Raw genomic sequence first — 57,671 nt, forward strand, 5'->3', positions numbered from 1 at the left:
GTGGCTTTGCAAGAATTTTTAACGGACACATTGAATGTATAAAGACACTTCTATCCTCGTCGTAGATGACAATCGACAGGTCCTGGAACTGGTCAACCATGTTTTGGCCCAAGTTGGTTATCATATTTCATTTATTCCGAAGGGGCAATTTCTGTTCCGACGATTGTCAAGTCAAAAATTTGATTTAGTCCTATTGGACATCAACCTTCCAGGAATAAGTGGCTTTGAATTGCTCAAACAAATAAAGTCCGACCCTACCTATAAAACACTTCCAGTGATTATAATTAGTGCAGAGGAAGAGGATGAAACACTGGCAAAATGTTTTGATCTTGGTGCAAGCGATTATATAAAAAAACCGATACATCATGAAATCTTAAAGGCCAGGGTCCAGTCTGTGATATCCGCTTCTCGATTTCACCAAAATGAAATACATCAGCAAAAACAAGAAGCTCTAAGAGCTCGGATGAAAATGTTGTCTTCACAAATGAATCCTCATTTTATTTTCAATTCCCTTTCATCCATACAGGAATTTGTTTTGGCAAACGAAACAGAAAAAGTGTTGAATTACCTTTCTGAATTTGCAGGCCTCATGAGACAGAATTTAGAGAATTCAATGCTTCCCCACATTACCCTATCCAAAGAGCTCCAGTTTTTGGATACCTATTTAAAGCTTGAAAGAACACGTTTTAACAATGTGTTCGACTATGAAGTTGACGTCAATATAGATACTCCCGAAAATATAATGATTCCGCCGATGCTCATGCAGCCATATTTGGAAAACGCCATTATTCACGGGCTTCGAAAGTCCACTAGGCCAGGTCGACTTGTTTTAAAGGTATGGGAAACAGAGAAATCCATCTATTGTTCCATAAAGGACAATGGTATTGGAAGGGCACTTGCATCGGCTATTTCTGAGAGTCACCACCATTCTATCGCTATGTCAAATATTGAGGCACGACTTGAGTTATTGAACATGGAGTTCGGCGTGGATGTGTTCAGTGTTGCCATTGAGGATTTGGAGGAAGAAAATGAGCCTGCTGGCACACAGGTAACTCTTTGCTTTCCCAACGATTTACACTAACTTTTTCAATAGTGCTTCTTTTTTTCTGACAGATACATCCACATGCGACCCGTCCTTAAGTACTAGATATCCACCTTTGCCCTTGACATATTTTTCAACATGATTAAGATTCACCATATGTGATTTGTGTACCCGGAAAAAATTGAAGGATTCCAATAAGGGTTCAAAATCGCCCAAAGGTTTTGATACCATTATCATTTTGCCGTTATCAAGGTAAAAATTGGAATATACATGATTTGCTTCCACGCGGAGCAAACGGTTTGCTTCCACAAAATCGATGCCTTCCGAAGACCTCAACGCAATTTTGGTATAATTTCGATCTTGTAATTTGGTGTTCTCCCGTAAAACTTGATATTCTTCTTCTCTTGAGGGTGCTTGCTTTGCCAATATCTTCTCCGCACGTGCTACGGCATTTTTAAGTTCTTGAATGTTGATGGGTTTTAACAGATAATCCAAAGCAGCATATTTAATGGCATTGATTGCATAAAGGTCATGTGCTGTAGTAAAAATCACTTCAAAAGCAGGTTCCTCAAAATGATCAAAGAGTGTAAACCCATTGCCTTCGGGCATTTCAATATCTAAAAAAACCAGTTCTGGTTGCTCGGATTGAATCAGGGCAACAGCTTCATCTACGGAGAAGGCATCCCCAACAAGCTGAATGTTGGGGCAAAATGTCTCAAGCATTTTTCCAAGAATATCGTGATGTCGCTGTTCGTCATCCACAATTATCGAACGGATCTGGCGGGTCATGATGGGCAATGTTAGAATTAACCCTTTAAATATAGAGTAATTTGAATAATTATTTCTATTTTGTATTCATAATCAAGTATTTGCAAATGACTTTAGGGATTGGCAGTTTGGCTCCCGATTTTAAGGCCGCTACAACAGAGGGTAAGATCAGATTTCATGATTGGCTTGGAGACGCATGGGGGTTACTTTTTTCCCACCCAGAGGATTACACTCCAGTTTGTACTACCGAATTGGGCATGGTCGCACAATTGGAAAAGGAGTTTGTAAAGCGGAACATAAAAGCCATTGCGTTGAGCATAGATAGTTTGGAGTCCCACATGGATTGGAAATCAGATATCGAAAAATCCATGAATGTTACCGTACGCTTCCCGATTATCGCGGATGAGACAGGTGAGATAGCTCAACAATACGGTATGATCCAAAAGGGAGCTTCCGACAAAAAAACGGTTCGTTCGGTATTTATAATCGATCCTAATAAATACATACAACTGCATCTTACCTATCCCATGTCCATAGGACGTAATTTTGATGAAATATTAAGGGCAATAGATGCACTTCAAATGCATGCAGATCATCAAGTTCTCACACCGGCAAACTGGAAACCAAAAGACGATATTATTGTAGATCCAAAGATGCCACAAGATGAAGCTCAAGCTCGTTTTCCAGATCGAAAGGTGCAAGGTGCGCCATATCTTCAATTTTCAAGTGACCCAACCAAGAAAAAATAGAACGGATTAATTGGTCTTTACAATTATTTTTGGTTACAAAGGTCAATAGTAAAATCCCCAACATAATTGCCAATCGGTATTCAACAATTTAAACGGTATACCTATTTAGTATATCCTGCTACCCTCGACACCGATATTTTTTCAATCACATTTAACCGGGTTATTTGAATAAATCTTTCGAAATAACTCTTATCAAGTTTTCTGCACTACCCATGAATTGTTTTTAGTTGATCAAATCGATTTAAGGATAATCTACAATCTATCTATTTGGTCATGACAGAAAACCGCAAAATGAAAACATTTTGGCAAATTTCAGATAAAATGAGTCCATGCTTATTGTGAGTTTTACAATGTTATTACGCAGTAAATCAACATTTAAACAAAGGCAACATGGAAACTATGAGTTCTACCGAAAAAGCGAATCAAGGTAAAAAAGAGGCACAACTCCCCATATCCGGTTTTGAAATAGATCGACACACAGCAATTGTAATCGTAGATCCCCAAAATGACTTTTTGAGTCCAGAAGGAGTGGCTTGGGGAGCAGTGGGGCAGAGCGTTATGGAAAACAATACTGTGGATAATATAGAATCCTTATTTCGTCTTGGGGCTGAGAATGGTATTCATGTCTTTATTTCACCACACTACTATTACAAACATGATCACGGGTGGCAGTTTGAGGGAACCTTGGAGAAATTGATGCACAACATAAATATGTTCGATAGGGGGGATCAACTGAATGTTGATGGTTTTGAAGGATCAGGTGCCGATTGGCTTCCTGCCTATAAACCCTATATCATGGATGAGGAAAAAATAACCATTTGTGGCCCACATAAGGTGTTTGGCCCGCAGAACAATGATTTAGTACTCCAGCTTAGGAAGCAAAAAATTGATAAAGTCATCCTCGGTGGTATGTCCGGTAATCTATGCGTGGAGTCACACATGAGGGAGCTGTTGGAATGCGGCTTTGAGATTGCCGTGATAGGAGATGCAACAGCATCGGCCAAACTGCCCAATCTTGACGGGGATCAGGCGGCGCAAACAAATTATGTAATGATGGCAAGTGTGGTCTACACTACAAGCCAACTGGAAGAAGTGCTGGAATCGCAAAAGATTCTTGCGGAAGAATAGTGGGCTGCCATTCGAATTGAAAAGGACATATAAGCTTTAAGATAAGTTCTGGTTAGTGTTTGTTTAGTTGAAATGGATAGGAGGTACGCCTCGTGTCTCCTATTCTTAACCAATTGATTTTAAGTTGAATATCAATTTTATATTTTCTATTACGAGTTAAATACCAACAATATTATGTTTTACGAAACCAATATAAATCGATTGCCATTGGTCTTTAAAAGCAATGAGGGCAAAAACTATTTCCAATTCCATATCAATGGTCAATTGGCCTCCCTCGAGTACGATATGGTTAAAGACCACTGTATAAACCTAAAGCGTCTGGAGATAAGCAAATACCTTAACAGGATAGAGGTTGGAAATGCGCTGATAGAGCGAGTGATGGAATATTCCATTCGAGGGGAGTTTAAAATAATCCCAGCTAACCCGCAAATAATAAAGTTTCTTAAAAAACGACCTGAGTACCAAAAATTGATTGCCTCGGAAATTGAAGCGATTAAAAGGTCATAAAGTCTAATATATACATCAAAAATTCATAATTAAACCAATAACTGATACTATGAAAACTACAATAAAAAATAAAGTTCAACTCCATCCCGAATTATGGTCCAATCGCTACAAGAGCTATCTTTTTTCAATGGCTATAAAAAAACTTCCCGAAGATGTGGTGGAAGATGTGTTGCAAGAGACCTATTTGGCCGCTTTGCGTTCGGCACCCCGATTTCGGGGTGATTCCACCGAACGTTCTTGGCTTACCTCGATTTTGAACCATAAAATCATGGATTATTATCGCAAGGCCTATTCTCGACAAGGTAAGGTGATGCACAATGCACTGCGCGTCTCCGATTATCCAACTTGGCATGATTGGGAAAACCTAAACAACAAACCTGATAATGCCGAAATAACAGAATATCAGAATGCAGATGAACTATACAAGGTATTTAACTCTGGTCTTGAACTTTTAGGTCATAGAGAAAAGCAGGTGTTGCGCCTAAAAATTAAGGGATATAGTACCGAAGCTATCTGTGACACGCTGGAAATTAACGAAGTGAATACCTGGGTAGCATTGAGCCGGGCACGCAAAAAGATAAAACACTATTTGAATGATCATTGGTTGAATTAAACAATGATGTGTGATGCAAAACTTTTGGTTCAATCTACAACTGGTTCTCTGCCGCTGTGGTATAGCGTGCTTAACCCTATACTATAAATATAAGTATCCTAAACAAAAGGAACATAAATCTTAACATGATGACTGAAAAAAAAACACCGTTGCCTCCTTTTACCGAGGAGACCGCAAAAGAGAAAATACAACTTGCCGAGGATGCTTGGAACAGCCAAGATCCACAAAAAATTTCCATGGCATATTCCTTGAATAGTGAATGGCGCAATCGTTCCACTTTTATCAATGGACGTGAAGAAATCCAAAAGTTCCTCAAAAACAAATGGGAAAACGAACTGGATTATAAACTTAAAAAAGAATATTGGGCCCACACTGATAACAGAATTGCCGTTAGGTTCGAGTATGAGTATCGCAATAGATCGGGGCAGTGGTATAGAGCCTATGGTAACGAGAATTGGGAATTTAACGAACACGGGCTTATGCAAAAAAGATACGCTAGTATCAATGATTATCCAATTAAAGAACACGAACGCTATTTATAAACTCAGCAATATGTGAAACAGAATTCCCTTATCTGCAATTTGATTTTCAATGAAGAGCTATTTTCAGATAGTACCACAAACTTACCACAGTTTGCCTCTTACGGAGTTTTTAATTTGCCCGAAGAATAAAAAACATTAAAACTATTTAATATGAAAGCATCGATTTCAATCAAAGTTCGAAAATGTCTATTAGGTTCCATCTGTGTTCTGTTATTTGGGATGTGTACAATGCAGGCACAGTCACATAGTTACAGTACGGACGATAGTATGATTGCCCTGGAGGGGTATAGTGCCGTGTCCTATGTTGATAAAGGAAAAGCTGAACAGGGAAAAAAGGCTTACAAAGCAAGTTATGATGGGCTGACCTACTATTTTGTAAATCAAAAACAGTTAAAACTGTTCCAAAACAATCCCAAGAAGTACCAACCGCGATATGGTGGCTGGTGTGCCTTTGCTGTTTCCTTGGGAGGTAAATATCGTCCGAATCCCGAAAGTTTCCGGATTGTTGATGGAAAACTTTATCTGTTTACAGTAAACCCCGAGGGTGATTTTGTTAAAGTATGGGAAAAAGAGGGCAAGAGCAAACATATTGCCCAGGCCAACAAGAATTGGCAAACTATGAAGAAGTTTAAAACCTTTACCCCTTAATGGTTCTCATTTTAGTTTGATTTACTAAGAAAACCGCTATACCGACATTCCATACTCCTCTACCACAAGTCGGCAATAGCGGTTTTTATATATAATTCCTAATATTCCTTATAAGTCAAAAAGACCAATGGCATTACTCGTAGCCTTTTTAAGTAGTTAAGATCAGGGGATACCGATAAGGTGTATTCAGTAGCATGGAAAAATGAAAATGCAACGAGGGAATATTGACACCTGCATAAGATAAACTCTTGAAAGTATTTACTCGTCAACCCGGACGGCATAAATCAAGAAACCTTGTATTTACTTCCATTTAATACTACAGACGATACTTGGATATTGAACCTTGGCAACCTCGTTGTTGCCCAACAGTGCATCCAATGCATTTGTTAGTTCTCTTCTGGAAAGTACTCCACATCGTTGCTACTAGCGGCAATAAACTGCATGCCCTTGGCTTGATACTCATAGGCTACTTCCACTAATTTATGGTTAATATGGTGAACAAAAGGACAGTGGTTGCATATAAAAGCAACCACAGTAGCTACGTTTGACTTCAATTGCGATAGGGATAATGGTTTTTGTGATATGGTATCAAATAGTGTGAAATCGGGAGCTTTGGCCCCTAATTCCATCATGTTGGATTGTGCTAATGCCGTGATAGTTGTGATTTTTATAAATGGAAAACCTGTGGAACCCAGTTGGGTGTGCACAGGTTTGTCCTCTCTTGTTATCTGGTCTGCATGCAGCACCATTCCGGCAGGGTTGCCGCCCTTTTTGTTTTGCGAAAAGACATTGAGGATTTGAAACCTCATCGTTTTTTACTGTCCATTTTAATCTATCTATGGTCCGGGCATCGTCTCTAATCTACAGAACGAGTAAAAAACCTTGATGTTTAGGTTATAAGTCTCGGATAAGACGAATCATTTGATGTGTAAATCCCCATTCATTATCATACCAGGCCATTACTTTTAATAGGTCGCCGTCGACAACCCTGGTCATATTAAGGTCTGCAATGGATGCATAGGGACTTCCGACAATATCTGAAGAAACCAACTGTTCTCGGGTCGTGGACAACACTTCGCGATATCGCTCTGTGGAAGCTTCGGCTTCCAGAATTTCGTTTACTACTTCCGGGGTTACGTTGCGCTTTGTTACAAAGGTCATATCGGATATGGAACCTACTTTTGCAGGAACACGTATGGCAACGCCATCGAATTTATCCACAAATTCCGGTAATGCTTTTGTGGTGGCTATTGCGGCGCCGGTACTGGTAGGAACTAAATTGTCTGCTGCAGCTCTTCCCATCCTGTAGTTTTTTGGAGAGGCTCCATCCATCAAACTCTGGGATGCCGTATAAGCATGAACGGTGGTCATGATTGCTTTGTGGATTCCAACCCTACGACTGAGGATTTCAACGATGGGGCTAATGTTGTTCGTAGTACAACTGGCACATGAGAAAATCGAGGTTTCACCTAACGAAGAACTCACACCATGAACCACTGTTGGAACGTCTTGACTTTTGGTCGGAGCGGAAATTACGACTGTCTTTGCCCCGGCATTCAAATGTTTGGCGGCATCTTCACTTTGGGTAAATATGCCTGTACTTTCAATGACGACGTCAACATCTAGATCTTTCCACGGGAGATCTTCAGGATTCCTTTCAGTAAAATATGGAATCTTTATACCATCCACCAGCAAGGCATCCCCTGAAACCGAAACTTCGCGCTTATATGGTCCGTAGGTACTATCATACCTGAGTAGATATGCTAAATTTTCCAAAGGTAAAATGTCATTAATGGCCACAAGGGACAATTCTTTGGATTCAAGGATTACTTTTAGAGAGGCACGACCGATTCGTCCCATCCCATTGATTGCTATTCTTTTCATTTTAATTTGTTTAATTCGTTTTCCAATTCTTTTATACGTTCTTTTAAGGGTATTACCATTTGGTCAATTTCATCGGAAGTGTATCGTTGGACGATATGCTGAGGGCAATTAACATCAACAGCCTTGATTTTGAATATGATGGCACGCTCTACATTGGCGGAGTAGCCATTCACTGCCAAGGATTCCATCAGTGCTTTATCCTTGAATTCTACATGGGCCTCGCCCCATATCTTTACCCGGGTCCTTGAAGGGTAATCCATCAAGAAAATAAATGACCTTGGGTTTTCGGAAAGGTTGCCAACACTTATATATTGTTGGTTTCCTGAAAAATCGGCAAAGGCCAATGTTTTCGGGTCCATGACCTTTAAAAAACCAGGTGCACCTCCTCGATGCTGGATATATGGTTGTCCTTGTTGATTTGAGGTGCCCATATAAAATGAGTCTCGTTTTTCAACAAAATCAATTATGGGAGGAGAAAGCTCCTCTTGCCAGCCCCTTTTACTTTCCATTTGGGCATAAGCCTTTCTTGAACCATATTGTTCTTGTAGTGCTTTAATGGTAGGAGTGAAGGCAATGTCAGAAGTGAAAATGTCTTTCTGTTTTTTCATTTTTGGTGTATTACGGGTAATATTTTTCACTGTATATCCTTAGTATTGATTTTGAGGAATTCCTGACATAATAGTTTCTTAATTTGAACCAATCCCCTTATTTATCCACGTAAGTATTGGAAATTCCTATCGACCTATAGACTGTTCTATTGTAAATACGGGATAGTTCGCATATAGGAAGCTAAGTAATAACCATCATGAAATTGGATCAACATAATACAGCCTTGCTTGTATTTTCTCTTTCGGCTGAAAGGGAAATATCAAGGAAATCCATTTTTGATAGGGGCAATAGGAAAGCACATGTTGCTTTTTTCAATGTGTTGATCGAGCAAACGAGAAAGTTGGCTTCCGAAAGTGGAATCGATATTTTTTGGATAGATGAACACGAACAAACGGGCAATGATTTTTCAACCCGTTTTACAAATGCCTTTCAAAAGCTTTTCGATGCAGGGTATGATAATGTGGTTTCCATCGGGAACGATAGCCCGGATTTAACCATTCAACTATTACAAGAGGCCATTCATAAGTTGGGTTCGAAAAAAATGGTAATAGGTCCTTCCAACGATGGAGGTATTTACCTTTTTGGCCTTAACAAAGAATTTTTTGATAAAAGGGAGTTACAGGGACTTCCATGGCAGACTTCATTCTTGTTCAACGGTCTGCAAGACTATATCAATGCTCAAAAAATAGATGCTGAAATTTTACAAGAGCTTAAAGATATAGACACTTTGGAGGATATGGTCGATTATGCCGTGTCAAATCCCACAACAATATTGAGTAAATTTTTCATGGCCATTAAAGCAACCATGAAAAGTGTTTGGGACACTGCCAATGATCTTGCCCCATCTTTATTAAAACCATTATATGTGGGCCTCAGGGCGCCACCTGTAATGTAATTACTTAAGTTGTAAACATACATAGCAGTTGCTGAAAGCTACTACAAAACTGCATCATCAATTAATTTAACCTAAAATATATGAAATCAATACTGATTGCAGTATTGCAATTATTTGTGTTGACCTCGTTCGCACAAGAAAACACGTACAGTTCCAGGGTATTGGATAACAACCAATTACCTATTCCATATGCTGCGGTATATGAAGAAGGCACTCAAAATTATACGACTACCGACGAAAATGGATATTTTGAGTTGGTGATACCTTCCAAAAGGTTTACTCTTCAAATTTCCTCTATAGGATTCAAAACCCTAACGGTTCAAGTTGAAGATGGACGGTTGCCCATGACATTGGCAATGACGGCCTCTCAAGAACAATTGGATGAAGTGGTGGTCACCGCGCTGGGCATAGAAAAAGATAAAAGGGCCTTAGTCTCAGCGGTATCTACCGTAAGTTCGGACAAATTGGTGACGGTTCCACAGACCAATATCGTAAATAGTTTGGCAGGCCAGGTCGCTGGGGTTCAGATTACCAACGGTTCCAGTGGTGTGGGATCATCCTCCCGAATTATTATTCGAGGTGAGAATTCCCTGAGCGGAAGCAACCAACCACTTTTCGTGGTGGACGGTGTTCCTATTAGCAACGAGCAGATTACAAGTGACTTGGTTAATAATGGGGCTTTACAAGAAGTGGATTTTGGCAATGGCAGTTCCGAGTTCAGTCCGGATGATATTGCATCCATTTCCATCTTAAAAGGAGCTGGGTCGGCCGCTCTTTATGGAGCAAGGGCTGCAAACGGGGTGGTCCTGATCACTACTAAACGGGGCAATAGGGCCAAAGGCTTTGGCGTGAGCATCAATAGTAATTTTACAATTGAGACCTTGCTTACCTTACCGGATTATCAAAATGTATATGGATTGGGATCCAATGGAGCTTATGCCTTTCAAGATGGTACAGGGGCAGGAATTGGTGATGGAGGTATCAGTAGTTATGGTCCGAGATTGGACGCAGGGTTGTTGATTCCTCAGTTTGACAGTCCCTCTGTAGATATCAACGGTAATCCCGTTCGTGCGGGTGATGTCCTTTCACGTAGGTTGCCCGATGGATCTTTTACTCCCATTACACCGACACCTTGGGTGGCCAGACCGGATAATGTGCGCAATTTTTTTGAAACTGGAATAACCTATCAAGATAATATTGCCATTAGTAGTACAAACGAAAAAGGTAGTACCCGGGTGTCCTACAGTAATTTGCGCAATGAGGGGATTATACCGAATACCGATCTTAAAAGGGATGGAATTGCATTGAGTTTGGACCAGATTTTAACCGACAAACTCCAGGTCAATACTTTTGTCAATTATATCAATACAAGAAGTGGTAATAGACCTAACTTGGGGTATGGCTATGAGAATGTGCTCTATGGTTTTAATTGGACTGGAAGACAGACCAATATTGAATCCCTTAGAGATTACTGGCAGGCAGGTCAGACCGGTAGACAGCATTTTGACATCAATTACCTATGGTTGACCAACCCCTATCTGACCCTTTTTGAAAACACCAATAGTTTTGATAAAAATCGGGTTTTGGGCAATGTATCCGCAACCTATGATTTTTCCGACCATCTTTCGCTGAAGGTACGAGCTGGCTTGGATACCTATAATGAAAACAGGGAGTTTCGTCGGGCGGTAAGTACCAATGCAAACCCATTTGGGTCTTTTCGAAAGGATAATGTTCGTTTTAGGGAGTTGAACACGGATTTTTTGTTTACCTATAAGAACAATTTCAATGAGGATTGGCACTATACCCTTACTGCAGGCGCCAATCGCCTAGATCAAAAAATCAATTATTCCTTTGCAGAAGCATCACAATTGGCCATTCCTGAAATTTATACCTTGGCGAATTCAAGGGCTCCTTTATTGGGAAACAGCGAAAACCTTAACAAAAGAATCAACAGTATCTATGGTACGGCCAATTTTGCGTATCAGAACGAACTATATGTCGACTTCACCTATCGAAATGATTGGAGCAGTACCTTGCCAAGTGGAAGTAACTCGTTTGGCTACTATTCGGCCGGCCTTAGTTTTATTGCTTCCAATGCCCTAGAGCTTCCAGAAGAACTTTCTTATTTAAAATTTAGGTTGAGTGCTGCCTCGGTGGGCAATGATACCGATCCGTTTCAAAACACCCAAACGTTTCAGCTCAATGGAAATTACGGTCCCAACTTTAGAGTGACCAATGAAACTGTACTAAAGAATACCAATTTAAAACCGGAGCGTCTGGATGCCTATGAGTTGGGACTTGAAGCTTGGTTCTTGAATGGAAGGATACAGTTTGAGGGATCTGCATACCAAAATGTGAGCAAGGACCAGATTATTTCCAGACCTATTTCCAATGCCACAGGCTTTAATAGTTTTAACGAAAATGGGGGAAAGATAAGAACACGAGGGCTCGAATTGATGCTAAGTGCCTCACCGATTAAGACTACCGATTTTACTTGGAACACCTCCGTAAACTTTAGCACCTTTAGAAGTGTGGTTACAGAACTACCGGCAGGTGTGGACCAGTTTGTAACCGCAACGGCCAACGTTTTTAGTGGAAGCGGTGGTTCCAATACCGTCTTCTATATTGCACGAGAAGGTGGTCGGGTAGGGGATATGTACGGTACCGGTTTTGTACAGATCGATGGCCAAGACCTTTATGATGCCAATGGGTTGCCCGTGCAAGATGCCAATTTGCGCAAATTGGGAAATTACAACCCGGATTTCACCTTGGGTTTCAATAACAGTTTTTCGTATAAAAACTTTGACTTTACCATTTTGTTCGACTGGCGCCAGGGAGGTACGATCGTATCGCGTACCAAAGCCTTGGGAAGTACGTCCGGAGTTTTAAAGGAAACCTTGCTGGGACGTGAAGGAGGTTCGGAAAACACACAATTTGTGGATGGTAATGGTGTTGTGGGAAATGGTGTGGTCAATGTGGGTACTCCCGGCAATCCACAATATGTTCCCAATACTACCGCAGTGGCCGCCAGTAGGTTCAACAACGCATTTTACGATCGGGGCAATGAAGCCAGTGCCCTATACGATGCTTCCTATGTTAAACTGAGACAACTTAGTGTCTACTATACTTTCCCCCAACGAATAGCCAAATCATTGGGAATGGAAAACCTGAAGGTTGGACTGATAGGAAGCAATCTATTGTTGTTTACCGAGAACCCGCATTTTGATCCAGAATTGAATGCCCTGCAAGAACGCAATATTGTATATGGCGTTGAGGATTTTTCCTATCCATCAACCAGAAGTTTTGGTGTAAGCCTTAAGACCAATTTTTAAGAATAACCTATGAAAAATATATCTCTGATTTTAATCTTTTTCGGCTTGTTAGTTGTGAGTTGTACAAGAGACTTCGATTCCATAAACGACAATCCGAACGAACCACAAGAAGTAAGCCCGGAATTTTTATTGACCAACGTTATAGCGGCCGAAAGTAATGAACACACCTATAATCAAGGTCTGAGGCTCAATAATTATTTGGCACAGTTTAATGCAGATGTCGAGTTTGAGCGGATAGATAGGTATGAACTGGGAAGCAATAGTGGATATTGGAACTTGATCTACAGTTTATTGGCTGATTTGGAATCCATGGAAACTTTGCCCGGATATAATGAAGCCTATGATGGAGTGGCAGAAATCCTACGTAGCTATCTTTTTTCACAACTCACCGATATGTGGGGCGATGTTCCCTATTCTGAAGCTATTGGGTTTGCAGATTTTAATTTTACACCTATATATGACACTCAAGAAAGTATATACACCGACCCGGAAAATGGAATTATTGCCCGGTTGGATGCCGCGGTAGCAAAACTTCAGAATACCACTGAAAGTATTCGTGGAGATATTATGTTCGGCAATGATTTGACCAAATGGATTCGATTTGCGAATTCGCTCCAAGTACGTTACTATCTCCGGATAAGCAAAAAGATCAGCGATTTTAGTGACCTGCAGCAGCTAGCAGATGAGGATATGCTCATGCAATCGAACGCGGATAATGCAGTTGTACCCTATTTAAGTTCAGCACCCAACCAATTCCCGCTGTTCAGTGCCTCGACAGGGATATACCAAGGTCTTAAAATGAGTGGGACAGTGGAACAGACATTAAAGAATTGGGACGATCCTAGGATCGCGGTCTTTTTCAATCCCACACAGGAAAGCTTACTGGCCGGCACTCCAGAATTTAAAGGAATGCCCAATGGACTAAGCACCCAGACCATAAGTGAAATGGGTATCGTACTCAATGATGTTTCCAATATGTCGGATAGGTTCCGGGCAGTTCCCGATGGAGTGGATGCACAGCTCATGTTATATTCAGAGGTGCAATTTGCCCTAGCAGAAGCTGTGGAAAGGGGATATATAACGGGAAATGCCCAAACCTATTATGAAAATGGTATAAAAGCACATTTTGATTATTATAGTACAGAGGTCCCGGGAGATTATTTTTCAAGGGAAGTTATTGCCCTCAACGGGGGAATGAACGAAAATCTCGAAAAAATCCTTACCCAAAAATGGCTAAGCTTATTTATGGTAGGGCATGAGGCTTGGTTCAATATACGACGTACCGGTATTCCCGCACTAATACCGGGACTTGACAACTTTAACGATAATCAATATCCCTCTCGTTACCTGTATCCAGAGTCGGAACAAGCTGCCAACAAAGAAAATTATGATCAAGCCGTTTCACGCATTGGCGGGGATAATATCAATGTGAAGAGTTGGTGGGAAATGTAAACTTGTTTAAAAGATCACAAATGAAAATTTATAAAAAAGTAGCTGTACTATTCTTGATGTTAACTTTGTTGGCAACATTCCCATTGGAAGCCAAGACCTCTTGGAAATCATACGGGACTACTCCAGACCCTACGACTATAACAGGAGCTGGAAAAGACTTCACTGAGGCCGAAACAGAACCAACGCATCCAATAGCTCCAAAAAAGAAAGTATGGGTCGATACCGATCTTGCGGTAGGGATGAAGCGTTACCATAGAGAAGGGTATAGCGATGTCGATGATGGTTATGCAGTGCTGCAATTGTTCAAGGCGGATAACATCGATATTATCGGTATCAGTGCCGTTTTTGGTAATACCAGAATTGATGACGCTTATAGGCTCTGCAAAGAAATGGTACGTGAATTTTCGCCTTATCCCATTCCCGTGTACAAAGGTGCAGGGGAAAGGATAGATTTGGGGCAGGTTGAAACCAACGATGCAGTTGAAGCCATGGCAGAAGCCCTGAGAAAGGAGCCAATGACTATTTTGGCCATTGGCCCTGCCACCAATGTAGGCCTACTCTTGCTTCGTTACCCAGAATTAGTATCGAGGATTCAAGAGGTTGTACTGGTCGCGGGTCGAAGAACCCCAACATCCTATTTTGAAATTGGTAACCCGGTATACCATGCTCCCGATTTGAATTTTGACTTGGACAACGATGGCTTCCGTATCCTTTTTCAGCGAGGGGTAAAAGTGGTTCTTTGCCCATTTGAAATTTCGAATAAAGTATGGCTAACGGCCAAAGATTTGGATCAGCTGAAAAACGGAACTCCCGGAAATGATTGGTTGTCGGAAAAATCCAGACCATGGTTGCAACAATGGGAGGATGGCGGAGATATCGGTTTTAACCCATTCGATGTATTGGCCAGTCATTATCTAATAGCACCAGAGGATATTGTTATGGAACCACTTGTAGCAAGATTGGAAATCCATAAGAACGATATGCAATTGAAAGATGAACAACAAAATTTCAAACAATACCTTTTGTGTGATAAGAGTGAGGGATTTCCTATACTTTACTGTTATGACGTTGTACCTGATTATCACGAAAGATTGATAAAAAGTTTTCTTAAGGATAATTAAAAAGGTAAATACCTTATAGTGCTATGGAAACAATAACAACAGATATAAATACCCTTGGAGACTATCTGTGCGGCCAAGGTTGGTTAAAAAAAGAAGAAAGGGTATTGGCGGTGGAGACCCCGGGAGCAGGGAATATGAACTTTACGCTGCGTGTGCGGACCAATCAAGGAAGCTTTATTATAAAACAAAGTAGGGCATATGTGGAGAAGTATCCACAAGTACCAGCTCCAGTAGATAGATCTTTAAGAGAAGCCGAATTTTACACTCTCATAGATCAGTATGATATTCTAAAAGCACAGATGCCCAAACTTAGGGGAGTAGATAAAGAGAATTATGTATTGAACCTTGAAGATTTGGGGGATGGGATTGATTACTCTTTCCTGTATCAAAAAGAACGTTATTTAAAAGAAAGTGAGTTGGAAGAAATAATGGCTTTTGCCGTCAACTTACATAGTAACATTCATCTTGGTACAACGGATATAAAAATTCCCAATCGCGAAATGCGTAGGCTCAACCACGAACACATATTTGTTTTTCCTTACCTCCAGGAAAATGGATTGAATTTGGATGATATAATACCAGGATTGAGAGAAGTAGGCAATATATTTAAGCAAGACAAGGTACTTATCAATATTGTACAACAATTGGGTGAACGCTATTTAATCGATGGAAAAACATTATTGCATGGAGATTATTTTCCAGGAAGTTGGCTAAATACAAGTGGCGGTATTAAGATCATTGACCCAGAATTCTGCTTTTTTGGTGAGCCCGAATTTGAAATTGGTGTAACCTTGGCACACCTAAAACTGGCAGCACAACCCCAGACGATTATTGACAAAGCTCTTAAATTCTATATGGATAGGGCACCACTACAAAAGGAACTTTGTTTTCAGTTCATGGCGACTGAGGTTCTGAGACGAATATTGGGACTGGCCCAACTACCACTGTCTTTGAATGTGGAGGAGCGCCATACCCTTTTGCAAGAAGCAAAAGAAATTTTGGTCTGATTCTAATGAGGTTGAGGTCTTTCAATGGATGTCGATAGGCTCTTCAATAAGTTAAAAACATGTGGGGATCTTATGAGGTTTCCACATGTTTGTCAAGTTGGGATTTTAAGGTCTCGATAAGGTCTTTTAGGGAGGTCAATTGATCCAACTCTTGCGCGGTCATTAATACTTGGATGGTTCCTTTTTTATTCTTGAACAAAATGACGGGGAGATTTGCAAGGTAAATGGCTTCGATTGCAATGGCTTCGTCCTTGTGCAAGAAAGTTTTATTGTACGGAAGCGTTTTCAAGAATAGGGCCCATTGTTTATTGATACCAATATTTCCATAGGTGAGCTGGCACAACGAACAGGGGTAGGTCGAGGGGGATAGCATTTTATGCGCAAAATCGCTTAAGGCGCTAAAAATATTGAATTTGGCATTGTAAATAAATATAATTTCCTGATCAAAGGTTTTCATGTTACCGGGTTTCATTTTGGGTTAGATACCTATGTGACCAAGCAGCAATTATTTGGCCTGCGTAGAGCGAATCCTCTTTTTTAGAGAGCAAATGATCTGCACCGTCCAATGACACAAAACTTTTTGGATGCCGACCAGACTGGTATATTTGAGCTGCATTTTCAATGGGTACTGTTGTATCCTGTGGGGAATGCATGACCAATAAAGGTTTTTTCATCTTTTGAATGGATTGGGCCATATTTTTATCCTGGATATCCTCCAAAAACTGCTTTTTGACCCTGAATTCCCGACCTCCTATGTTAACCAAGGCTTCCCCTTCTTTTAATATCTGATGAATACCATCTTTTAAAAGGTGGGTGACATGTTCCGGACTGGCAGGTGCCCCTATAGTCACCACGGCCTTGACAAAAGAAAGGCGTGCCGCAGCAAAGATCACGGCGGCTCCCCCTAGGGAATGACCGATTAAAATGGAAGGGTGCTCATAATGTTCTTTCATATAGGCAGCCGTATCCTCAAGGTCCTCTACATTTGAGGAGAAATTGGTGTTTTCAAAATCTCCTTCGCTTTCACCTAAACCTGTAAAGTCGAAGCGAAGTACGGCAATACCGTTTTTGGTTAAAGCTCTGCTAATATTTCGAACAGCGGTTAGGTTTTTGTTACAGGTAAAGCAATGGGCAAAAAGGGCATATCCTATTGGGGACATTTTTGGTAATTCCAATTTTGCTGCCAATTCGTGGCCTTGCCTGTTCTTAAATGTAATTTTTTCCAGTTTCATCAATGATATGGTCGGTTGTATTGGTTATTCCTTCCAAAAAGATATTGCGAGGAGCATTGGAATTATGAAATCATTATACCATATGATCAACTGATTTGACATGGAATACAATGCTAAAAAAATATTCCTTAGGGTCACATTCCAGTCAAAGTTGGAAAATAGATGTTCCTCCTAGCTTTTATCAACAGTAGAGCGTAAAAAATTGTGGCATTTATTCCAACTTGAATCCTATAAATGATACTGATGCAAATGTGCACCATTAATTACGGTTTAACAGTTTTAAATCTTCAATGCTTTTTTTGTAATAGGAGTTTAATTCTTCGGCCCCTGCACCGGACCATCTTTTTATGTAAATTCTTAAATGTAACCATTGTAGCCTCCAAACACCTATTTTTTCGTAGTGTCTGGCTGAGGTAGTAATTGGTTCCCTGATTATTTTAAATTTGGTAGATCGATAGAGTCTTTTTATCAATTCATTGTCCTCATAGACCTCATAATTTTCATCAAATCCATTCAGTGTGAAAAAAAGTTCGCGGTCCACAAAAAGGGATTGGTCACCGCCCCTACAAGACTTGTGATTGATCGCCGTTACCCATCCCATAAGTTTTAACCACCAGTGATTACTGTCAAATCGCAGCATAAAGCAACCGGCTTTGATCCTTTCATTCACGAGCAAGACTTCGTAGATTGCCCGGTCGAAATATTTTGGAGGAAAACTATCCGCATGTAAAAAATAAAGAATATTTCTCTTGGCAACTTTTGCTCCTGCATTCATTTGTTTGGCCCTTCCTTTCTCAGTGTTGATATATTGGATATTGGAATAACCAATCAATTGTGCTTTGATGTCATCGGTGCTCCCACCATCCACAACTATGATTTCCCCTATATAGCCGAATGTGTTGTCATGTAGGTATTCAATCAACTTACGGATACCTTTGGATTCGTTATAAACCGGTATAATTATGCTAATCATTATGAGATATTACTTCACGTACCATTAAAATTCCAATTATATTCTAAATAATGCACCTCGGCGTTGGGAAAATATTGATGTAGGTATATATATTTATATAATTTTGGATATCACCGTTCAAAAAATCATTCTTCTACCATTTGAAGATTTTTGAAAGTTTTAAATGGTTTTGGCTTATTTGGTTCCTTTCGGAGTAGATAAATTCGTGGGCCGCCCAATCCAATTTTTACTTGATTAGGCTAAATCTTTTACTGCTGTTCCCGTTATTTTGATTTTACCACCAAATGGCAAAGCTTGAGCCTGATATATAGTTCTTGCAGGTCTTTTGTCCTCGGGAAATAACTCCATATACAATTTATTTATTACCGGTAAATCATTTAGATTGTCAAAAGCAATGTCGATGAAGACAATATCTTGCTTTTCGAATTCAGCATTTTTTAGCGCAGAAAAAAAATTGGCGAATGCTAGATTGCCTTCCTCCAATATTGTGCCCTGAACATATTTCCCTTCAATATTTACCGATAATTGACCACTTACAAAGCACATGTTGTTTACTACGACGGCGTGACTAATAGGGTTGGACCAATTAGGAAGTCCTTCACCTCTCGTTATATATTTCTTACTATTCATTTTTTAAATTTAGATTGCTTTTTTTAGCCCTAGGGTCAAGTGTAAAAACAGTTGCCAAATGGATTGCAAAATAGGTGGTCGATTAACTTGCGGATACCCTTAAATTCGTTAAAAAACTGGGATAACAATGTTTGTCATAAGGAAAAATTACTTCACATACCATTAAGATTCCAATCATATTCCAAATAATCCACCTTGGCGTTTTGAGAAATATTGATGTTGGTATATGTATTTATATAATTTTGGATATCACCGTTCAAAAAATCATTCTTGTACCATTTGAAGATTTTTGAAAGTTTTAAATGGTTTTGGCTTATTTGGTTCCTTTCGGAGTTAATAAATTCGTGAGCCGCACGATCCAATTGTTGGTCCAATGTTTTTGGAAGATAGACCTTGTTCAATAATTTCGGACACGATGCCGAAGCACAGTTGATGGCAAAATGGATTCTTGGTTCTTCCATTTTTCGGAGTATTTTGTGCTCTAAATCACCAAGAGAAATCTTGCTGCCATCCAAAGGGATTAATTTCTGGTCCCAAGGTTTATTTATTTTTTTGATGCTCTTGATTGGGTAATTATCTAAAATGAGAAGCACAGTATAGGCATTGTAAAGGTTGATGTAATAGGATAACTTTTCATTTTTGTCCCAATGCTGATTTGGTTGATTTTCTTCTAGAATGTTCAAATATCCTTCCAATACTTGTTTGTCCTTTAGGAACCCACTGTAGTCTACATGGCCGGAATCGTCCACATATTTGTCCAACAAGAATTGCCATAGGGTATGGTCCGGGTATTTATCCTCTACATGCGAGTTTAATTCGCCTGTTTGGGAAAAATTCTGCTCTATCGGTAGGGATTGACTAAATACAAGTGGTGTAAAAATTAGAACGGATAGTACAAGATACTTCATGGATAAATCTATTGATAATTGACTATTATGGTCGGGTAAAATCGTTTGTCCTGACAATTTGGATAGGATTGATCCATTTTAGGGGGGATTACGTTTTTTTGACTTTGGAAATTGCCGAATGCACTTTTCTCTGAACAAGAGGCTGTTAATGGTAATCAATTTACGGATGTTAACAACATAAAACATTGCAATTTACTATTACAGTAAAATCAAAACTTATAAAACTTTTTAGCAAGGTGCCCAACGATAGCCAACAAGATACCACGTGGGGGATGATATTGCGATGGTATGAAAGTAACATTGACCCACGATGGGAGAGCAGAATTCGCAGTGGCCATCGAGAATGTTTCGGGGGCTGGAAATAACCAACCGTCACGTCAAAACGCTGCAAATACGGGTGTTGATGAAAATGGAACTGTAGCAATGGAAGAAAGCGCCAACGCTCATGTACCATCAATAGCTGAAATGATTAGGGTTACTATTACGACTAATTAAAAAGTTGTTGATTGTTTTTAGGTTGTTGGAAAGGCCATTTTTTTTAATGGAAATGGCCTTTTTTTGGATGTATTTGAAAATGAAAACCGCCAAAGCTGTTAAATTGTACCATCTTGTATTTTATTCTAGTAAATTGTTGTTCAATGACTTAATGGTGGTTTAGCTTTATTCGTTTTTCCTTGGGGAAGGTGGTAAACCGTATTCTTTTTTTTATATTCTTGACGCCTTATTCATTAACCGTTTAACATTATTAAAATGAAAAACACATTACTGGTTCTTTTAATTCTTATAGCCATTGCTATGATTTTCATCTCTTTTAAAGGGGGCATTCCTGCCCCAGGTCTTACCGGTGTGGGCTTTATTGTCATTGCAGCCTTGTTGTACCGAAATAAGGAATAATGAGAACCCAGAACTAAGGAGAAGTACCATTTCACTGCTCAAATTTCCAGTGGATGACATAGTATTGTGTCCTATGAATCTAAAAGAAGTTGACGACCCTATGGTTTGGTGAGAGATACTTTTGATGAAGAGAAAATTGAAAGCATACCAAAAAAAATCGCATTGAAGGACAATTTCATCCATAAAAAACGACACAATCTTGTAGATATCACAACTAAATGCCCTCAGAAACAAAATGCTTTGTTTGGGATAACATTAAAAGAGTAAATGATGAACAGCAATGAAATTAAGACCTTTGATGCTATTATAATCGGCTCAGGGCAAGCAGGGACCCCTTTGGTTTTCAAACTAGCTTCTCAGGGTCAAAAAGTAGCTTTTATTGAAAAGGAGCATTTCGGAGGAACCTGCCTGAATGTAGGTTGCACACCCACAAAAACCTATGTGGCCAGTGCTAGACGTATGTGGGATGCACAGCACGGCGAAGAATTAGGGATTGAAATCCCAGTTGGAGCCAAAGCCAATCTTCAGAAAATTAAAGCAAGAAAAGATGTATTGATAAAAAAATCTGTGGACGGTATTGCTCAAGGTGTGGAAAAAAATGAAAACATTACCTTTTTTAAAGGTGAAGCCCGTTTTGAAGACAAAAAAATCGTTGCGGTAAACAACGAACTATTGACTGCTGATGAAATTTATATCAATGTTGGCGGTAGTGCATTTGTTCCCAATGGATACGAAGACATTCCCTATCTTACAAATCAAAGTATTCTGGAATTGGAGGAATTGCCAGAACATTTAGTGGTAATCGGTGGAAGTTATATCGGTTTGGAATTTGGTCAAATGTTTGCCCGCTTGGGCTCCAAAGTCACTATTATTGAACAGGGAAACTCAATTATCGGTAGGGAAGATGAAGAAACCAGCCAAACCATTCAGCAAATCATGGAAGAAGAGGATGTGGATTTCAGGCTAGGGGCCGAATGTCTTGCTGCCAATAAAAATGGGAATGGAGGCATTTCTGCCCGTATTAATTGTTCCAAGGACGGAATGATAGAAATTAAAGGAAGCCACCTTTTGTTGGCCGTTGGAAGACGTCCGAACACGTCAAATTTACAACTCGAAAAAACAGGTGTAAAAACAAACGATAGGGGATTCATAGAAGTGAATGATTACTTGGAAACCAACGTGAAAGGTATTTATGCTTTGGGAGATTGCAATGGAAAAGGATCATTTACACACACTGCTTACAATGACTACGAAATTATTGCAGAAAATAAATTTGAAGGAAAAAATCGTAAGGTTTCGGATAGAATTACCACCTATGGGCTTTATGTAGATCCGCCCCTTGGCAGAGTAGGTATCACCAAAAAGGAAGCATTGCAAAAAGGGTTGGATGTGCTGATTGGCCATCGTCCGTTCAGTAGAATTGCTCGCGCCAAAGAAAAAGGGGAAACCAAAGGTTATATGAGTGTAGTGGTGGATGCAAAAACCAAAAAAATATTAGGTGCCACTGTGCTTGGTATAGGTGGAGATGAAATCATAAGTGGTATTATAAACATCATGAACGCGGACAAGAGTTATGAAGTAATAAGGGACTCCGTACAACCACACCCCACCGTTTCGGAACTTATTCCTACGATGCTGGAATCACTAACAAGAGTATAAAACATTATGAAAGCCATTTGGAACAATCAAATTGTCGCAGAGAGCGCTGACACAATTCTTATAGAAAACAATCATTATTTTCCTCCTGAAAGTATCCATTCGGAATATTTTAAGGATAGCGATACGAGCACCTCCTGCCACTGGAAAGGTACGGCCGAGTACAAAACACTCGTCGTGGATGGGGCGGTCAACGAGGATGCGGTGTGGTACTACCCAGAACCCTCGGCATTGGCAAAAGGAATCAAGGACTACTTTGCTTTTTGGAAAGGCGTAAAAATTGAAGAATAATGCAACTTTTAAAACGGTTTTTAAAAACTCGACTGGAAACAGAGACCATTTGCAGTCCATTAAAAACGGAAGATTACGTGGTGCAGCCCATTACCGATGTGTCTCCGCCAAAGTGGCATTTGGCACATGCCACATGGTTTTTTGAGCAGTTTATTTTGGTAAAATATGACGAAAACTATGAGGTGTTCCATCCAGATTTCGCCTATTTGTTCAATAGCTATTACAACAATATGGGGGAAAGAACAATTCGGCAAGATCGCGGCTTAATGACCCGCCCCAGCGTTTCTGAAATTTATGAATATCGGAAATACGTCACTGCAGCCATCAAAAAAGTATTGGAAAACAAACCTGTTGCTGAAGTGTTGCACTTAGTAGAAATAGGTGTCAATCACGAACAGCAACATCAAGAATTATTGGCGTACGATATCAAATATATTTTAGGAACACAACCCACATTTCCCAGCATTGGAAAATATTTCACCTTAGAGGAAGAAAGTCAAAGTCACCAATGGCTCTCCTTTGAGGAAGGCGTATATGAAATTGGCCATCAAGGAAATGGTTTTTGTTTTGACAATGAATTACCTGTGCATAAAGTCTATGTGCAAGACTTCGACATCAGTAACAAGCTGGTGACCATTGGCGAATTTTTAGAATTTATGGAAGATGGCGGATATGATAACTTCAACTATTGGCATGATGAGGGTTGGCATTTTATTCAGAATAATGGCATTAAACACCCACTTTATTGGCATTTCAAGGATGGAGAATGGCAGCATTACCATTTTAATGGCTTGGAAAGGCTAAATCCCAACCTCCCCCTTTCACATGTTTCTATGTACGAAGCCTATGCCTTCGCCAATTGGAAAGGAATGCGATTACCTACCGAGTTTGAATGGGAAGTTGCAGCTCAGAAATTACGTTGGGGCCAACTCTGGGAATGGACAAATTCGGCCTACCTGCCATACCCGGGCTTTACCCAGGCGGAAGGTGCACTTGGGGAGTACAATGGCAAATTCATGCTCAACCAAATGGTATTGCGTGGCGCTTCGGTCGCCACTCCAAAAGGTCACCAGAGAGATACGTACCGTAATTTTTTTCACGCTTCCAGCAGATGGATTTTCTCTGGAATAAGACTTGCAAAAAAGTAATACAAAATGCAGGAATTTTTTGACCACGTAAAAAAGGGACTCGGTAAATCACCAAAAAAAATTGCTTCTCGTTATTTTTATGACTCCAAAGGAGATGCTCTTTTTCAAAGAATAATGCAATTGGAGGAATACTATCTTCCACGTTGCGAAATGGAGATTATTGAAAACAAAAGTGAGCAAATAGGACAAGATATTTCAGCAGTCCATTCCAATTTGCAAATTGTAGAGCTGGGTGCTGGCGATGGTACAAAAACCAAACATCTGATTAAACAGTTTAAGCCACATTTTGATTCACTGGAGTATGTTGCCATGGATATTTCCGATAACGCATTGTCCATTAACAAAGAAGAAATAAAAAGCGAGGCCGAACAGGTAAGGTATAAAGGTATAGCAGGTAATTATTTTGATACCTACAAAAGCTTGCCATCAACACCAGATGGAAGATTGGTGCTTTTTTTAGGAGCCAACATTGGTAATTACCCTACACCGGATGCCATTGGTTTTTTTAGGTTTATTCAATCAAAGCTAAAAACAGAAGATTATTTTTTAGTTGCTTTCGACCTTGTCAAGCACCCTAGAAAAATCCTGGCCGCTTATGATGACTGTGAAGGCATAACCAAACAGTTCAATCTTAATTTGTTGGAAAGAATGAACAGGGAATTGGGAGCTAATTTTAACATTCAACAATTTGATCATTTTCCCTTTTACGATCCATTGACGGGTATTGCTTCCAGTCAAATTGTAAGTTTGAAAAAGCAAACGGTAGAATTTTCTGATGGTTTCTCAGTTTGTTTTGATGTTTTTGAAGCTGTTCATACCGAAGTTTCCAAGAAGTTTTTTTGGAGCGATATAGAGGAAATTGCCAATAAGTCAAATATGGATATTGCTCAAACTTATTTTAATGCCAACAAAGGGTACACCTTTGTTTTGTTCCGGCCTAGAGGATAGTGCAATTGTCCAATCGATTTTCGTTGACTTCCATATCAGGGGAACCCTTGTTGTTAATCCACTAGTTCCATAACCATTTTTCGCCCACCTAGATTAATTTCCTGTTTCAATATTTTACGTGATTTTTGGTCTATATAATATGTGCGATGTACCACGCCATTTCATAAGTTTCTTCCTTGATCAAGCTTTTGTCGACAGGATGGCTATCGAGGGTCAAGATTGGATTTTGACCTTGAGCCTATACGGATGTTGCCAATACAATTGATAAAAAATAAAATAGTTTTTTCATATGTCGATTCAATTTGATTTTGTCCATTAGTATCGTTGGTACTTATTTATTACATTTTTTTTTGTTAAACTATTTATAAAGATTTGTACCCAAAATACAGCTGTGTTTTTATAAAAACAGTATTTCTGAGCCCCTAATCTGAACGGAGGAATTATTTAGGAGATGCCATTAAGGTCTATCCCATTTGTCTTTATTGAAAAAGACTGGACCAATGTCATGTGAAGAAAAAAATATCATGGGAAGGGCGATATTCTTATTGGAAACGATAAAGAGATAGTGAAAAAATGTCAACACGATACCCAGAGTAAAAATTGGTAATGGTACCTTATGCCATTGTTGTCGTTGACCCGGCCAATAAAGTCAAGTTATGAGTCTGCAATTCTCATAGAATTTTTCCTAAAACCAAATCCTCAATCTGTTCAATTTCATTTTGTAATTTGTTTTGCTGCTTAACGGCAAAGCAAAAAGTGTTAAATAGAAGTTCTTTACCTTCCCAAATTAGTTTAAGTTCTTTTTTTTGCAGTGCTTCCTTACACAGAAAATCTGGCACTAGAGCAACACCTTTATTAGCTTTTAGGCAACGGATAATAGAAATAATATTAGGTACTAAATAATTGGGCTTGTACAATTGTTTTTTCTTGAAATTTTGATGCCAAAACTTTTTGGAATAACCTATAACATTACTTGAACCATACCAAACTTGGGTTTTTAATTCCTGTTCTAAACCATCAAAATTTTCATCCTCAATATAAGCCTCCATCACCGAAGTATCGGTAGATGGATTAGCTACAAGCAATATTTGTTCTTTAAAAAATGGGGTGTAAACCAATAAAGGGTTTTCTATCTGTTCAGGAGTAATGACCAAATCCAATATCCCCTCATTTAATTCCTTTAACATCTGCGGATATTCACCAAAGTGTGCAATAATATCAAACTCCAATTGGCCAATATGAGGTTCAAAAAAAGTTTGAAAAACTTCCGAGCACATCCCTATACTTAATGTTTTTCTTTTATTGGTTTTACTTGTTCTAAAATAGTGTTCTGTATATTCAAGTTTTTTCAGCGCATCTATAATATAGTCGTATAAAATGATGGCACGCTCTGTAGGAACCATTTTTCTGGAAGTGCGCTCAAATAGCTTATAACCCACATAAGCTTCCAAATTACTAATGTGCAAACTCACACCTGGTTGCGAGGAAAACAGCACTTCGGAAGCACTGGTCAAGTTACCCTCCTCATAGACCGCTTTAAATGTTCTGTACCATTCTAAATTTATCATTGTATTATAATTATAATACAAATGTATTAATTGTATTATTTATATAATACATGTATCGCAGATATCTTTGCATTATAATAAATGTAAAGTATATGAAAAACATATTAATAATTAATGGCTGGCACGAATTTGCCATCTCAAAAGGAACATTCAATAAATCGCTGTTCAATAGTTCAAAAGCTCATTTTTCAGATGCGGAAAAATATAAAGTCCAAACTACTGAAATAAATAATGGTTACAATGAATTGACCGAAGTGGAAAAATTTATTTGGGCAGATATAATTATTTACCATACGCCTATTTGGTGGTTTGCAGTACCCTTTAATTTTAAAAAGTATTTGGATGAAGTCCTAACGGCCGGATATGGTAATGGTATGTGGACAAGTGATGGTAGAAACCCGAACAATCCAGAGATCAACTATGGTACGGGTGGTCTATTACACGGTAAGCAATATGTAATAACAACAAGTTGGAATGCGCCACAAGGAGCATTTACCATTCCTGGTGAACTCTTTGATCAGACAAGTGTAGATAATGGTCCTCTTTCGGGCTTTCACGGTATGAATAGATATTTAGGCATAAAACTACATACCTCCCTTCAGTTTCATGATGTCGAAAAAAATGCTGATACAGCAAAACAGTTAGCTGATTATAGCCAATTCTTAAAAGACAATTTTTGAGATGGCCAGAATAAGAAAACGCACAGTTTCAAACCTTTCAAAGGTTTATTTCATCGCTATTATCATGATGTTATTGACAAGTTGCAAGGAAGGTAATTCAAAAGATAACGCTTTGGACTATACAAATGAAAAATTAAGCACCTCACAGGCAAGTACCAAACATTTAAAAAACAATAAAATAAATCCTATGACAACAGTAAAACAAATAAAAATCAATCCTGACCCGTACAAACCATTTAATCTGGCCCAAGGTTATAAGGTAGGCAATATACTCTACATTTCTGGTCAGGCAGCATATAACGAGAATGGTGATTTAATTGGAAAAGATAATTTCGATTTACAAGCTGAACAGACGTTTGCCAACCTTAAAAGAGTATTGGAAGCCGGTGGGTCAAGTCTTAAAAATGTTATTAAAGTAACTATTTTCCTAAAGGATATGGGGAATTTTGATAAGATAGTAGCCTTAAGGGAAAAGTATTTCGAAGCACCTTATCCTGCGGATACAATTGTAGAAATCAGCTCATTATATTCACCCGATGCGTTGATTGAAATTGAAGCAATAGCTATTGAAAACAATACTGTGTTTTCAGAATAAGCTAAAATAATTCATCCTCTAGCCAAAACACAAAGGTTGTTTCGATAGCATTTAACCAGGTTTTGGCCTAGAGGGTGAATTATTTTCAGGTACAATTGTTGTTTGTCTTAAATAGCGGGTTTTCGTTGCTTAGGCTGTTGGTTTTTTCAACTTGTTTCTAAGAAAAAAGCCTGCATATTCTCACTTACCTTTTTCTTCAATACCCTAGCAGATATTTGAGTAGTGATCAATTTGCTATGGCCGAGCATTTTTGATACTGCCTCAATGAGAGCACCATTTGATAATGTTACGGTAGTGTCAAAGAGTGCTATTTGGGCCAATGTAAGTGGCTTTTCGTTTATTTCCGGTAAATTGGGCCATGGTATAATTTCTAATTCAATTGTCCATTACAATCCTTTTTGGATACAAAATGTGATTAGTTGTAATATAATTTGATTTCAATGCTACTAAACACCGGAATTATCAAATACCTCAATTATGTGCTACGATGACAAAGCTCAGCTTGAATCCTAGCTGAAAAGACCCATGGCACAACAGTATTAAATATAGCCTAGGCACGAAACTTCAAAAAAAACTAAAGGATTAAGTCTTATTACCGTCAAAACTTTAGAATTGAGTACTTATGTCCATATTGCCATAAAGGATTCAAGGGGCAAGATTAATCTGAAACGCAATGCCTGGTTGAAGGAACGATTTGATAACAAGGGGAGATTACAAAGGCATAAATATTTTATACTTTTATTCCATGAGGAGCAGTAAACATATTATAGTACTAATCGTGATGGTCCTCGGCCTGTACTGCTGCCCAAATCTTTACGGTTGCTTACTTTTTCAGCAATCCTCAGCGGCAACACATACTGCAGTCTCCGAATCTGATTATGGAATAGAACAGTTGGACAACACCTCTGGGATTTCCCATAGTTCTGTAAATACCGTTTTTCAAGATTCCAATAATCTTCTTTGGTTGGGGACTTGGGACGGGCTCAATCGTTATGATGGTCGTACCTTCAAGGTTTTTAGGCCAGAGCTCAACAATGATAGTTCCTTGAGCAATCAAGTGATATTGAAGGTGGCCGAGGATAAACAGGGAAACATATGGGTGTTGACCTTGCACGGGATAAATCGTTATGATAAACATTCGGGTAATTTCAACCGTTTTTATTTTTCAAATAAGAACAAGGCGGCACTGACCGATACCGAGTTCAATATGGCCCTTTCACCGGGCAAGAAACTTTTTGCCTATGCCAAAGAGTGGGGGATTGGGGTGTTTGACGGTACATCTTTTCAGAAAATTTGGGAAGATCCATTATTGGAGTCACCAATCATTCAGATGAAGTTTTTGGCGGAAAGCAAACTCCTTATTTTGGATGCCTCTGGTCAATTTTCAATCCTTCAACTTCAGGAAGAAGCTGGACTGATCAGGGCTGTAGGTCATTCCATGCTCCTGGACGATGTGCTCGATTTTGAAATTTTGGACAATCAAAATATACTTTTGATCGATCCGGAAGAATCTCCTTCCATATTTTCGATGGACAATGGAAACCTTCAAAAGCTTGGTATTGGTAAACCAACCTCAATTATTGGCAATTTAGAGGAGGGAGTGGTCATATCTACAGGTCTCGAGCATTATTTGATTACCATAGATAAAAAGCTGTCCAACCCCAAATGGTTGGACACTTTAAAGGGAAACAAACTAACTTCCCTTTTTCATGGAGCCGAAGGAATTTATTGGGCAGCCACTGATGGGGAAGGGGTGTTTAAGGTTTACCCAAAAAGTAAATCCTTTTATGGCGTATCAAGTGGGCAATTACCTGAGTTCGAAGGTACCATCGTTCGTTCATTTCTTCAAATACCAGGACACTCCCTTTGGGTGGGTACCAAAGGTAAGGGTGTATTTCGTTTTTCTCCCGATCTATTGGATACAGAACAAGGTAAATTTGATTTCCAGAACTTAAACCAAGACAACAGTTCAATCAATAATGCGGTGTATTCCCTTCTAGTTACCAAGGACAGTCTATTGGTCATGGGAACAGATGGACCGGGTGTTTCATTGTTTGATCTAAAAAAGGATAGGTTAATAGCTTGGGAAGATGTGGAAGGTGTTCCCGAACAGACCCGATTCAAGTCCGTATATACATTATATCAGGATAAAGATGGGGTTATATGGGCAGGTACAAGCGGTTACGGACTTGTTAGGCTTAAAATTAATCGGACCGAAAATGGTGCTACTTTGGAAAGTTTCGACCAATATATCGGAAATCGTGGGACAAAGGGAGAAATTAGCAGCAATATTATCTTCTCGATCATTCCAAGGGATCATCATACGTTATGGATCGGAACACGCTTGGGAGGCTTGAATCTTTTCGATAAAAATAAGGGCACTTTTGAGGTATATAGGCATGAGGAGGGAAATTCAAAAAGTCTCTCGAACAATGACATATTGTGCATGCATATGACCAGTAACGGTAATCTTTGGATAGGTACAAGTTTTGGTCTCAATGTGTACAAAGGAGAAGATACTTTTACTCATTATACGGTGGAGGAGGGTTTACCCAGTAATACAATACACGGAATCACTTCGGATAAAAAAGGCAACCTATGGATAAGTACCAACTATGGATTGTCCAAATGGGATATCGGGGAAGAGGTTTTTTATAACTACACCAAGGAAGAAGGGCTTCAGGACAATGAGTTCGGCGACGGTGCTGCCTATTCGGGTGCAGATTATATTTTTATGGGAGGGCGTAAAGGGTTTAACTATTTCATTCCCGAGCAAATAAATGTTTTGGACCAGGTGCCAAACCTATTTATTAATAGGATCATCGGACAGGATGGAAGTGAACCTTACTATAGGAATTTGGTGATAAGTCCGGAAGAGAGCACCACCCCTCTTATACAACTAAAGCATGATCAAAATTTTCTTAATGTTGAATTTTCCGCCCTAACTTTTATAAATAATAAGAAGTGTAGCTATGCTTATCAATTAAAGCGGTTTGATTCAGAATGGAAACAGATTGGGACACGCACGAATCTTTCTTTTACCAATATCCCACCTGGAAAGTATTCTTTATGGCTCAAGTGGACCAATGGTGATGGGGTGTGGAGTGATCCAGTAGAAGCGGCACAATTTCAGATTGCACCGATTTTTTGGCGGTCAGGTGTTGCATGGACCCTTTACATAATGCTTTTTATCCTCTTTGTACTTTTTGTAATGGGCTACTATCAGAAAAAACAATCCTTGCGGCGTAGTATTCTTATAAGGAAGGAAGAAGAGAAATCGCATGAAAACAGGTTGGATTTCTTTACCAATGTTGCCCATGAACTCCAGACCCCTTTGACATTAATGGTTGCGCCCATCCAAAGACTCGGGGAAACAATGCAATTCGACAACAAGACAAGAAAGTATTTTGATATGGTGAAGAAGAACACTTCGAGGCTACTTTTTCTGACCCATCAGATTTTGGAATTTCGAAAGGCGGAGGATGGTCATTTAAATATTAAGAAGGAATATTTCGATCTGGTCAATTTAATCGAACAAATAGCGGAACTATTTGATGAACTTGCCCTTAAAAAGAACATCGATTATAGTGTCGAACTTCCCAAAAGCCTTATGGGATGGTTTGATAAGGACTTGTTGGAGAAGATTGTTTTCAATCTACTTTCCAATGCCTTTAAATACACCCCTGTCAATGGCAATATCAAATTGGATATAAAAATAGCGGAACTTAAGGGCCAAAAAAGCCTTGAACTCAATATTGCCAATTCTGGTGATGGAATTCCCAAGGAAAAACTAAAACAGATTTTTGAAAAATTCTACTTGCTGGAGCAAGATAAGGAAGTAGGGGCCAATATGTTCAGAACTGGAATCGGGCTTGCATATACAAAAAAATTGGTGCAGCTTTTGGAAGGGAATATTGCAGTCGCAAGTAAACTGGGAAAAGTAACCACTTTTTGTGTCGAACTTCCTTGTCATAACATGGGTGTCAATCCAGCAAAAACCATAGCCAAATCCTTCACGATATCCCCTCAACTTAAAGACATTGCCGACCAAGGAAAAGAGGACAAAACTGTAGGGGTCCTAGATAAGAAGTTGGATACATTGGATCAATATAGCGGTATGGGCAACAAATACATTCTTTTGGTAGAAGATGATCCGGAGGTGCAAGATCTTTTGGAAGAACTACTGGGTGATAAGTATTACTTGCGTATGGCGTCCCACGGAGGAGAGGCCCTCAAAGAACTCAAGAACAGGGAACCGGATTTGATTATAAGTGATGTGATGATGCCTATCATGAACGGTGTAGAGCTCTGTAAACGGGTAAAAGGAAACCTAGACACTTGTCATGTTCCATTTATTATGCTTACGGCCAAAGACTCCATAAAGAATAAGCTGGAAGGAATTGATAGCGGTGCAAACGATTATATCTCAAAACCCTTTCACCCAGATTACCTTTTACTTAGGATTCAAAAGCTCTTGGAAGAAAGGGAACATATTCAAAAGCACTTTTCACAGGGTGCGCCCTTTGAAAATTTAGTGGGGCTTGCCACAGAAGATGAGGATCGTGTGTTTATCGAAAAACTTATCGCTCTGATTCAGGACAATCTGAACAATGAAAACCTCCAAAGTAGTTTTTTGGAAAAAGAACTGGGCATTAGTACTTCCAAACTCTATAGGAAGACCAAGGAATTAATGGGCTTTTCCCCTGGAGACCTTATTAGAACAATGCGTCTGCGCCATGCTTCCCAGCTCTTGCAAAAATCTAATTTAACCGTATCCGAAGTATGTTTTCGCTCTGGCTTTAACAATAGGTCCTACTTTCATAGGGAATTCAAAAAATTATATCACAAAACGCCCAAAGATTATCAGTTGTTCCACAAGAAAAGTGTAGAAGGGGATATAACCCTTGGAACACCTTCGTAATAATCTTTAAAGTTCCTCTTATCCCTCTAGTAACAAAGTCAATTTTCTTATGTAAAGACTTTGTTTAATCAACTTTTCTGTAGTATCGATACATCATCTTTATTCCTTTTATGTAATTGAAATAGAATGAGTTAAAAGGAGGTGTACACTTTTGGAAGAATTGTGCACACCCTTGTACAGGACCGTACATATATTTGAGAAGGATGATAATTTCACAAATTACCACCAGCTTAAATGCACATTAACAAATTCAAACAAACTAATATTGCGAAAAATGAAATCTAAACTGATTTTAAAAGTAATGACCATCACGCTCTTCTTGATTGTGGGGATGGTTAGCGCACATGCCCAAAAGGATATTACCGGTTATGTGTCAGATGGAAAAGTTCCCATACCAGGAGCCAGTATTGTTGTAAAAGGAACCTCAAAAGGGACCGCGACCGATTTTGACGGAAACTTCTCTCTGGAGAACGTAGGTTCAAACGATGTGCTGGTAATCAGCAGCATCGGTTTTGTCCCCCAAGAAGTATCTGTTGGGAACAATAGTTTTATCGAAATTACCCTTGTGGAGGACACCCAAAAACTTGGTGAGGTGGTCCTGGTGGGTTATACTACCAAAAAGAAGTCAGATCTTACAGGGGCCGTGGCCGTTGTGGATGTTGAGAAATTGGAAAAAACTAGGGTGCCCAATGTGTCCCAGGCACTACAAGGACAAGTTGCGGGAGTACAAGTTACCGCAAGTACCGGAGCTCCCGGTGATCCGGTAGAGATTCGAATCCGAGGAGAAGGTACCATAGGAAACAATAATCCCTTATACGTTGTGGACGGAATTCCTTCACGCGATATTTCTTTCATGAACCAAGCGGATATCAAATCGATCACGGTGTTAAAGGATGCGGCTGCAGCTTCCATTTATGGTTCTCGGGCCTCAGGAGGTGTTGTTCTGATTACCACTAAGCAAGGAGCAAAAGGAAAAATGTCTTTTAACGTTGACTACTTCAATGGTTTTAATAAGGCTGTAAACCTGCCAAATTTGTTAAATGCAGATCAGTATATCAATACCTTGGAAACGGCATGGAACAATACCTATACAGGAGACAATCCATACACTGCGGATCGTGGTCGTTCCGATTTTGCCGACACCGATTGGTTGGATGAACTTTTTGAGACCGGACGTTCACAAAACTTACAATTGACTACAAGTGGTGGCAATGAAAAATTACAGTACTTAATGTCTCTGGGCTATTATGGTCAAGATGGTATTGTGGTGTATGATAATGACAAATACCAAAGAATCAATTATCGTACGAACATCAGTGCTGATTTGAACGATCGTTTAAAAGTAGGCACCAACGTACAGCTTTCTTATGACAAACGAAATCTAGTGGCCTCCAAAGGGGAAAGCTTAATTCGCTTTGCGCTTCTACGAGCGCCTGTAATTCCAGTTTATAAGGATGTGAACGACCCTACCTATTCAGAAAGGGACCCTTTCACCGATTTGCCCTTCTTTACCAATACAGGATACGACGTTGGTTTACAACGAAGTATGTATGAATTGGTAGGCAATCCAATAGCCAGGGCTTACTTTACGGACCATACCGAAAAATCGTATAGAACGTTTGGCAACGTGTTTGGGGAATATCGTTTTTTAAAGGATAAGAACTTGACCTTTAGAACCAATGTCGGGGTTGATCTTGCTTTCTTTCACAACAAGATATTCAATGAAAACTATGGAGATGACGACGGAGGTGGCAACGCCATTGATGCCGGCCAAGGAAGACAGAATCGACCCAACAACTTAAATGAATCAAGGGGAGAGACATTCACCTTGACAATTAACAATACACTTAACTACCAGACCTTGTTGAAAGAAAAACACAGTCTGAGCGCTTTGCTGGGTATGGAATATATTACCAACTATGATTCCTCGATTGGTGCCAGTAGGACCAGGTTTCCATATACCAACGATGAGTTCCGTTATCTGGATTATGGGGGTACGGCACTCGATCTATATAATAGCGGCTCGGCATCTGAGTGGGCTCTTTTCTCCTATTTTGGATCAGCTTCCTATTCTTATGATAGTAAGTACCTGATTACGGCCAATCTTAGGGCAGATGCTTCCTCAAGGTTTGCCGAGAACAACCAATGGGGATATTTCCCTTCCGTATCGGCAGGTTGGAAAATTTCCGACGAAACATTCCTTACCGATGTGGATTGGCTGTCAAACTTAAAGCTAAGGGCAAGTTGGGGTATTCTTGGAAACCAAGAAATTGACAACTACACCTATCTTACGCTCATCAGTCAAGAAAACGGTCTTGTCAAGACCAACCGTTTCGGGAATCCAGATTTAAAATGGGAAAGTTCCGAACAGGTCAATGTGGGGGTTGATGCTGCATTTTTTCAGAACAAATTGAACTTTACGGTAGAGTACTTTAACAAGAATACCAGTGATATCCTATTGCCCATAAGCCTTCCCTCCGTGGTAGGCAATGTGGAACCGACCATCCTCAATGCAGGGGAAGTGCGAAACAAGGGATTTGAATTTTCGATCAACTATCAGAATTCCGAAAGGGAGTTCAAGTATAGTGTCAATGCCAACTTGGCCACACTGGACAACGAAGTGGAGAAATTACATCCAAACCTGCCGAATATTGTGGGCGAGGTATCACGTACCACTGTTGGTCGTTCCTTGAATGCCTATTATGGATATCAGATGGAGGGCATTTATCAGAATCAGGCTGAAATTGACCAACATCTTAGCGGTACGACCAACCCTTCTGTTAAGCCTGGCGACATTAGGTTCAAAGACCTTAACGGCGATGGGATTATCAGTGCTGATAATGATCGTGGATTCATAGGATCGCCCATACCGGACCTAACCTTCGGACTGTCCTTTACTTCATCCTACAAAGGATGGGATTTTTCATACCTGTTCCAAGGGGTAGAAGGAGTAGATCGTTATAACGATGGAAAGAAAATAGTTGATTTTGATACGCGCCCCTTCAACTATACTACGGCCATATTAGGTGCATGGAACGGTGAAAATAGTTCCAACAGCATTCCCAGGGTGGCCTTTGAAGATAATGGGAGTAGTAAGATATCCAGCATTTTCGTTGAAGATGCATCTTATATTAGGCTCAAGAACATAGAACTTGGGTATACCCTGAAAGAAATCAAGGGTATTAACAGCCTTAGGCTCTATTTGTCCGGTCAGAACCTTTGGACGATTACTGATTATACCGGACTTGACCCGGAGACGACAGATTTGATAGATAAGGGTACATATCCGAGCTCTGCTTCAGTTTTGTTTGGCGTAAATGCAAAATTCTAACCACTAAAGAAATCAAAATGAAAAAGTTTTATAAAAACCTTCTGTTTCTTATTCCGTTTGCGGTTACAGTTTCCTGTACCAGTGAACTGGACAATGACCCTATTGGATTGCTAACCTTGGACCAAGTGGATACCGATCCTACTTCAGAAACTGTGGAATCTGCCGTGAGATCCGCTTATTATCCATTACGAAATACGCTTAATAGCATAATACCGGGCTGGCGATGGGACCTTGGAACAGTGTTCCGAAATGATATTATTTTACAGGATATGGCCGCCAACGACATGAACAAGAAATGGAACCCTGATGGGGATCAAGCTTGGATGGATGAAATAGGCAACTTTGCATTTACACCAGAGAACCAAGCCTTTAATGGGATATGGACCTATGATTTTGAAGGTGTAAGCAGGAGTAATCTGGCCATTGGATTTTTGACCGATTCGGAAATAGTAGAAAAAACCGGAATTTCCCAGTCACGAAGGGACCAGCTTTTGTCGGAGGCATATTTTCTTAGGGCCTATTATTACTTTGACCTTGTGAACAATTTTGGAGACGTTCCCCTGATATTGAAATCTCCTGACTCCTTTGAAGAGGCTTTTTCCGTATCGGTAAGAGCTCCTCGGGCAGAGATAATGGAACAGATTGGATTGGATTTGGAGACCGCCAAAGGATTGGCACCACAAATTAAGAATGATGCCACTGACCCATGGAGGGTTTCCATTGGGGCTATCATTGCACTCCAGGCCAAAGTGTTTCTTTATGATGAAAACTGGCCCGAGGTTTTGAACTTGATAACAGATCTGGATAATTTAGGTTTTTATGACCTGAACAGTAATTATTTTGATGCCTTTGATGCGAGTAAGGAGTTCAATGATCAAGAAGTAATTTTTGCCTATGACCATCGTTCTGGCGAAAATCCGGCCAATGGCAATGGATTGGCAGCTGTGGAAGGTTGGGGGTTCTTTGCACCCACCGACGATTTCTTGTCTGCCTTTGAATCTGACGACCCACGTTTGGCATACACCATAAATGTGGCCGACCAGCACTCACCCAAAATTTTGGGTTCCATCAGTGATTACAAAGGAAACGATGATTCTCCTGGCAATAAGGTTTATATACGCTATGCGGATGTTCTTCTTTGGAAGGCCGAGGCCTTGAACGAAAATGGCAATACCGCTGATGCTGTTTCCATTATTAATCAAGTTAGGGAAAGAGCAAGAACTACGCCTACTGCTGACGGGCTATCCGTACCGGTTGGAACCTTGCCCCCAAGGCCCAATTCCAATGATCAGGCGCAAGTGCGTTCATGGATACAATCCGAACGAAGGGTGGAACTTGGATTCGAATCACAACGCTTCAATGATCTCAAACGCTGGGGTATTGCATCATCCGTCCTACAGGGATTAGGGAAAAATTATCAATCGCACAACAATTTGTATCCTGTTCCACAGGCTGATATCGATAAATCAGGTGGATCTATAACCCAAAATCCAGGATACTAACTTCTGAGGACCTAAACAGGAACTGGAAAGCAGTGAAATGTTTCACTGCTTTCCAATAGGTCCATACCATAACAAACCATAAGATATTTATTCATGAAAAATATAGTGGCCCGTCATGGGCAGAACCCGCTATTGTCTCCAAATGATCTCGAACCGAGCCAACCTGAAATGACAATCGAATGTTTGCTCAACCCGGGGGTATTTAAGTACAAGGAAAAAACGTGCATGGTGCTTCGGGTGGCCGAACGTACCAATCAGAAGGAAGGATTGGTTTCGGTACCCATATATGATGAAAAAGGGCAATTGAAAATAAAGGATTTTTCCTTGGACGATCCAAAGTTGGACAATTCCGATGCGAGGGTAATCACCTACGATGGGGAACAGTACCTCACTACGATTTCGCATCTTAGGATTTTATTCAGTACAGACGGTGTCACTTTTAAGGAATCCATGGAGTTTCCTCCAATCTTTGGACAAGGAACCTACGAAAGCTATGGTATTGAGGATTGTAGGGTGTCACAGATGGGGGACACCTATTATCTCACCTATACCATGGTATCCTCTAATGGAGTGGGCGTAGGGATGAAGACAACAAACGATTGGAAAAATTTTAAGTCCCATGGTATGATCTTAAGTCCTCACAATAAGGATTGTGCCATTTTTGAGCAAACGATCAAAGGGAAGTATTATGCGTTTCACCGACCGAGCAGTCCAGAACTTGGGGGCAATTACATGTGGATTGCCGAATCCATGGATGGTATCCATTGGGGCAATCATAAATGTCTCGCCCGAACCCGTCCGAATAGATTTGATAGTGCAAGACTTGGTGCGGGGGCGGCTCCAATTAAAACTGAAAAAGGTTGGTTGGCCATATATCATGGTGCAGACCACCATCACCGATATTGTCTTGGTGCCCTGTTATTAGATCTCGAAGATCCTTCTAAGGTGATTTCACGATCGGAAACCCCAATAATGGAACCCGAGGAAACTTATGAAAAGGTTGGTTTTTTTGGAGAGGTCATTTTTACCAATGGACATGTAATCGATGGTGATGATATCCATATGTATTATGGGGCATCGGATGAACATGTGGCTTTGGCTACACTATCTATATCAGAAATACTCAAAACTTTAGACTAAATAAATGGAAAAATCAATTGGAGTAGGGTGGGGAGATTTCTCCAAAAACGCCAAGATTCTTATCATCACAAATCTCGTGTATGCTTTTGTGCTGCCCATAGTGGATATCTTTGTGGCGTCTTACATTATGCGAAATTCAAATGACCCAACCAAGGTCATGCTGTATCAATTGGCCATATATTCGGGAATTCCCCTGACGTTTTTAATCAATGGTTATCTATTGAACATGGTGAACATCAAGAAACTATTTTCAATGGGTATGCTCTTGAGCGGGATTTCCATGGTGGTCATGATGTCTTTGGAAGAGATAAGTTATTTTGGATTGACCCTAGCAGGATTGATTATGGGAATGTCCTTTGGCCTCTACTGGTCCAACCGCGATTATTTGGTATTGACAACCACAGCGGATAGAACCCGTAATTTTTATTATGGATTGGATACTTTTTGTTATACCGTAACAGGTGTCTTGGTACCGATCATGGTTGGGTGGTATTTGGTCAATGGGGACTCGTTGGCCAATGAAGGAGTGAATCTTAGATACCAAACAGTGACCATAATTGTTTTTGTTATTACTATTCTGGCCTCGGTGGTTTTTCACATGGGATCTTATGAAAAACCCAAGAGCGAGAAATTTTTCTACCTCAAATTTCATCCGATATGGAAAAAGATGATTCAAATGTCTTTGCTTAAGGGGTTGGCACAAGGGTTCATTGTAACCGCTCCAGCTATGTTGATGATGACTTTTTTTGGATCTGAGGGTGCCTTGGGAACTGCGCAGTCTATAGGAGCTTTGGTAGCGGCATTGGTTATGCTTTTGCTGGGGAAATACTCCAAACCAAAGCATCGATTGCTTATATTCAGCGTGGGATTGGTCTGCTTTTTTTTAGCAGCAATCTTCAATGGACTGTTTTTTAGCACCATGGGTGTTATTCTATTTATGATGTTCTTATTGATTGCACGTCCTGTGCTGGACATTGCTTATTTTCCCATACAATTAAAATTGATCGATGTTTTGTCCAAATTTGAAGGAAGAAATGAATTCTCTTATATCCTAAACCATGAATTTGGATTGTATGTAGGACGTTTTGTAGGAGCGATGACATTTTTGGGGCTGGCCTATTTGGGAAGTGTGGAAATAGCACTTAGATATGCTCTTTTGATTATAGGGGGCGTACAATTGTTATCCATAGTAATAGCCAAACAATTATTAAAGAAACAAAAAGAACTAGAACATGAAATGGAATAAACGAATACTTACTGTATTGGGAACCATAATGCTACTTATCATTGGTTGTCAAAACAAAGAAAAGGTCGAAGCGGTATCGGTATCCCAAATGAGCATTGATCGTGTGGATAGCATGCCTTTTATGCCCAGACCCTATAAAATTTTGGATTTTAAAAAGTTGGCACTATCCTATGATCATGTTGTATATGATAGCACCCAAACAGGGGAACATTGGCCTTTGATTTGGAAGGATGGGTCGAGGAAAAATTTTGATCAAGAAACATTTGGCATCTATACTGCACTAGGTGATACAAGGCAGGGACCAGACAATCACCAGGGTATGTTCCATGAATCCTTGAACACCATTAGCTCCGTTCTTGGTGCTTCTTTGGTGGGCATCGACAAATCAGATCAGCATGGGGAAGATTATGTGGCCATGTTGAAGAACTATTTTAATTCCGATACAGGTTGGAATATTGTGATGAACAATACAGGGCCAGATGTTGCTTTACTGGGCGGAGGTTATGGAAGGGATTGGTGGTATGACATTTACCCCAACCTCCTTTTCTATGGTGTAGCTAATTTCTATCCACAGCACGATGATTTTGAATTGATACAACGATCCATTGCAGATCGTTTTCAAAAAGCCGATTCCATACTGGCAGGAAATTATGGACATACCTTTTTCGATTATGGGTCGCTCCAACCCAAAGACAATTGGATTTGTTACCAAGAGGATGCCGCGGCTGGCCATGCTTATGTTTTATATGCGGCTTACCGAAAGTTCGGTGATTTAAAGTATCTAGATGCGGCAAAGTCTTCCTTGGAGGCACTTCTTTCCCAAAAGGAAAATCGTTTTTATGAAATACTAATGCCCTTCGGAGCTTATGTAGCCGCACGGATGAATGCTGAAGAAGGAACATCCTATGATTATCATAACATATTGGATTGGACATTTGATGGAACATCGGTATGTCGCGAAGGCTGGGGTGTACTAGAGGACAATTGGAATGGTTATGATGTGTCGGGATTGGTGGGAAGTACGATCGATCATGGCGGCTTTGCTTTTTTGATGAACACCTACGATACCATGTGGCCTTTAGTACCGATGGTACGATATGATCCCAGGTATGCGACGACCATTGGAAAATGGATGTTGAATGCGGCCAATGCATCCAAATTCTTTTATCCCTATGAAATGGACGATGCGCATCAGACCTTGCCCAATAAAAAAGAGTACACCAAAGGTGTAATTGCCTATGAAGGTTTGATAAAGAATGCCCATCTGGAAGGTTATTCCGATCTTGAAGCTCCAATAGCAATTGGTGACGGACCACATTGGACACCGGACAATCCGGATGTCTCTCAGTTTAGTGTTTATGGTAGTGGTCATGTTGGAATTGCAGGAGCAATCATTGAAAAAACGGATGTGCCCGGTATATTAAAGTTGGATTGTCTGGCAACCGATTTTTATAGAAAGGAATCTTATCCTACTTTTTTGCTCTATAACCCTCATGAAACCTCCAAAACAGTCAGGTATGTGTGTCAAAGTAACGAAAAAGTTGACCTATACGATGCCATTGCACATCAGGTAATTTCCGAGGGTGTCGATAGCAATAGTAGCATTGATATTTCTGCAAAGAAAGCAAGGTTGATTGTAGAAATTCCTGCTGGGAGCTCGATTAAAGAAAAGGAAGGTAAATTTTATGTAGGGGATGTTGTGGTTGCATTCAGGTAAGTAGGCATTTAAAGATATTCATAAGTTATCTATTTAGTTAATTATCAATTTCGTTTTTGACGGGGATAAGGTGAAAATAACCTTATCCTTAGTCAAAAACACTGCGGTCTTCCAAAGTATAAATCTTTCCCAAAAATGAGGCCGATTAATAATCAATTCTCTTATCCTTAAACCGATACCTTCATATTTGGAAGGTCAGAAAAATACAATAACAATTGTTTATTTTTAAGTTATTGGTTTTGCCACGATTCGAATACTTATCATTGAATGTCTCAAGACATATATCGTTTCCTCACTTACCTTTTTCTCAAGTATCTGGGCTTGGATTTGTGTTGTGGCCAATTTTGTATGACTTAGCATTTTAGATATTGTTTCAATAGGAACTCCATTGAATAGGGTAACGGTAGTTGCAAAAGTGTGGCAGGCTATTTGGAAAATGAGGTTCTTTTTTGTTTTGCACAAGTATGGCGGGTGTTGGTCTTATTGCCATTGAGATTTGATCTTTTATTAAGGCTTGCTTCCTTGTTGATTTCCGCACATCGGTCCGTATTACCAAAAAAGGATAGAAAATGTGTTACCTGATCTCATAGAGACAAGTTTTTGTATTAAACAGTCTCCTGCGAAAGTCAAACCAACCATACATTCAAATCTCCCCATTTTCAGTCAAGATAATATGTTGCCGGATTGTGAGCTTTATTTTTACCATATTAAATTAATAATAGGCTAAAAACAAAAAAACCGATAAACTTAAGTCTATCGGTTTTTAGAAGTGACCTGACTGGGTTCAGAACCTAAGTTCATCAGCCCAGTGTATATCAATATCCTGAAAGAGTTCACAATTATTGTTGACGATTTGTGAACTTTTATGGTTGAATCGCTTTCAACACCTCAAATATAATTAAATCGATATAAATGGTTGGAATTGAAATGATGAGTTGTCGTTTGTTTAAACTCTGATTTATCTCAGGTCCTCTTAAATCCCATCAAACTATTTTAAGGTCAATTGACCCCCAAGATGAAGACCAATACTCCTTGCACCTAATTTAAGCCAGATATATTTTAGTTAACTTAGTGATTAAGAGTGTTGAAAAAAATGGCCATAAATAAATATAATCTTGTTTGCATTCTTACATCAATAGGTATTTCATCATTTGGTCAAAATATACCCCAAGAGTTTTTGACCAACCAATCACAAATAGACTCCCTGTCAAAAATCTCAGCATATGATGATGCACTGCTGCTGGCATTGCAAAATTTGAAAATTGCAAAAAATATGTCCTCACCTTTACTCTTGGGCAAAGCGCAAAGTGAGGTGGCCAATAGCTACTTTCACAAAGGAGATTACGATTCCACACAGCACTATGCCCAAAAGGCCATCGCTTTGGGGATGGAGAACAATTTGCCCGAAGTGACCACCAGTGCACTGCTTTCCATTGGAAACATACATTATTCAAAGTTTGAAGATGTTGATGCAATAGCCACCTACCAGCAAATAGATTCCATTGCAGAATTTTCTGGAGAAAATAACCCATATGTTGTCAAAGCTTTGTTCAATCTAGGCAAAGTACTCTTAAGGACCTACAGCGTACAGGACACTTCTTATATCGGAAAGTCCGAACGATATTTTAAAAACGCCATACAAATGGCTTCGGAAATAAATGATAGCGATCAGGAACACTACGGCTATATCATGCTCGGAAATATTTTTGGGCAAAGAAAGGAATATCAAAAGGCCAAGCCCTATTTTAAAAAAAGCTTGGCATATTTTAAAAGCAACGGTTCCATTGAAAACGTAGCCAATATTTATTGGTCCTTGGGTATTATAGAGACAGACCTCAATAATTATGATCAAGCCGATGCCTACTATAAAAAAAGGCTTGCCCTGCTCACTGAGACAGGGGACCCTAATCAAATTGCTAACGCCAATCGGGTCTACGCTGGGTTTCTTCTAAGAATTGGGCGCTATAAACAGGCCGTACCATATTTTGAAGACGCCTATGCCTATTTTAAACAAGCCGATGCCGGTTCTAGTGGTGTTTTGCTGGGAATCACCAAAAACCTGGCAGAATCCTATGGAAAAACCGGGGACTTTGAGCAAGCTGTCGAATACTATGCACGATCATTCGTTCTGCAAGATTCTCTAGAGGCCAGAAAACAAAAAAGCCTTGCACTGGACCTTGAAGCCAAATACCAAACACAAAAGAGAGAACAAGAAATAGCACTGTTGAAATCACAAAATGAACTTGCCGAACAACAAAAAAGGAATCAGCGCAATCTTTTTTTGGGAGGAATAGGTTTAACATCCGTGGCAGTATTGTTTCTCTTTGTGCTTTATCGCAACCGTCAAAGAACGAATCAAAAATTAAGAGAGCTGGATGTGGCCAAATCAAACTTTTTTGCCAACATATCCCATGAACTGCGTACACCTTTGTCTTTGATTCAGGGTCCGGTAGCACAGCAACTGGAGCGTGCTGAACTAAGCCAAGAAGATAAACGGAACCTGACTATTGTCAAAAAGAACACCCAACAGCTCGCCACTTTGGTAGACCAGTTGCTGGACCTATCAAAACTGGAATCAGGATTTTACAAATTGCATGTAGGTAAAGCAATATTGTCCACTTTTTTGAAATCACAGGCGGAATCGTTCTTGTTCAGCGCTGAAAAAAAGTCCCAACAACTCCAAATAAAAATCTCCAAAGATCAAAATCATTATTGGTTTGATGCTGACATACTTCAGAAGGTGGTTGGCAATCTTTTGGGCAATGCACTAAAATACAGCCCACAAAATGCCAAGATAAATTTTGAGGCGGAAATCATAGAGGGCGTTCTCTCATTAACGGTGACAAATACAGGTGTATCCCTAACAAAAAAAGAATTACTGGAAATATTCAACCGCTTTCACCAAATTCATACCAATAAAAGAGGCACGGGCATTGGGCTAGCTCTCACCAAAGAACTGGTCGGATTGCATAAAGGAAAGATTGAGACCAAGAGCGGTCCGGAAAGTGTCACATTTCACGTAGAATTGCCCATACTTGAAACCGACTACTCAAACGAGGAAAAAGTAACTGGCACAAAATCAATAACTTTAAAGGAAACCTATCAAGAAAATACAGATGCCGTTGAAGATGAGAGTAAAGTATCCAGTACGAAAAGTGATGAAAGCCGGGACATTATTTTGTTAGTGGATGACAATGAGGATTTACGCAACTACGTTTCTTCTATTTTTAATGACGAATTTAATATTGTTACAGCCGATAATGGAAGCGCCGGTTTTCAAAAAGCACTGAAACAGGTTCCCGATCTTATCATAACAGACCTGATGATGCCCGAAGAGAACGGACTGAAATTGACCGAAAATTGTAAGACCAACGATGCTACGTCCCACATTCCCATTCTAATGCTCACGGCAAAAGCCGGTGATGAAAATAAACTGACAGGATTGGAAACAGGTGCCGATGCCTATCTGACCAAGCCATTCAACAACAAAATTTTGAAGCAGACTGCCAAAAACTTATTGGAGAGCCGCAGAAAACTACAGGAGCGGTTTAGTCAAGAGATTATTTTAACCCCAAAGGACATATCCATCAGTTCTTATGATGAACGCTTCTTGGAGTCCCTTCAAAATGTTTTGGACAATCATTTGGTCGCATCGGACTTTAATTCAAAAGATTTTGCAAAAGCTTTGGGTATGAGCAGAATGCAACTGCACCGAAAGTTAAAAGCGCTCACGGGACAGACCACTACGGAATTCATTCGTAGCCAAAGGCTAAAATTGGCCGCTTCACTACTACAAAAAAGTGATGCCAATATCTCCGAAATTGGCTATCAGGTAGGCTTTAACGATCATTCCTATTTTACAAAGTGTTTTAGGGAAACCTATGGAACATCTCCCTCTGAATTCAGTAAAAAATAACCTTCCCGAGTCTCCTTAAGGCCAAGGTTTTTCTACCCTGTTACATATTTCATAGGCTTTGATACATAATTCATAGCCCTCAGCATTATGTGCCATTATGTTTGCTCCAGCGTTGAATGATGGCCTACAACCCATTCATTCAACCTTACCGATTGACTAACGCAAAAACACTTCATATCACCATGAAGAAAAAGAGGTATGAAGGCATACTTGAAGAAGTTCCCCGATATGAGATTTATTTGAACGTGAACAAATTGCAAAAGGGAAAATACAAGCTAAAGATTATGAATAAAAACAATGTCATCAAAAGCACACATTTCTCTAAAGAATAATTAAATAAGAAAATAAACATCAATAAGGCAAATAATTTTAAACTCAACCATCATCATGAAAACAAAGGCGAGAATATCATTAATAACATTGTTAATGGGATTATGTACAATAACTGCCCAAAAGTTGCCCAAGAACACAAACATCAATATTTCTCAGACCTCCAAAATAGATTTGAGCAATAAAATCATTGCCAAGCCGCAAAGGATAGACGTGAAAAAATTTGAAAGCCTTAATGCAAAAGAAATAGCAAAGCTTCCCGCAACCACATATGACCGTTCTGCTTTACTAAGGCTTAAGTATAACAAATCATGGGAAATTGAACCTGGACGAATGACGGACAAGGATATGAAGGTAGTGTCATATTTTGGAAAATTTGAGCAGTCCCCCAGATACATCAGTGTGTATCCAGAAAACAAATATTATCCGCGAGTAAACAATGGAGCACCAGGGTTTTTACCTGAAATGAGGTATCTGGTTTTGCAATTCAATCCAGAGGCCGGACAAAGATACCGCGTGATCATCAAACTTAAACCTGGGGAATACGGAAACAAAAAAGTGATGACCAATGTCACAGGAAGATATAACGATACGTGGTTCATCAATAACCAATACGACGAAATTATGTTCGATTTTATTGGTGATAGCAGAGAGATAAAGATAAGTCCGATTATAGCGGGGGCAGAGAACTATTATATCAAGTATGAACCATTGGAGATAGCGAATATTAAAGTTGATAGAATTGATGAATAGGCTTAACTGTAAGCCAAATTCAAAAATAGGAGTGCCTTAAGAAACATAATAACAACATTATGAAAGTATCAAACATTACCATTGCCTTTTTGGGCGTGTTGCTAATAGCTGCTTGCGGCAATACCGGAAAAAAGGAGAAATCAACCACAGAGAGTTCCGGGACAGATGTAAAATTGGAAGCTGCCAGCGCAATGGATTTGGAGCAAAAAGGGGATTATACCCAACTATACGCTCCAAGTGAAAATTGCAAACTTACCACCTCACAATTGGCCAAGGCGTTGGGATACAGCAATGATCAAGTAGAGGAACAAAGCAACTATCAAGGAAATTGTTGGTATAAAGTGACCCATCCAGACAATTTTACGGTCAACTACGGAATAAGCCTTGAAAAGTGGGGAGACAAGAACATTGTTGAAGACCAAATAAAAAGTGGGCTAAAGAACGAGATGGTCGATGTCCACATAAGTGAATCTGGGGATACCTATATAAAAAGACATCCCGTTCAGGGCTTCCTGCTACTGTTAAACACCAACTATGGAAACCCTATAAAAATCAGCTATAGCTATTTAAATACCAGTGGTCCCAAACTGACAGACTCCCAAAGGGAAGAACAGAAACAGAATACGTACAAAATTGCCAACTATCTTATTGATCACTACCAAAAATAAATTAAGATGAAACTATTGCAAAACATCTTGTTGTTTGGCCTCTTGTTTATAGGTGCGTTTCAGGGATATGCCCAACCTTTCACCTTGAACAAAGCGATTCAGCCGGTAGAATTGAAACTATTGGCAGACACTAGAACGGGGCACGAAGGGGAACTTGGCATTGTTTATTTTAATAGACTAAAGGATTCCGCAATGTACCACTACGTTACCGGCCACGACCTTTACAATTTTGTTGATGTGTTGGTCACCAGTGTAGACGGCACTCCATTAAAAGTAAGTTTGGCAAAAGATAACTGGGAAGCCGTGCAGGCCCAGCAAAACACTGGCAATGCACGAGATGGGGTAGCGGACTTCAAAATACGTACCTGGGGAAGTTTTGGAATAAAAATAGAGCCGGAGCAACCCAACAATTCAATCTATACCATTGCAGTGGTGGCCAGCCCCGAAAAAAAAACCTATTTGGGCAGTGCCTTTAGGTCGATCAATGAAGATGAAATGACATCCAGTGGTGAACCCGCACCCAGCGAAGCTGCTGGGACGAGCGGTGATGGAGGTGGGACCAATTACCTGTTGTACATTGCCCTTGGGGTTGCTTTACTGGTCATTGGTATTTTGGCCGGAAAGCTTATGGGAAGAAAAGGAAAAGGGACTGCAGTGGTTTTGGTGCTTCTATCATTAGTGCCGTTATCAAGCTTTGGTCAAGATGGGGGTGCTGTGTTGACCATGGAAGAGTTTGAAAATTGGAAGAAGCAGCAAAATTCAAAACATGCAATGGTCATGAGCCAATTAGCGGCCTTGGAGAGCGAGCGCAAAGCTGTGGACAAAGCAGTCAATGATTTAGACAAGACTATCGCCACGATACGGAAACAATGGGACAACGTTAAATTGCTCTATGATACCTATAACAACGGATTGGGTAAATGTATCAGTTCCACTCCACCGACCCAGGCACCCTCCATTCCCTCCATTTGCACTGATTTATCTCTTGACGATAACGGCTACATTTCGGAGGAGGAAGATCTAGAGTGCGCCGAATGTTTTTTTGAAGCCCGAAAGAAGTTTAACAACATGCGGTACCAGTTTGAAAAGCTTGCCACAATCTATAAATGTACGAAGGACTTTTCCAATGCCGCAATTTCTTTTGGTGATGACGTATCTGGTTTTACACCCAGTGGAGTAGGTGGGTTGGCCTGGCAAACACAACGGAGAAATATAGAAAAATCCGTTACAGAACTTGAACAGGCTTATGACAAAAAATATGGCGAGTTTCTTCAGAGCTTGGCCGACGCCATGATGGAACTCAATATTTGTGAGGCCAAGTTCGGGGTTGAAGACTGGTACGACCGTTTTGGCTATATGTATTTTGAATTTATGAAAGATAAATATCAAAGAAAAGACTAATGAAAGTAAAGAAAATAAACTTCATCGTATTACTGTCCCTAAGCTTGGGCATATGGGTCAGCTGTAAATCTATAAACCCAATAGTGACTTCCACCGATCCGAATATCATTGGATCATGGGAAGGATGTGATGGACGTGTAGTTACTTTTTATACCAATGAAAATGGAGAAATAGAAGGACGGTATTCAAAACTAGGGGGGCTTGGAAGGTACAAGTTTACCTTGGATGAAGTAGGCTTCCATCTTTCCCAAAAAAGTCCAGGCACCTATGTGGGACAGGTGAAATGGAGAAACACTTTAGGCAAGGAAACCTGGAAGGATGAAACCATCATAGTAAAAGAAAATGTCCTAGAAACATCAAGTTCGGATGATTGTAGCAAGGAATTAACTAGAGTTGAACAAAAATGAGTCAATGATTTATGCCAATCATTTCAAGCTATTTTTTTACTCTAGGAAAGGGCAATGCTATCTGTCCGTGTCATTTGAACAAGAACCTATTAAACCCACTTTTGGTATATGGTTATGACCGCCTTTGGTAACAGTTGTCTGGACTTAATATACGTCAGAAGGAGCTCAGTCAGTATCGTTTATTTGAACTTTAACAGAGCGCTAAACGTAGTGCTGTGATTTCTACGGAAATATAACGAAATCCGTTCAACCATGTCAAAAGAACTTTCCTTCTTATCATCTTATGGCGTGGTTTGCCAAGGAGTCCGCGTGAGCGGACGTATCCTTGTTGGATTTCGTGTTGTTGGGAGTATCAATTACAGTGCCAAATTGCTTTTAGCATGAGTTGTGTACTGTTTTGGCTCGATGCCCGCACAAGGGCGATATTCTGGGTAGTGCGATAGGTGCAATTTGGTTTAGTGCTCTGTTGTGCTTAGTTTTTATTATACAATGCCTGTACTTCATTCTCTTTTAACAGCCTGTTAAAAATATTGACATCATCAATTGATCCACTAAATCCAGAAGCATTACTAGAAGTTAAACTCTGTTTCCCAATTTTAAATGGGGCTCCACTTCCAAACAATAAAGTTTCTTGTCCAAAATTTAGTTCACCGTCTAAATCCCCGTTGATATATAAATCAGCTTTTCTGTTATCATATGTTACTACGATATGCGTCCATACGTTTGATTGGATTGGAAATGAAGACTCCAACGTATAACCAAGAATATTCCATCTGACTTTTTGATTATTGGGGTTTAAACCCAGGTAGAGGCTTCCAGGTGCGGAAGGGGGAGGTCCTTGAAAAAACTGATTTAGGATAGTATCCCAGTTTACTTGATTACCATTTGGATTTATCCATACAGAGATGGAAATTGTAGAATTGTAGTCTATTTCCAATTCCTGTATATTACCAAAGTCAATATGTCCGTTATCTTCATTAAAATCTAAAGCTGCATTTTCCTCACCATTCCTATTTGCTATTGGGCTGACAGTTCCAATTATTTCACCATTTCGCATATTGCCACTCGTATCAAGTGCATTTCCATCCAATAGAGCTTGAAGAATAAGGCCATTTGTCAAATCGATATCTACTTCTTGCCCATTTTCGTTATCATTTGAGCAACTAATTGTTAAATAAATCAACGAGAGACAAAAAAATTTACTGATAATTTTTTCCATTACTGGTTTTTTTAGGTTCTTTCTATACGGTGAATTAGGGACAACCTGTTTATATCGTTTATTTGAACTTTATTTGGTTTGTTGCACAAATTGGTTAACAAATCGGCTTTCTTATGTTTTAAAATAAAAAACATTGAATATTGAGGTTGAAGTTCCATTGTCTTGGTCTTTGTAAATTAAATCCATCTTGTAATATGCTTTTGGTGGTATATTCGATTTATTAAACCTAACATAGGTAAAGTCATCCTGCTCAATTTGAACAGTGTCATTTATAAATTGATAATTGCGATTATCAGTTCCATACATCAGGTTTATAGACCAATTCTTATTAGGATTGCTTTTATATACTAAATAATAATAGTTGGCATCCTCCTTTAAAACAGGAATATCTTTGAAACCAATTTGAAACCAATAGGGTTTAATGAACTTTGACCTATTGAACTCCTCCAATGTTAAAGGTTCTTTTAATAATTGCCATTTGCTTTCTTCAGGAAAATGGGTGATAATGGCTAACCCTGGATCTATGTCAAAATAAAAATCTGAAACTCCTTGATTACCAGAAGTACCCCAGGTAGAATCCAGTAAAATCCATTTACCGTCCAATTTTATAGCATTCCATGCATGTCTAAAACTATCATCAGCATCCAATTCCAAATAATGATTCCTTTCATCCCTTATATGTCCTGAAATAATTGCAACTTCTATGTCTATTTCAAACATGAACCATTTGTATAGTCCAGCATAACCTGCACAAACACCTTTGCGATTTTCGTAAACCCTATAATAATCCTGACTCTCCCAGAAAGCAGTATCTGAAACAAGACCTTTGTCCAAATTTGATAAAAGTTCATCGTCATATACAATGTTGGACCCTATCCACTGATAAAAAAATCGAGCTTGATCATTCTTGGATTCTAGATTTTGTTTGGCGAAATCCACTAAATCCCACATATCCAAATCCAAACTATCAGTTTTATCCACCAATGATTTTATCATGTCATTTTGAGATATGATAAAATTTGATGATAAGACGAATATGTATAGAATTGCTAGTTTTTTTATCATTTGATTTAGCTTCAATCTTTTGAATCGTTTATTTGAATTTTATTATGTATTAGTCTTTAATTCTTTCTTCCTTGATTTTCTCCTGATATTCTGTTAAACAAGTTTCGAAACTTGGAAGTAGTTTCTTTTTCTGGATTTCAATTTCCTCCTCCTTAATTTCTATGTATTCCTGCTGAGTAAAATCCGCTTGTATTTTTTCAACAGAACATTTACAATATTCAAAAGTCAATTCCCGATATTTAATTGCCATATCCTTCGATTCCCTCAAGCAATTATCAATTAATATTCCTCTACTTTCATCCGTCCAGATTTCCTTCCCATATTTCAAATCCTCTATACCTGTATAGATTCCGTAAGAAGTAACAATAATAATGAGCACTAAAATCCAGTGCTTTCCTTTTATGAAATTATTTTTCTCCTTACCCATTTATGACGTTTGCCAACAATTTACTTTCGAATCGTTTATTTGAACTTTTATAAATGTAGGAATTTTCTATAAGTTACCCATTGTCATATTCTTAAGGAATTCGGACTGAACTAATATAAGCCGAAACAATAAAAAGAAATTGCAGTAGTATTCTAATACAAAGATAGGAAACCCCATTTCCATCAAATGTTCCTTTTTGATAGTTTACATTTTGTATTGATGCATAAATATTTGCTGGCAACAGTACTAATAGAAAGTTGATTAAAGTTCATCCACTTATTGCTTTTACTTTAGGGATAAGTAAACCAATTGTTAAAAGGATTTCAAAGAGACCTGTAAGGCGGACAAGGTTTTTTCTCAATGTCCAAGTCCAGATGGCACAAGCATATTAAAAAAGAAAAGCATATTACCTCATTTTGTCGGGACGACCGAACTATGGTCATTCCTTAACTCAATGAATGAACAACCCCTACCCAGAGCGTCGAGGAATTCTTTAGATCCATAATTTTAAAGGTTGATATATATCATTTAATGTAAATCTGGTTTTTGCTACTTTGAAGCTGTTTTTAATCAAAAGGCCAAGAGAATATGGATTACATTGTCAGTGGTGATATCTTGAACGAGGGCGACCGGATTAAACCCAGGAAAATCAAACAAGCGATTGTTGAAATCGTAAGCGATTCAGGCGAAGGAGCCCAAAAATGTGGACAGAGCTTCGGGGCAATCTCCGCAAAAATGGGAAATGGTGTTTGGACCGTTGAGATCATTCCGGCAGAAATACAACCACCCGCACGCTCCCGAGAAGGCGCCTCCGGAATCCGGGTGCGTATCGGTTCCGATAAAGTGAGCAATATGGGAAATCACGCAGATCTGGTGATCGCCCTCAATGAGCAGGTGGTGTACGGTCGAATCCGCCAAGATGCCTATAATGGGAATACCCTGATGTTTATCGAGAATAAATGGGCCAAAAGCGAACAGGAAACCATTAGACAGCAGTACTCGGAAGCACTACTGAAATTTAAGGAATTGGGCATACAGGTGGTCGAGATCCCCATGGAAGAGGAATGTCAGAAACTAATGCCTGATCCCCGCAAAGGTAAAAACATGTGGATCCTGGGCCTGCTCTGTTATATGTACGATCGTGACATCCCCAAGGCGGAGAATCAGATCCGAAAAATCTTTAAAAAGAAAACCGATGCGGTAATAGATTTGAATATCAAGTTGTTGCATGCAGGATATGATTGGGCCAGAGCACATCTTCCCTTTCGTTATGAGGTGACGCCGATGGATGTGGATGATGATATGGTGGTCATGAACGGAAATGAAGCCCTCAGTATGGGCATCATGGCATCGGGTATTGAACTGTGTTCGATGTATCCAATAACGCCTGCGACATCCGTATCCCATCACCTGGCCGAAAATTTTGAAAGGGTCGGGGGTATCGTGCATCAGGCAGAAGATGAGATTTCTGCAATCGGATTTGCGATCGGTGCTTCTTTCGCAGGAAAACCGGCAGTAACGGTTACCTCGGGACCTGGATTGGCACTCAAGACCGAGTTTATCGGCTTGGCCGTCATGGCTGAAATCCCGCTCGTGATAATCGATGTTCAGCGAGGGGGGCCCTCTACCGGATTGCCGACGAAGGTTGAACAGAGCGACTTGTTGGCAGCGATTTACGGGGAGGCAGGGGATGCCCCAAAAATAGTGCTTGCAGCCGCTACCATCGAAGAGTGTTTTCACTTTGTAGTTTTGGCACGCAAGCTTGCCGAATCATTCCGCACGCCCGTCATATTATTGAGTGATGCGAACCTGGCAACAGGGGTACAACCCTTCCCGCGTCCAAAAATCGACCCCTTGTGGCTGACCAATCCCATTGATCAGAGCCCATGGAAGGATGGGGCCTGGCCATTTGGATGGGATGAAAATACAGGAACCAGCAAAAGACCGATTCCGGGGCAGAAAGGCGGTATGTATACTGTAACGGGACTGGCACATGGAAAGACAGGAAAGGTGGCATACGACCCGGACATTAATCAGGCCAGCGTTGAAAGCCGAAGCCGAAAGATCGCCTCTTTCCAGAAAAGCCTTAAACCACCAAAGATCAACGGTGACCCGGAAGGTGATATTCTGCTGGTTGGTTGGGGATCTACACTTGGTGCCATAGAGGAAGCCGTGACCGATGCCCGTGCCGAAGGACTAAAGGTAAGCAGCTTGCACTTGCGATTTCTTTTTCCCATTGTTCCGGGATTGGTTGATATCTTCAAAAGATTCAAAAAAGTCATCACCGTTGAGATCAATTATAGCGATACCCTGGGCCATCCAATGATCAATCAGGAGAATCGCCGCTATGCGCAGTTGGCGTGGCTCCTTAGGGCACAAACACACATGGATATCGATTGTTTCAGCAATGTCTATGGGCAACCCCTGAACCCTGAAAAGGTATTGAAAATGATCAAGCGCGAATTGAATATTGAAAACTCGGAAGTCAAAGTATAAAAACTTGTAATGCTATGCTTGTACAAACTCATGAATTATGTTCCGTCCCCTCCCTTGACCATGATTATGGTATGGAGGATTATGGTAAAGGCGTAGCCCGCTGGTGCCCGGGTTGTGGGGGCCACTCCATACTCACCACGGTACAGCGCGTCTGCAAGGACATGCAATATGAACCTGAAAAAACGGTGGTGGTCTCCGGTATCGGATGCAGTGGTCGATTTCCACATTATATGGGAACCTATGGGTTTCACGGCCTTCATGGAAGAGCATTCCCGGTAGCCAGTGGCGTGAAATTCAGACGACCGGACCTCAACGTTTTTGTTGTAACCGGAGATGGCGATTGTTGCTCAATTGGTGCAGCGCACTGGGTACATGCCATTCGGTACAATATGAAAATGGTGGCATTGCTCTTTGATAATGGCATTTATGGTTTGACCAAAAAACAAACTTCACCCACCAGCCCGTTGGGCACCCATTCCAATACGCACCCCAGGGGTTCCGTCCTTCCTCCGATCAACCCGATACAAACTACCTTGGGATTGGCCAATGTCTCCTTCGTGGCGCAAACCGTGGATTGGAATTCCGCTCACCTCTATGCGACCATACGAAAAGCGGCCGAGCATCCCGGCCTCGCCTTTGTGCGCATCGTTCAACGGTGCCCTGCGTTTATGCGCGATCTCTATGGTGATATTGCTGTCGACCCGAAAAACCTTATCCTGCTCTCACATGAAAATGGGATCAATCTAAAACCAAAGGCCAGGAAAGCCTTTAGTAGAGTAATCGAACACGATCCTTCCAATATTCACAAGGCCAGGGAACACGCGGAGATCAATAATGGCATTCCAATCGGTTTGCTATATCAAAATACCAACAACGCCCGCTATGATGAATATGGAGCTCACAATCTCGGAATGGGTGTCGAGGAAAAAAAGAAGAATCTGGAATCCTTATTGGATCAATATAGTACTAGTAATTCAGTGTAATGAACGAAATAAATAATTCAAATGCGGATCAGGTCCTCGACTGTTATGCCGATAGGAACGTCGTGCTTACTAGAGAGCAAGAACCCGCACCTCAGAATGAGGAATTGAAAAGCTATCGCGATCAATTGCACAAGTACTTTGTGCAGGGTGTAAAAACGGACTTTTGCCAAAATATTACCGTGGCACCGATTTTGTCCGCCCCGTGCTTGTGGGACATAGTACCTGCCATGCACTATCCGGTACTATTCGATCTGGAAAAAAACAATCTCTGCAGCCTTCATGAGCGACTCGAAGTATTGATCTCAAATCATTGTGCTGCGGACATCAGTAAAGTCTTGATGGAGAAACTCCCTTCCATCCTCTTGTCACTTCAAGGGAAACTGCGAGTGGCTGAACCGGAACTTAATTATGGTTCCCAGGTTCATGAATTGATGGACATATTGGGCAATGCTCTGGGCGACGACACACCCAAGGATTTTCAAAAACAATTAGATCCAATAAAACAAAAACTCCTATCCTACAAAGGGTCTATCATGGGTTTTGGTGCACGGACTCCTTTTCATCTGCTCAATATTCATTTGAAAGCGCGAATTGCACCTTTTTCAGAGTTCATTGTTGATATCCAACGGAAACTATCCGGATTGAATGAAATTGTCGACCTTCAGGATAAGGGCCGGGAAAAGGACAGTACGCATTTTGAGTTTGCCAGGGACCTTTTGTCTTTAGACGAAGTACAGGATGTCGCACCTCGCAGGGTTAGTTCAGATCTGCCAAAGGCGAGACTCAAGCGAATTCGGGATAGCATAAAGGTACTTTCCAACGCTGTGAAATCTTATACAGAGCATCCCAATAAGATCTTTATCACAAAAAAACTACTGGAAAGCTATGACCTTAAAGAGGTGTTCGGTCAGGCAACTATTGAGGTTGTGGAATCTGACGCCATTTCGCATGCCAAAGTTTATTTAAAAAAGGAATTGTCGAATTTTGTAGCACTGATCCAGGCGATGCGTTTGGCGGAGCTTGAAATAGGACAGACCTACGATGAATCTTTGCACGATGCCTATTTTGCAGGATTCGCCCCGTCCTATCTGAATTCTGGGGATATCAAATATTTTCCCCCTGTCATTGTCATTGACGAGAGCTGCAGTATTGCCGAACAGCCAAAGGATTTTCTTTCCCTTTTGTCAGACGGTGCCTTTATTAAGGTTTTCGCCATCAATACATTGAACGACATCAATTTACCTGTCGTATCTTCTGAGTTGGAAGAAAGCGCATTGGAGATTGCATCACTGGCCATCTTCCGCAGAAATGCCTATGTGTACCAGGGAAGTATTGAAGACCCCTTCGCTTTTGAAAATGCCTTACGTGATGGGCTGAACGCCACCGCACCGGTACTCTGGAACGTATTGCTGCCGGATGCCGGATCGGAAGACGCCCCCGGTTGTCCCATCAGGATTCATAGGGCGATCGAAAGCCGACAATTTCCACGCCTGACTTACGATATCGAGGCCGGGATGGATTTTGGAAGCCATTTCAATTTGGAGGACAATCCACAATGCGATCTCTTATATCCAAATCAAGTTCTGGAAATCAAAATTCCCGGTGGAAAGCATACGGAACAGTTTAGTCTGAGCTCTGCGGATTATCTTGCTATGGAAACGCTCAATTTGCAAGCCCTTGAGATTATTCCCGACTGGTATCAAAAGGAAAGTCTGGTATCTGTAGTAGACTATCTTTCAGCCGATCTGGAGTCCCAGATAGGAAAGATACCCATCATTTGGGTAGTGGATGAAGACTACAAACTGCATAGGGCGGCCATTCCTGCATCCTGGCTTCAACGGATAAGAAGTAGGCTGGACTATTGGCGTTTTTTACAGGAACTCGGAGGTGTCAAGAGCCAGCATTTTGAAGATAAGTTGTCGAGGTCCAAAGCTGAGTGGACACAGGCCAAGGAAGTAGAACTAAAAGAACTGGAAGCGCGGTTATACGAGGAGTATGAAACCCAAAGATCAGCTGACATTGAAAAATCCATCCACAATATACTCTTTGCACTCATGGAAGGAAAAACCGACTTGGCCAGCCTTGCGGTCAATTCAACCGCTCCGGTGCCCGTTAGCGTAACATTGGAAGCGGATCAGGAATCCGTTAAAACAGAGCCGGCTCCGAAGGAAACTCCTAAGGAAGAAGTATCGGTGAGTAAAGTGGCCTGGGTGGAAAGCGATGACTGTACTTCTTGCAACGATTGTATCAATGCGGTGCCCAATGTTTTTAAATACAACAGTAACAAACAAGCCCACGTGCACAATCCCAAAGGCGACAAATACTCAAA

Annotated in this window: 48 protein-coding genes and 2 pseudogenes (1 of these 50 running past the window's edge); 35 read left to right on the forward strand and 15 right to left on the reverse strand. The window is 40.2% G+C overall.

Annotated features, from left to right (window positions below):
* Positions 1-34 precede the first annotated feature (34 nt).
* Positions 35-1,081 (forward strand): response regulator, encoded by a 1,047-nt coding sequence (locus ACQQ5U_RS17330; RefSeq protein WP_437399463.1) that lies wholly within the window; start codon positions 35-37, stop codon positions 1,079-1,081.
* On the opposite strand, the gene ACQQ5U_RS17335 is transcribed toward ACQQ5U_RS17330, so the two are convergent.
* Positions 1,073-1,831: a LytR/AlgR family response regulator transcription factor gene (locus ACQQ5U_RS17335; protein WP_437399465.1), complete on the reverse strand. Its 759-nt coding sequence runs from the start codon at positions 1,829-1,831 to the stop codon at positions 1,073-1,075. The two genes, ACQQ5U_RS17330 and ACQQ5U_RS17335, sit on opposite strands and share 9 nt — an antisense overlap.
* A gap of 86 nt (positions 1,832-1,917) precedes the next feature.
* On the opposite strand from ACQQ5U_RS17335, the gene ACQQ5U_RS17340 reads away from it, so the two are divergent.
* The 6 genes from ACQQ5U_RS17340 to ACQQ5U_RS17365 all read left to right on the forward strand — a co-directional run bounded on the left by ACQQ5U_RS17340 (position 1,918) and on the right by ACQQ5U_RS17365 (position 5,997).
* The gene (locus ACQQ5U_RS17340) at positions 1,918-2,559 is read left to right on the forward strand and encodes a peroxiredoxin (protein ID WP_437399466.1); all 642 of its coding nucleotides are present in this window, start codon (positions 1,918-1,920) and stop codon (positions 2,557-2,559) included.
* A gap of 390 nt (positions 2,560-2,949) precedes the next feature.
* Positions 2,950-3,687 carry a cysteine hydrolase gene (locus ACQQ5U_RS17345; protein ID WP_437399468.1) on the forward strand — a complete coding sequence of 246 codons (738 nt, stop codon included), beginning with the start codon at positions 2,950-2,952 and terminating at the stop codon, positions 3,685-3,687.
* 174 nt (positions 3,688-3,861) lie between these two features.
* Positions 3,862-4,194 (forward strand): N-acetyltransferase, encoded by a 333-nt coding sequence (locus tag ACQQ5U_RS17350; protein WP_437399470.1) that lies wholly within the window; start codon positions 3,862-3,864, stop codon positions 4,192-4,194.
* 49 nt (positions 4,195-4,243) lie between these two features.
* Positions 4,244-4,807: an RNA polymerase sigma factor gene (locus tag ACQQ5U_RS17355; RefSeq protein ID WP_437399472.1), complete on the forward strand. Its 564-nt coding sequence runs from the start codon at positions 4,244-4,246 to the stop codon at positions 4,805-4,807.
* 128 nt (positions 4,808-4,935) lie between these two features.
* A complete protein-coding gene (locus ACQQ5U_RS17360; RefSeq protein WP_437399595.1) occupies positions 4,936-5,349 on the forward strand; it encodes a DUF1348 family protein in 414 nt (137 codons plus the stop codon).
* Positions 5,350-5,499: 150 nt separating this feature from the next.
* Entirely contained in the window at positions 5,500-5,997 is a 498-nt protein-coding gene (locus ACQQ5U_RS17365; RefSeq protein WP_437399473.1) for a YHS domain-containing (seleno)protein, read from the forward strand.
* A gap of 386 nt (positions 5,998-6,383) precedes the next feature.
* Here the strand turns inward: ACQQ5U_RS17365 and ACQQ5U_RS17370 are convergent, their stop codons facing one another.
* The 3 genes from ACQQ5U_RS17370 to ACQQ5U_RS17380 form a co-directional block, all read right to left on the reverse strand.
* The gene (locus ACQQ5U_RS17370) at positions 6,384-6,806 is read right to left on the reverse strand and encodes a redoxin domain-containing protein (protein ID WP_437399475.1); all 423 of its coding nucleotides are present in this window, start codon (positions 6,804-6,806) and stop codon (positions 6,384-6,386) included.
* An 85-nt stretch (positions 6,807-6,891) separates the two neighbouring features.
* Positions 6,892-7,881: a type I glyceraldehyde-3-phosphate dehydrogenase gene (gene gap / locus ACQQ5U_RS17375; RefSeq protein WP_437399477.1), complete on the reverse strand. Its 990-nt coding sequence runs from the start codon at positions 7,879-7,881 to the stop codon at positions 6,892-6,894.
* A complete protein-coding gene (locus ACQQ5U_RS17380) occupies positions 7,878-8,489 on the reverse strand; it encodes a pyridoxamine 5'-phosphate oxidase family protein (protein WP_437399479.1) in 612 nt (203 codons plus the stop codon). Before ACQQ5U_RS17380 ends, gap begins: the two co-directional genes overlap by 4 nt.
* A 197-nt stretch (positions 8,490-8,686) precedes the next feature.
* Between ACQQ5U_RS17380 and ACQQ5U_RS17385 the strand changes: the two genes are divergently transcribed.
* From ACQQ5U_RS17385 to ACQQ5U_RS17405, 5 genes are all read left to right on the forward strand, one after another.
* Entirely contained in the window at positions 8,687-9,385 is a 699-nt protein-coding gene (locus tag ACQQ5U_RS17385) for a TIGR04282 family arsenosugar biosynthesis glycosyltransferase (protein ID WP_437399481.1), read from the forward strand.
* An 80-nt stretch (positions 9,386-9,465) separates the two neighbouring features.
* On the forward strand, positions 9,466-12,717 hold the full coding sequence (locus ACQQ5U_RS17390; RefSeq protein WP_437399483.1) for a SusC/RagA family TonB-linked outer membrane protein: 3,252 nt from the start codon (positions 9,466-9,468) through the stop codon (positions 12,715-12,717).
* Between the two features lie 9 nt (positions 12,718-12,726).
* Positions 12,727-14,169, forward strand: a complete 1,443-nt coding sequence (locus ACQQ5U_RS17395; protein WP_437399485.1) for a SusD/RagB family nutrient-binding outer membrane lipoprotein — start codon at positions 12,727-12,729, stop codon at positions 14,167-14,169.
* A gap of 20 nt (positions 14,170-14,189) precedes the next feature.
* Complete coding sequence (locus ACQQ5U_RS17400) at positions 14,190-15,290, forward strand: nucleoside hydrolase (RefSeq protein WP_437399487.1); 1,101 nt, start codon at positions 14,190-14,192, stop codon at positions 15,288-15,290.
* Between the two features lie 23 nt (positions 15,291-15,313).
* Complete coding sequence (locus ACQQ5U_RS17405; RefSeq protein ID WP_437399489.1) at positions 15,314-16,297, forward strand: phosphotransferase; 984 nt, start codon at positions 15,314-15,316, stop codon at positions 16,295-16,297.
* Positions 16,298-16,367: 70 nt separating this feature from the next.
* Here ACQQ5U_RS17405 and ACQQ5U_RS17410 read toward each other — a convergent pair whose 3' ends face one another.
* The 5 genes from ACQQ5U_RS17410 to ACQQ5U_RS17430 form a co-directional block, all read right to left on the reverse strand.
* Entirely contained in the window at positions 16,368-16,754 is a 387-nt protein-coding gene (locus ACQQ5U_RS17410) for a hypothetical protein (RefSeq protein ID WP_437399491.1), read from the reverse strand.
* A gap of 1 nt (position 16,755) precedes the next feature.
* On the reverse strand, positions 16,756-17,529 hold the full coding sequence (locus ACQQ5U_RS17415; RefSeq protein WP_437399493.1) for an alpha/beta hydrolase family protein: 774 nt from the start codon (positions 17,527-17,529) through the stop codon (positions 16,756-16,758).
* Between the two features lie 259 nt (positions 17,530-17,788).
* Entirely contained in the window at positions 17,789-18,502 is a 714-nt protein-coding gene (locus tag ACQQ5U_RS17420; RefSeq protein ID WP_437399495.1) for a TIGR04283 family arsenosugar biosynthesis glycosyltransferase, read from the reverse strand.
* 234 nt (positions 18,503-18,736) lie between these two features.
* On the reverse strand, positions 18,737-19,132 hold the full coding sequence (locus ACQQ5U_RS17425) for a RidA family protein (RefSeq protein WP_437399497.1): 396 nt from the start codon (positions 19,130-19,132) through the stop codon (positions 18,737-18,739).
* A 152-nt stretch (positions 19,133-19,284) separates the two neighbouring features.
* Positions 19,285-20,040 (reverse strand): DUF547 domain-containing protein, encoded by a 756-nt coding sequence (locus ACQQ5U_RS17430; protein WP_437399498.1) that lies wholly within the window; start codon positions 20,038-20,040, stop codon positions 19,285-19,287.
* A 288-nt stretch (positions 20,041-20,328) separates the two neighbouring features.
* Here ACQQ5U_RS17430 and ACQQ5U_RS17435 point away from each other — a divergent pair, with 288 nt between their 5' ends.
* The 6 genes from ACQQ5U_RS17435 (at position 20,329) to ACQQ5U_RS17460 (ending at position 24,977) form a co-directional block, all read left to right on the forward strand.
* Positions 20,329-20,535, forward strand: coding sequence for a hypothetical protein (locus ACQQ5U_RS17435; protein WP_437399499.1), 207 nt, complete (start codon positions 20,329-20,331; stop codon positions 20,533-20,535).
* Between the two features lie 255 nt (positions 20,536-20,790).
* On the forward strand, positions 20,791-20,934 hold the full coding sequence (locus tag ACQQ5U_RS17440; RefSeq protein ID WP_437399500.1) for a hypothetical protein: 144 nt from the start codon (positions 20,791-20,793) through the stop codon (positions 20,932-20,934).
* A 267-nt stretch (positions 20,935-21,201) separates the two neighbouring features.
* Positions 21,202-22,593 (forward strand): FAD-containing oxidoreductase, encoded by a 1,392-nt coding sequence (locus ACQQ5U_RS17445; RefSeq protein ID WP_437399502.1) that lies wholly within the window; start codon positions 21,202-21,204, stop codon positions 22,591-22,593.
* A 6-nt stretch (positions 22,594-22,599) separates the two neighbouring features.
* Entirely contained in the window at positions 22,600-22,881 is a 282-nt protein-coding gene (locus ACQQ5U_RS17450; RefSeq protein ID WP_437399504.1) for a DUF427 domain-containing protein, read from the forward strand.
* Entirely contained in the window at positions 22,881-24,029 is a 1,149-nt protein-coding gene (egtB, locus tag ACQQ5U_RS17455; protein ID WP_437399506.1) for an ergothioneine biosynthesis protein EgtB, read from the forward strand. Before ACQQ5U_RS17450 ends, egtB begins: the two co-directional genes overlap by 1 nt.
* A gap of 6 nt (positions 24,030-24,035) precedes the next feature.
* Positions 24,036-24,977, forward strand: coding sequence for an L-histidine N(alpha)-methyltransferase (locus ACQQ5U_RS17460; RefSeq protein ID WP_437399508.1), 942 nt, complete (start codon positions 24,036-24,038; stop codon positions 24,975-24,977).
* Between the two features lie 671 nt (positions 24,978-25,648).
* On the opposite strand, the gene ACQQ5U_RS17465 is transcribed toward ACQQ5U_RS17460, so the two are convergent.
* Positions 25,649-26,566: a LysR family transcriptional regulator gene (locus ACQQ5U_RS17465; RefSeq protein WP_437399510.1), complete on the reverse strand. Its 918-nt coding sequence runs from the start codon at positions 26,564-26,566 to the stop codon at positions 25,649-25,651.
* Positions 26,567-26,637: 71 nt separating this feature from the next.
* Between ACQQ5U_RS17465 and ACQQ5U_RS17470 the strand changes: the two genes are divergently transcribed.
* Both ACQQ5U_RS17470 and ACQQ5U_RS17475 read left to right on the forward strand, forming a co-directional pair.
* Positions 26,638-27,225 (forward strand): NAD(P)H-dependent oxidoreductase, encoded by a 588-nt coding sequence (locus ACQQ5U_RS17470; RefSeq protein ID WP_437399511.1) that lies wholly within the window; start codon positions 26,638-26,640, stop codon positions 27,223-27,225.
* Between the two features lie 187 nt (positions 27,226-27,412).
* Positions 27,413-27,820 (forward strand): RidA family protein, encoded by a 408-nt coding sequence (locus ACQQ5U_RS17475; RefSeq protein ID WP_437399513.1) that lies wholly within the window; start codon positions 27,413-27,415, stop codon positions 27,818-27,820.
* A gap of 146 nt (positions 27,821-27,966) precedes the next feature.
* Here ACQQ5U_RS17475 and ACQQ5U_RS17480 read toward each other — a convergent pair.
* A pseudogene (locus ACQQ5U_RS17480) lies at positions 27,967-28,122 on the reverse strand (site-specific integrase); the annotation flags it as partial.
* A gap of 443 nt (positions 28,123-28,565) precedes the next feature.
* On the opposite strand from ACQQ5U_RS17480, the gene ACQQ5U_RS17485 reads away from it, so the two are divergent.
* The 6 genes from ACQQ5U_RS17485 to ACQQ5U_RS17510 all read left to right on the forward strand — a co-directional run bounded on the left by ACQQ5U_RS17485 (position 28,566) and on the right by ACQQ5U_RS17510 (position 41,677).
* Entirely contained in the window at positions 28,566-32,741 is a 4,176-nt protein-coding gene (locus tag ACQQ5U_RS17485; RefSeq protein ID WP_437399515.1) for a hybrid sensor histidine kinase/response regulator transcription factor, read from the forward strand.
* A 274-nt stretch (positions 32,742-33,015) separates the two neighbouring features.
* Positions 33,016-36,072, forward strand: coding sequence for a SusC/RagA family TonB-linked outer membrane protein (locus tag ACQQ5U_RS17490; RefSeq protein ID WP_437399517.1), 3,057 nt, complete (start codon positions 33,016-33,018; stop codon positions 36,070-36,072).
* A gap of 17 nt (positions 36,073-36,089) precedes the next feature.
* Positions 36,090-37,574, forward strand: coding sequence for a RagB/SusD family nutrient uptake outer membrane protein (locus ACQQ5U_RS17495; RefSeq protein ID WP_437399518.1), 1,485 nt, complete (start codon positions 36,090-36,092; stop codon positions 37,572-37,574).
* 93 nt (positions 37,575-37,667) lie between these two features.
* Complete coding sequence (locus ACQQ5U_RS17500; protein ID WP_437399520.1) at positions 37,668-38,714, forward strand: glycoside hydrolase family 130 protein; 1,047 nt, start codon at positions 37,668-37,670, stop codon at positions 38,712-38,714.
* 4 nt (positions 38,715-38,718) lie between these two features.
* The gene (locus ACQQ5U_RS17505) at positions 38,719-39,960 is read left to right on the forward strand and encodes an MFS transporter (protein ID WP_437399522.1); all 1,242 of its coding nucleotides are present in this window, start codon (positions 38,719-38,721) and stop codon (positions 39,958-39,960) included.
* On the forward strand, positions 39,947-41,677 hold the full coding sequence (locus ACQQ5U_RS17510; protein WP_437399524.1) for a hypothetical protein: 1,731 nt from the start codon (positions 39,947-39,949) through the stop codon (positions 41,675-41,677). Before ACQQ5U_RS17505 ends, ACQQ5U_RS17510 begins: the two co-directional genes overlap by 14 nt.
* A 225-nt stretch (positions 41,678-41,902) precedes the next feature.
* Here the strand turns inward: ACQQ5U_RS17510 and ACQQ5U_RS17515 are convergent.
* A pseudogene (locus ACQQ5U_RS17515) lies at positions 41,903-42,136 on the reverse strand (site-specific integrase); the annotation flags it as partial.
* Between the two features lie 634 nt (positions 42,137-42,770).
* Here ACQQ5U_RS17515 and ACQQ5U_RS17520 point away from each other — a divergent pair.
* From ACQQ5U_RS17520 to ACQQ5U_RS17545, 6 genes are all read left to right on the forward strand, one after another.
* Positions 42,771-45,593 carry a hybrid sensor histidine kinase/response regulator transcription factor gene (locus ACQQ5U_RS17520; RefSeq protein WP_437399525.1) on the forward strand — a complete coding sequence of 941 codons (2,823 nt, stop codon included), beginning with the start codon at positions 42,771-42,773 and terminating at the stop codon, positions 45,591-45,593.
* A 182-nt stretch (positions 45,594-45,775) separates the two neighbouring features.
* Positions 45,776-45,925 (forward strand): hypothetical protein, encoded by a 150-nt coding sequence (locus ACQQ5U_RS17525; RefSeq protein ID WP_293281838.1) that lies wholly within the window; start codon positions 45,776-45,778, stop codon positions 45,923-45,925.
* Between the two features lie 55 nt (positions 45,926-45,980).
* On the forward strand, positions 45,981-46,676 hold the full coding sequence (locus ACQQ5U_RS17530) for a hypothetical protein (RefSeq protein ID WP_437399526.1): 696 nt from the start codon (positions 45,981-45,983) through the stop codon (positions 46,674-46,676).
* Positions 46,677-46,735: 59 nt separating this feature from the next.
* A complete protein-coding gene (locus ACQQ5U_RS17535) occupies positions 46,736-47,344 on the forward strand; it encodes a hypothetical protein (protein WP_437399527.1) in 609 nt (202 codons plus the stop codon).
* Between the two features lie 6 nt (positions 47,345-47,350).
* Positions 47,351-48,745 (forward strand): hypothetical protein, encoded by a 1,395-nt coding sequence (locus ACQQ5U_RS17540; RefSeq protein ID WP_437399529.1) that lies wholly within the window; start codon positions 47,351-47,353, stop codon positions 48,743-48,745.
* A complete protein-coding gene (locus ACQQ5U_RS17545) occupies positions 48,745-49,152 on the forward strand; it encodes a hypothetical protein (protein ID WP_437399530.1) in 408 nt (135 codons plus the stop codon). The genes ACQQ5U_RS17540 and ACQQ5U_RS17545 overlap by 1 nt, the downstream gene beginning before the upstream one ends.
* Positions 49,153-49,624: 472 nt before the next feature.
* Here the strand turns inward: ACQQ5U_RS17545 and ACQQ5U_RS17550 are convergent, their stop codons facing one another.
* From ACQQ5U_RS17550 to ACQQ5U_RS17560, 3 genes are all read right to left on the reverse strand, one after another.
* On the reverse strand, positions 49,625-50,371 hold the full coding sequence (locus ACQQ5U_RS17550; protein WP_437399532.1) for a LamG domain-containing protein: 747 nt from the start codon (positions 50,369-50,371) through the stop codon (positions 49,625-49,627).
* Positions 50,372-50,482: 111 nt separating this feature from the next.
* Positions 50,483-51,367 (reverse strand): transglutaminase domain-containing protein, encoded by an 885-nt coding sequence (locus ACQQ5U_RS17555; protein WP_437399533.1) that lies wholly within the window; start codon positions 51,365-51,367, stop codon positions 50,483-50,485.
* Positions 51,368-51,485: 118 nt separating this feature from the next.
* The gene (locus ACQQ5U_RS17560; RefSeq protein ID WP_437399534.1) at positions 51,486-51,863 is read right to left on the reverse strand and encodes a hypothetical protein; all 378 of its coding nucleotides are present in this window, start codon (positions 51,861-51,863) and stop codon (positions 51,486-51,488) included.
* A gap of 588 nt (positions 51,864-52,451) precedes the next feature.
* Between ACQQ5U_RS17560 and ACQQ5U_RS17565 the strand changes: the two genes are divergently transcribed.
* The 3 genes in view from ACQQ5U_RS17565 to ACQQ5U_RS17575 are tightly spaced (at most 14 nt apart) and all read left to right on the forward strand, a layout consistent with a single transcriptional unit that may run on beyond the window.
* The gene (locus ACQQ5U_RS17565) at positions 52,452-54,359 is read left to right on the forward strand and encodes a 2-oxoacid:acceptor oxidoreductase subunit alpha (protein ID WP_437399535.1); all 1,908 of its coding nucleotides are present in this window, start codon (positions 52,452-52,454) and stop codon (positions 54,357-54,359) included.
* A gap of 14 nt (positions 54,360-54,373) precedes the next feature.
* Complete coding sequence (locus ACQQ5U_RS17570; protein ID WP_437399537.1) at positions 54,374-55,342, forward strand: thiamine pyrophosphate-dependent enzyme; 969 nt, start codon at positions 54,374-54,376, stop codon at positions 55,340-55,342.
* Positions 55,342-57,671: the 5' portion of a ferredoxin gene (locus ACQQ5U_RS17575; RefSeq protein WP_437399539.1), read on the forward strand. Its footprint extends 115 nt past the window's final position; the window shows 2,330 of its 2,445 coding nt (coding positions 1-2,330); it begins with the start codon at positions 55,342-55,344; its stop codon lies off the right edge, out of view. The genes ACQQ5U_RS17570 and ACQQ5U_RS17575 overlap by 1 nt, the downstream gene beginning before the upstream one ends.

It is taken from the genome of Flagellimonas lutimaris, assembly GCF_051494225.1.
GTDB lineage: Bacteria > Bacteroidota > Bacteroidia > Flavobacteriales > Flavobacteriaceae > Flagellimonas > Flagellimonas lutimaris_A.

Excerpts from the sequence above, each read along its gene's own strand:
- ACQQ5U_RS17485 (WP_437399515.1), top strand. The coding sequence starts at position 28,566 with ATGAGGAGCAGTAAACATATTATAGTACTAATCGTGATGGTCCTCGGC.
- ACQQ5U_RS17460 (WP_437399508.1), top strand. The coding sequence starts at position 24,036 with ATGCAGGAATTTTTTGACCACGTAAAAAAGGGACTCGGTAAATCACCA.
- ACQQ5U_RS17500 (WP_437399520.1), top strand. The coding sequence starts at position 37,668 with ATGAAAAATATAGTGGCCCGTCATGGGCAGAACCCGCTATTGTCTCCA.
- gap (WP_437399477.1), bottom strand. The coding sequence starts at position 7,881 with ATGAAAAGAATAGCAATCAATGGGATGGGACGAATCGGTCGTGCCTCT.
- ACQQ5U_RS17525 (WP_293281838.1), top strand. The coding sequence starts at position 45,776 with ATGAAGAAAAAGAGGTATGAAGGCATACTTGAAGAAGTTCCCCGATAT.
- ACQQ5U_RS17565 (WP_437399535.1), top strand. The coding sequence starts at position 52,452 with ATGGATTACATTGTCAGTGGTGATATCTTGAACGAGGGCGACCGGATT.
- ACQQ5U_RS17535 (WP_437399527.1), top strand. The coding sequence starts at position 46,736 with ATGAAAGTATCAAACATTACCATTGCCTTTTTGGGCGTGTTGCTAATA.
- egtB (WP_437399506.1), top strand. The coding sequence starts at position 22,881 with ATGCAACTTTTAAAACGGTTTTTAAAAACTCGACTGGAAACAGAGACC.
- ACQQ5U_RS17540 (WP_437399529.1), top strand. The coding sequence starts at position 47,351 with ATGAAACTATTGCAAAACATCTTGTTGTTTGGCCTCTTGTTTATAGGT.
- ACQQ5U_RS17390 (WP_437399483.1), top strand. The coding sequence starts at position 9,466 with ATGAAATCAATACTGATTGCAGTATTGCAATTATTTGTGTTGACCTCG.
- ACQQ5U_RS17400 (WP_437399487.1), top strand. The coding sequence starts at position 14,190 with ATGAAAATTTATAAAAAAGTAGCTGTACTATTCTTGATGTTAACTTTG.
- ACQQ5U_RS17335 (WP_437399465.1), bottom strand. The coding sequence starts at position 1,831 with ATGACCCGCCAGATCCGTTCGATAATTGTGGATGACGAACAGCGACAT.
- ACQQ5U_RS17570 (WP_437399537.1), top strand. The coding sequence starts at position 54,374 with ATGCTTGTACAAACTCATGAATTATGTTCCGTCCCCTCCCTTGACCAT.
- ACQQ5U_RS17415 (WP_437399493.1), bottom strand. The coding sequence starts at position 17,529 with ATGAAACTGGAAAAAATTACATTTAAGAACAGGCAAGGCCACGAATTG.
- ACQQ5U_RS17470 (WP_437399511.1), top strand. The coding sequence starts at position 26,638 with ATGAAAAACATATTAATAATTAATGGCTGGCACGAATTTGCCATCTCA.
- ACQQ5U_RS17395 (WP_437399485.1), top strand. The coding sequence starts at position 12,727 with ATGAAAAATATATCTCTGATTTTAATCTTTTTCGGCTTGTTAGTTGTG.
- ACQQ5U_RS17355 (WP_437399472.1), top strand. The coding sequence starts at position 4,244 with ATGAAAACTACAATAAAAAATAAAGTTCAACTCCATCCCGAATTATGG.
- ACQQ5U_RS17330 (WP_437399463.1), top strand. The coding sequence starts at position 35 with ATGTATAAAGACACTTCTATCCTCGTCGTAGATGACAATCGACAGGTC.
- ACQQ5U_RS17410 (WP_437399491.1), bottom strand. The coding sequence starts at position 16,754 with ATGAAAACCTTTGATCAGGAAATTATATTTATTTACAATGCCAAATTC.
- ACQQ5U_RS17530 (WP_437399526.1), top strand. The coding sequence starts at position 45,981 with ATGAAAACAAAGGCGAGAATATCATTAATAACATTGTTAATGGGATTA.
- ACQQ5U_RS17495 (WP_437399518.1), top strand. The coding sequence starts at position 36,090 with ATGAAAAAGTTTTATAAAAACCTTCTGTTTCTTATTCCGTTTGCGGTT.
- ACQQ5U_RS17555 (WP_437399533.1), bottom strand. The coding sequence starts at position 51,367 with ATGATAAAATCATTGGTGGATAAAACTGATAGTTTGGATTTGGATATG.
- ACQQ5U_RS17475 (WP_437399513.1), top strand. The coding sequence starts at position 27,413 with ATGACAACAGTAAAACAAATAAAAATCAATCCTGACCCGTACAAACCA.
- ACQQ5U_RS17490 (WP_437399517.1), top strand. The coding sequence starts at position 33,016 with ATGAAATCTAAACTGATTTTAAAAGTAATGACCATCACGCTCTTCTTG.
- ACQQ5U_RS17430 (WP_437399498.1), bottom strand. The coding sequence starts at position 20,040 with ATGAAGTATCTTGTACTATCCGTTCTAATTTTTACACCACTTGTATTT.
- ACQQ5U_RS17380 (WP_437399479.1), bottom strand. The coding sequence starts at position 8,489 with ATGAAAAAACAGAAAGACATTTTCACTTCTGACATTGCCTTCACTCCT.
- ACQQ5U_RS17365 (WP_437399473.1), top strand. The coding sequence starts at position 5,500 with ATGAAAGCATCGATTTCAATCAAAGTTCGAAAATGTCTATTAGGTTCC.
- ACQQ5U_RS17425 (WP_437399497.1), bottom strand. The coding sequence starts at position 19,132 with ATGAATAGTAAGAAATATATAACGAGAGGTGAAGGACTTCCTAATTGG.
- ACQQ5U_RS17450 (WP_437399504.1), top strand. The coding sequence starts at position 22,600 with ATGAAAGCCATTTGGAACAATCAAATTGTCGCAGAGAGCGCTGACACA.
- ACQQ5U_RS17345 (WP_437399468.1), top strand. The coding sequence starts at position 2,950 with ATGGAAACTATGAGTTCTACCGAAAAAGCGAATCAAGGTAAAAAAGAG.
- ACQQ5U_RS17340 (WP_437399466.1), top strand. The coding sequence starts at position 1,918 with ATGACTTTAGGGATTGGCAGTTTGGCTCCCGATTTTAAGGCCGCTACA.
- ACQQ5U_RS17435 (WP_437399499.1), top strand. The coding sequence starts at position 20,329 with ATGAAAGTAACATTGACCCACGATGGGAGAGCAGAATTCGCAGTGGCC.
- ACQQ5U_RS17560 (WP_437399534.1), bottom strand. The coding sequence starts at position 51,863 with ATGGGTAAGGAGAAAAATAATTTCATAAAAGGAAAGCACTGGATTTTA.
- ACQQ5U_RS17445 (WP_437399502.1), top strand. The coding sequence starts at position 21,202 with ATGATGAACAGCAATGAAATTAAGACCTTTGATGCTATTATAATCGGC.
- ACQQ5U_RS17505 (WP_437399522.1), top strand. The coding sequence starts at position 38,719 with ATGGAAAAATCAATTGGAGTAGGGTGGGGAGATTTCTCCAAAAACGCC.
- ACQQ5U_RS17545 (WP_437399530.1), top strand. The coding sequence starts at position 48,745 with ATGAAAGTAAAGAAAATAAACTTCATCGTATTACTGTCCCTAAGCTTG.
- ACQQ5U_RS17510 (WP_437399524.1), top strand. The coding sequence starts at position 39,947 with ATGAAATGGAATAAACGAATACTTACTGTATTGGGAACCATAATGCTA.
- ACQQ5U_RS17550 (WP_437399532.1), bottom strand. The coding sequence starts at position 50,371 with ATGGAAAAAATTATCAGTAAATTTTTTTGTCTCTCGTTGATTTATTTA.
- ACQQ5U_RS17405 (WP_437399489.1), top strand. The coding sequence starts at position 15,314 with ATGGAAACAATAACAACAGATATAAATACCCTTGGAGACTATCTGTGC.
- ACQQ5U_RS17520 (WP_437399525.1), top strand. The coding sequence starts at position 42,771 with ATGGCCATAAATAAATATAATCTTGTTTGCATTCTTACATCAATAGGT.
- ACQQ5U_RS17385 (WP_437399481.1), top strand. The coding sequence starts at position 8,687 with ATGAAATTGGATCAACATAATACAGCCTTGCTTGTATTTTCTCTTTCG.
- ACQQ5U_RS17360 (WP_437399595.1), top strand. The coding sequence starts at position 4,936 with ATGACTGAAAAAAAAACACCGTTGCCTCCTTTTACCGAGGAGACCGCA.
- ACQQ5U_RS17370 (WP_437399475.1), bottom strand. The coding sequence starts at position 6,806 with ATGAGGTTTCAAATCCTCAATGTCTTTTCGCAAAACAAAAAGGGCGGC.
- ACQQ5U_RS17350 (WP_437399470.1), top strand. The coding sequence starts at position 3,862 with ATGTTTTACGAAACCAATATAAATCGATTGCCATTGGTCTTTAAAAGC.
- ACQQ5U_RS17420 (WP_437399495.1), bottom strand. The coding sequence starts at position 18,502 with ATGATTAGCATAATTATACCGGTTTATAACGAATCCAAAGGTATCCGT.
- ACQQ5U_RS17440 (WP_437399500.1), top strand. The coding sequence starts at position 20,791 with ATGAAAAACACATTACTGGTTCTTTTAATTCTTATAGCCATTGCTATG.